Annotated in this window: 53 protein-coding genes (2 of these 53 only partly in view); 11 read left to right on the top strand and 42 right to left on the bottom strand. The window is 72.5% G+C overall.

All coding sequences use genetic code 11. The annotated features are described in order from the left end of the window. The 13 genes from gltB to hisI all read right to left on the bottom strand — a co-directional run. Positions 1-3,960 carry the 5' portion of a glutamate synthase large subunit gene (gltB, locus tag ACL02U_RS06845; protein WP_412789743.1) on the bottom strand. The gene continues 639 nt to the left of window position 1, outside the view, so 3,960 of the gene's 4,599 nt are visible here — the first part of the coding sequence; the start codon lies at positions 3,958-3,960; its stop codon lies off the left edge, out of view. A 385-nt stretch (positions 3,961-4,345) separates the two neighbouring features. Next, the gene (locus ACL02U_RS06840; protein ID WP_412789742.1) at positions 4,346-5,077 is read right to left on the bottom strand and encodes a VIT1/CCC1 transporter family protein; all 732 of its coding nucleotides are present in this window, start codon (positions 5,075-5,077) and stop codon (positions 4,346-4,348) included. A gap of 181 nt (positions 5,078-5,258) precedes the next feature. Further along, entirely contained in the window at positions 5,259-6,419 is a 1,161-nt protein-coding gene (gene lgt, locus ACL02U_RS06835; protein WP_412789741.1) for a prolipoprotein diacylglyceryl transferase, read from the bottom strand. Between the two features lie 81 nt (positions 6,420-6,500). Next, positions 6,501-7,280, bottom strand: coding sequence for a DsbA family protein (locus tag ACL02U_RS06830; RefSeq protein WP_412789740.1), 780 nt, complete (start codon positions 7,278-7,280; stop codon positions 6,501-6,503). Positions 7,281-7,527: 247 nt separating this feature from the next. Beyond that, positions 7,528-8,349, bottom strand: coding sequence for a tryptophan synthase subunit alpha (gene trpA / locus ACL02U_RS06825; protein ID WP_412789739.1), 822 nt, complete (start codon positions 8,347-8,349; stop codon positions 7,528-7,530). Continuing rightward, complete coding sequence (gene trpB, locus ACL02U_RS06820; RefSeq protein WP_412789738.1) at positions 8,346-9,629, bottom strand: tryptophan synthase subunit beta; 1,284 nt, start codon at positions 9,627-9,629, stop codon at positions 8,346-8,348. The genes trpA and trpB overlap by 4 nt, the downstream gene beginning before the upstream one ends. A gap of 73 nt (positions 9,630-9,702) precedes the next feature. Further along, entirely contained in the window at positions 9,703-9,915 is a 213-nt protein-coding gene (gene trpM, locus ACL02U_RS06815) for a tryptophan biosynthesis modulator TrpM (RefSeq protein ID WP_412789737.1), read from the bottom strand. Between the two features lie 41 nt (positions 9,916-9,956). Beyond that, positions 9,957-10,766, bottom strand: coding sequence for an indole-3-glycerol phosphate synthase TrpC (gene trpC / locus ACL02U_RS06810; RefSeq protein ID WP_412789736.1), 810 nt, complete (start codon positions 10,764-10,766; stop codon positions 9,957-9,959). 139 nt (positions 10,767-10,905) lie between these two features. Beyond that, complete coding sequence (locus ACL02U_RS06805; RefSeq protein WP_412789769.1) at positions 10,906-11,310, bottom strand: DUF2752 domain-containing protein; 405 nt, start codon at positions 11,308-11,310, stop codon at positions 10,906-10,908. A gap of 272 nt (positions 11,311-11,582) precedes the next feature. Next, positions 11,583-11,834 carry an HGxxPAAW family protein gene (locus ACL02U_RS06800; RefSeq protein WP_412789735.1) on the bottom strand — a complete coding sequence of 84 codons (252 nt, stop codon included), beginning with the start codon at positions 11,832-11,834 and terminating at the stop codon, positions 11,583-11,585. A 178-nt stretch (positions 11,835-12,012) separates the two neighbouring features. Then, positions 12,013-12,663, bottom strand: coding sequence for a TIGR02234 family membrane protein (locus ACL02U_RS06795; protein ID WP_412789734.1), 651 nt, complete (start codon positions 12,661-12,663; stop codon positions 12,013-12,015). A gap of 51 nt (positions 12,664-12,714) precedes the next feature. Then, entirely contained in the window at positions 12,715-14,193 is a 1,479-nt protein-coding gene (locus tag ACL02U_RS06790; RefSeq protein WP_412789733.1) for an anthranilate synthase component I, read from the bottom strand. An 11-nt stretch (positions 14,194-14,204) separates the two neighbouring features. Further along, positions 14,205-14,618, bottom strand: a complete 414-nt coding sequence (gene hisI / locus ACL02U_RS06785; protein ID WP_412789732.1) for a phosphoribosyl-AMP cyclohydrolase — start codon at positions 14,616-14,618, stop codon at positions 14,205-14,207. Positions 14,619-14,779: 161 nt separating this feature from the next. Between hisI and ACL02U_RS06780 the strand changes: the two genes are divergently transcribed. After that, the gene (locus ACL02U_RS06780) at positions 14,780-15,415 is read left to right on the top strand and encodes a TIGR03085 family metal-binding protein (RefSeq protein ID WP_412789731.1); all 636 of its coding nucleotides are present in this window, start codon (positions 14,780-14,782) and stop codon (positions 15,413-15,415) included. A 12-nt stretch (positions 15,416-15,427) separates the two neighbouring features. On the opposite strand, the gene ACL02U_RS06775 is transcribed toward ACL02U_RS06780, so the two are convergent. From ACL02U_RS06775 to hisD, 10 genes are all read right to left on the bottom strand, one after another. Beyond that, a complete protein-coding gene (locus tag ACL02U_RS06775) occupies positions 15,428-16,690 on the bottom strand; it encodes an MFS transporter (RefSeq protein WP_412789730.1) in 1,263 nt (420 codons plus the stop codon). A gap of 13 nt (positions 16,691-16,703) precedes the next feature. Then, complete coding sequence (locus tag ACL02U_RS06770) at positions 16,704-17,291, bottom strand: ArsR/SmtB family transcription factor (protein ID WP_412789729.1); 588 nt, start codon at positions 17,289-17,291, stop codon at positions 16,704-16,706. Positions 17,292-17,530: 239 nt separating this feature from the next. Further along, on the bottom strand, positions 17,531-18,286 hold the full coding sequence (hisF, locus tag ACL02U_RS06765; protein WP_412789728.1) for an imidazole glycerol phosphate synthase subunit HisF: 756 nt from the start codon (positions 18,284-18,286) through the stop codon (positions 17,531-17,533). 13 nt (positions 18,287-18,299) lie between these two features. Next, positions 18,300-18,695: a RidA family protein gene (locus ACL02U_RS06760; RefSeq protein WP_412789727.1), complete on the bottom strand. Its 396-nt coding sequence runs from the start codon at positions 18,693-18,695 to the stop codon at positions 18,300-18,302. Then, on the bottom strand, positions 18,692-19,417 hold the full coding sequence (gene priA, locus ACL02U_RS06755) for a bifunctional 1-(5-phosphoribosyl)-5-((5-phosphoribosylamino)methylideneamino)imidazole-4-carboxamide isomerase/phosphoribosylanthranilate isomerase PriA (RefSeq protein WP_412789726.1): 726 nt from the start codon (positions 19,415-19,417) through the stop codon (positions 18,692-18,694). Before priA ends, ACL02U_RS06760 begins: the two co-directional genes overlap by 4 nt. A gap of 4 nt (positions 19,418-19,421) precedes the next feature. Further along, positions 19,422-20,060, bottom strand: coding sequence for an imidazole glycerol phosphate synthase subunit HisH (gene hisH / locus ACL02U_RS06750; protein WP_412789725.1), 639 nt, complete (start codon positions 20,058-20,060; stop codon positions 19,422-19,424). After that, positions 20,060-20,224, bottom strand: coding sequence for a hypothetical protein (locus ACL02U_RS06745; RefSeq protein WP_412789724.1), 165 nt, complete (start codon positions 20,222-20,224; stop codon positions 20,060-20,062). Before ACL02U_RS06745 ends, hisH begins: the two co-directional genes overlap by 1 nt. A gap of 4 nt (positions 20,225-20,228) precedes the next feature. Further along, positions 20,229-20,831 carry an imidazoleglycerol-phosphate dehydratase HisB gene (gene hisB / locus ACL02U_RS06740; RefSeq protein ID WP_412789723.1) on the bottom strand — a complete coding sequence of 201 codons (603 nt, stop codon included), beginning with the start codon at positions 20,829-20,831 and terminating at the stop codon, positions 20,229-20,231. Beyond that, positions 20,828-21,937: a histidinol-phosphate transaminase gene (locus ACL02U_RS06735; RefSeq protein WP_412789722.1), complete on the bottom strand. Its 1,110-nt coding sequence runs from the start codon at positions 21,935-21,937 to the stop codon at positions 20,828-20,830. Before ACL02U_RS06735 ends, hisB begins: the two co-directional genes overlap by 4 nt. Then, positions 21,934-23,259, bottom strand: a complete 1,326-nt coding sequence (gene hisD / locus ACL02U_RS06730) for a histidinol dehydrogenase (protein WP_412789721.1) — start codon at positions 23,257-23,259, stop codon at positions 21,934-21,936. Before hisD ends, ACL02U_RS06735 begins: the two co-directional genes overlap by 4 nt. Before the next feature lie 166 nt (positions 23,260-23,425). On the opposite strand from hisD, the gene ACL02U_RS06725 reads away from it, so the two are divergent. The 3 genes from ACL02U_RS06725 (at position 23,426) to ybaK (ending at position 26,387) form a co-directional block, all read left to right on the top strand. Then, the gene (locus tag ACL02U_RS06725; RefSeq protein WP_412789720.1) at positions 23,426-25,003 is read left to right on the top strand and encodes an oxidoreductase; all 1,578 of its coding nucleotides are present in this window, start codon (positions 23,426-23,428) and stop codon (positions 25,001-25,003) included. A 127-nt stretch (positions 25,004-25,130) separates the two neighbouring features. Further along, a complete protein-coding gene (locus ACL02U_RS06720; protein ID WP_412789719.1) occupies positions 25,131-25,871 on the top strand; it encodes an LON peptidase substrate-binding domain-containing protein in 741 nt (246 codons plus the stop codon). A 15-nt stretch (positions 25,872-25,886) separates the two neighbouring features. Beyond that, on the top strand, positions 25,887-26,387 hold the full coding sequence (ybaK, locus tag ACL02U_RS06715) for a Cys-tRNA(Pro) deacylase (protein WP_412789718.1): 501 nt from the start codon (positions 25,887-25,889) through the stop codon (positions 26,385-26,387). A 288-nt stretch (positions 26,388-26,675) separates the two neighbouring features. On the opposite strand, the gene ACL02U_RS06710 is transcribed toward ybaK, so the two are convergent. The 4 genes from ACL02U_RS06710 to ACL02U_RS06695 all read right to left on the bottom strand — a co-directional run bounded on the left by ACL02U_RS06710 (position 26,676) and on the right by ACL02U_RS06695 (position 30,630). Then, positions 26,676-27,389 carry an AAA family ATPase gene (locus tag ACL02U_RS06710; RefSeq protein WP_412789717.1) on the bottom strand — a complete coding sequence of 238 codons (714 nt, stop codon included), beginning with the start codon at positions 27,387-27,389 and terminating at the stop codon, positions 26,676-26,678. Between the two features lie 34 nt (positions 27,390-27,423). Continuing rightward, complete coding sequence (locus ACL02U_RS06705; RefSeq protein ID WP_412789716.1) at positions 27,424-28,245, bottom strand: ABC transporter permease; 822 nt, start codon at positions 28,243-28,245, stop codon at positions 27,424-27,426. A gap of 82 nt (positions 28,246-28,327) precedes the next feature. After that, on the bottom strand, positions 28,328-29,302 hold the full coding sequence (locus ACL02U_RS06700; protein ID WP_412789768.1) for an ABC transporter ATP-binding protein: 975 nt from the start codon (positions 29,300-29,302) through the stop codon (positions 28,328-28,330). A gap of 119 nt (positions 29,303-29,421) precedes the next feature. Continuing rightward, positions 29,422-30,630 carry an NYN domain-containing protein gene (locus ACL02U_RS06695; protein ID WP_412789715.1) on the bottom strand — a complete coding sequence of 403 codons (1,209 nt, stop codon included), beginning with the start codon at positions 30,628-30,630 and terminating at the stop codon, positions 29,422-29,424. Between the two features lie 221 nt (positions 30,631-30,851). Here ACL02U_RS06695 and ACL02U_RS06690 point away from each other — a divergent pair, with 221 nt between their 5' ends. Beyond that, on the top strand, positions 30,852-31,013 hold the full coding sequence (locus tag ACL02U_RS06690; protein ID WP_412789714.1) for a hypothetical protein: 162 nt from the start codon (positions 30,852-30,854) through the stop codon (positions 31,011-31,013). A gap of 88 nt (positions 31,014-31,101) precedes the next feature. Here ACL02U_RS06690 and dnaE read toward each other — a convergent pair whose 3' ends face one another. Next, positions 31,102-34,641 carry a DNA polymerase III subunit alpha gene (gene dnaE / locus ACL02U_RS06685; protein ID WP_412789713.1) on the bottom strand — a complete coding sequence of 1,180 codons (3,540 nt, stop codon included), beginning with the start codon at positions 34,639-34,641 and terminating at the stop codon, positions 31,102-31,104. A 226-nt stretch (positions 34,642-34,867) separates the two neighbouring features. Between dnaE and ACL02U_RS06680 the strand changes: the two genes are divergently transcribed. The 4 genes from ACL02U_RS06680 (at position 34,868) to ACL02U_RS06665 (ending at position 39,680) form a co-directional block, all read left to right on the top strand. After that, complete coding sequence (locus ACL02U_RS06680) at positions 34,868-36,193, top strand: DUF2252 domain-containing protein (RefSeq protein ID WP_412789712.1); 1,326 nt, start codon at positions 34,868-34,870, stop codon at positions 36,191-36,193. Positions 36,194-36,261: 68 nt separating this feature from the next. Then, complete coding sequence (locus ACL02U_RS06675) at positions 36,262-36,954, top strand: hypothetical protein (RefSeq protein WP_412789711.1); 693 nt, start codon at positions 36,262-36,264, stop codon at positions 36,952-36,954. A gap of 95 nt (positions 36,955-37,049) precedes the next feature. Then, the gene (locus tag ACL02U_RS06670) at positions 37,050-37,898 is read left to right on the top strand and encodes a thioredoxin domain-containing protein (protein ID WP_412789710.1); all 849 of its coding nucleotides are present in this window, start codon (positions 37,050-37,052) and stop codon (positions 37,896-37,898) included. 111 nt (positions 37,899-38,009) lie between these two features. Next, entirely contained in the window at positions 38,010-39,680 is a 1,671-nt protein-coding gene (locus ACL02U_RS06665) for an alkaline phosphatase D family protein (protein WP_412789709.1), read from the top strand. Between the two features lie 43 nt (positions 39,681-39,723). Here the strand turns inward: ACL02U_RS06665 and ACL02U_RS06660 are convergent, their stop codons facing one another. Beyond that, positions 39,724-40,293, bottom strand: coding sequence for a dienelactone hydrolase family protein (locus tag ACL02U_RS06660; protein ID WP_412789708.1), 570 nt, complete (start codon positions 40,291-40,293; stop codon positions 39,724-39,726). A gap of 129 nt (positions 40,294-40,422) precedes the next feature. On the opposite strand from ACL02U_RS06660, the gene ACL02U_RS06655 reads away from it, so the two are divergent. Continuing rightward, positions 40,423-41,586, top strand: a complete 1,164-nt coding sequence (locus ACL02U_RS06655; RefSeq protein WP_412789707.1) for a mechanosensitive ion channel family protein — start codon at positions 40,423-40,425, stop codon at positions 41,584-41,586. A gap of 18 nt (positions 41,587-41,604) precedes the next feature. Here the strand turns inward: ACL02U_RS06655 and ACL02U_RS06650 are convergent, their stop codons facing one another. The 6 genes from ACL02U_RS06650 to ACL02U_RS06625 form a co-directional block, all read right to left on the bottom strand. Beyond that, positions 41,605-42,348 (bottom strand): SDR family NAD(P)-dependent oxidoreductase, encoded by a 744-nt coding sequence (locus ACL02U_RS06650; protein WP_412789706.1) that lies wholly within the window; start codon positions 42,346-42,348, stop codon positions 41,605-41,607. A gap of 57 nt (positions 42,349-42,405) precedes the next feature. Continuing rightward, positions 42,406-43,992, bottom strand: a complete 1,587-nt coding sequence (locus ACL02U_RS06645) for a Na+/H+ antiporter (protein ID WP_412789705.1) — start codon at positions 43,990-43,992, stop codon at positions 42,406-42,408. Positions 43,993-44,144: 152 nt separating this feature from the next. Then, the gene (locus ACL02U_RS06640; protein WP_412789704.1) at positions 44,145-44,636 is read right to left on the bottom strand and encodes a GNAT family N-acetyltransferase; all 492 of its coding nucleotides are present in this window, start codon (positions 44,634-44,636) and stop codon (positions 44,145-44,147) included. Continuing rightward, positions 44,633-45,577, bottom strand: a complete 945-nt coding sequence (locus tag ACL02U_RS06635; protein WP_412789703.1) for an RluA family pseudouridine synthase — start codon at positions 45,575-45,577, stop codon at positions 44,633-44,635. The genes ACL02U_RS06640 and ACL02U_RS06635 overlap by 4 nt, the downstream gene beginning before the upstream one ends. Before the next feature lie 181 nt (positions 45,578-45,758). Next, a complete protein-coding gene (gene lspA, locus ACL02U_RS06630; RefSeq protein WP_412789702.1) occupies positions 45,759-46,397 on the bottom strand; it encodes a signal peptidase II in 639 nt (212 codons plus the stop codon). A 70-nt stretch (positions 46,398-46,467) separates the two neighbouring features. Then, positions 46,468-47,508, bottom strand: coding sequence for a TraR/DksA family transcriptional regulator (locus ACL02U_RS06625; RefSeq protein ID WP_412789701.1), 1,041 nt, complete (start codon positions 47,506-47,508; stop codon positions 46,468-46,470). Positions 47,509-48,130: 622 nt separating this feature from the next. Here ACL02U_RS06625 and ileS point away from each other — a divergent pair. Beyond that, positions 48,131-51,277, top strand: a complete 3,147-nt coding sequence (gene ileS, locus ACL02U_RS06620; RefSeq protein ID WP_412789700.1) for an isoleucine--tRNA ligase — start codon at positions 48,131-48,133, stop codon at positions 51,275-51,277. Positions 51,278-51,452: 175 nt separating this feature from the next. Here ileS and ACL02U_RS06615 read toward each other — a convergent pair whose 3' ends face one another. From ACL02U_RS06615 to ACL02U_RS06585, 7 genes are all read right to left on the bottom strand, one after another. Then, entirely contained in the window at positions 51,453-52,619 is a 1,167-nt protein-coding gene (locus ACL02U_RS06615; RefSeq protein ID WP_412789699.1) for a DivIVA domain-containing protein, read from the bottom strand. Between the two features lie 46 nt (positions 52,620-52,665). After that, positions 52,666-52,962, bottom strand: a complete 297-nt coding sequence (locus ACL02U_RS06610) for a YggT family protein (RefSeq protein ID WP_412789698.1) — start codon at positions 52,960-52,962, stop codon at positions 52,666-52,668. Between the two features lie 50 nt (positions 52,963-53,012). Next, positions 53,013-53,654, bottom strand: coding sequence for a cell division protein SepF (locus ACL02U_RS06605; RefSeq protein WP_412789697.1), 642 nt, complete (start codon positions 53,652-53,654; stop codon positions 53,013-53,015). A gap of 128 nt (positions 53,655-53,782) precedes the next feature. Next, entirely contained in the window at positions 53,783-54,547 is a 765-nt protein-coding gene (locus tag ACL02U_RS06600; protein ID WP_412789696.1) for a YggS family pyridoxal phosphate enzyme, read from the bottom strand. 6 nt (positions 54,548-54,553) lie between these two features. Further along, entirely contained in the window at positions 54,554-55,285 is a 732-nt protein-coding gene (gene pgeF / locus ACL02U_RS06595; RefSeq protein WP_412789695.1) for a peptidoglycan editing factor PgeF, read from the bottom strand. A gap of 10 nt (positions 55,286-55,295) precedes the next feature. After that, entirely contained in the window at positions 55,296-56,489 is a 1,194-nt protein-coding gene (gene ftsZ / locus ACL02U_RS06590) for a cell division protein FtsZ (protein WP_412789694.1), read from the bottom strand. A gap of 278 nt (positions 56,490-56,767) precedes the next feature. Further along, a protein-coding gene (locus ACL02U_RS06585; RefSeq protein WP_412789693.1) for a cell division protein FtsQ/DivIB crosses the window boundary here: on the bottom strand, positions 56,768-57,478 show its 3' portion. Its footprint extends 84 nt past the window's final position; 711 of the gene's 795 nt are visible here — the last part of the coding sequence; its start codon lies beyond the right edge, outside the window — the gene reads right to left on this strand; it ends in the stop codon at positions 56,768-56,770.

Genomic DNA, 57,478 nt, shown 5'->3' with positions numbered 1-57,478 from the left:
CGCGCCGAAGGACTGGCCGGCGGAGCCGGTGAAGGTGATGTCGACGGTGTCGTCGGGCAGGCCCGCGCCGCCGAACTTCTTCGTCACCTCGTGGCCGAGCATGGTGCCGACCGTGCGGTTGATGTTGCGGATGGCGACCTGGGCGCGCACCGGCTGGGCGTCCTGCGCGGAGTCCGCGGCGAGCGCGTCGGCGGCGAGCTTGATCAGCTCGTTGTCCAGCGCCTTCGCAAGGCCGTGGTCCTGCTCGACGAGCTGGTGGCGTGCCGCGCCCTCGGGCAGTTCCGGGACGTGGAACAGCGGCGCCAGGTCCAGCCCCTGGGCCTTCCAGTGGTTCACCGCGCGGGTCACGTCGAGGGTCTCGGCACGGCCGACGGCCTCGTCGATCGAGCGGAAGCCCAGTTCGGCGAGGAGCTCGCGGACCTCCTCGGCGATGAACCGGAAGAAGTTCACCACGTACTCGGCCTTGCCGGAGAACCGGTCCCTCAGGGTCGGGTTCTGGGTGGCGATGCCGACCGGGCAGGTGTCCAGGTGGCAGACGCGCATCATGACGCAGCCGGAGACGACGAGGGGGGCGGTCGCGAAACCGAACTCCTCGGCGCCCAGCAGGGCGGCGATGACGACGTCCCGGCCGGTCTTGAGCTGGCCGTCGGTCTGCACGACGATGCGGTCGCGCAGGCCGTTGAGCAGCAGCGTCTGCTGGGTCTCGGCGAGGCCCAGCTCCCAGGGGCCGCCCGCGTGCTTCAGCGAGGTCAGCGGCGAGGCGCCGGTGCCGCCGTCGTGGCCGGAGATCAGCACCACGTCCGCGTGCGCCTTGGAGACGCCCGCGGCGACGGTACCGACGCCGACCTCGGAGACCAGCTTCACGTGGATCCGCGCCTGCGGATTCGCGTTCTTCAGGTCGTGGATCAGCTGCGCCAGGTCCTCGATGGAGTAGATGTCGTGGTGCGGCGGCGGGGAGATCAGGCCCACGCCCGGGGTGCTGTGCCGGGTCCTGGCCACCCACGGGTAGACCTTGTGGCCGGGCAGCTGACCGCCCTCGCCGGGCTTGGCGCCCTGCGCCATCTTGATCTGGATGTCGTCCGCGTTGACCAGGTACTCGCTGGTGACGCCGAACCGGCCGGAGGCGACCTGCTTGATCGACGACCGGCGGGCCGGGTCGTACAGGCGCTCCGGGTCCTCGCCACCCTCACCGGTGTTGGACTTGCCGCCCAGCTGGTTCATGGCGACGGCGAGGGTCTCGTGCGCCTCCTTGGAGATGGAGCCGTACGACATGGCGCCGGTGGAGAACCGCTTGACGATCTCCGAGACCGGCTCGACCTCGTCCAGCGGGATCGGCTCGCGGTCGGAGGCGAAGCCGAACAGTCCGCGCAGCGTCATCAGGCGCTCGGACTGCTCGTTCACACGGTCCGTGTACTTCTTGAAGATGTCGTAGCGGCCGCTGCGGGTGGAGTGCTGGAGGCGGAAGACCGTGTCCGGGTCGAACAGGTGCGGCTCGCCCTCGCGGCGCCACTGGTACTCGCCGCCGATCTCCAGGGCGCGGTGCGCCGGGGCGATGCCGGAGGCCGGGTACGCCTTGGCGTGGCGGGCGGCGACCTCCTCGGCGACGACGTCGATGCCGACGCCGCCGATCTTGGTGGTGGTGCCGTTGAAGTACTTCTCGACGAAGGCGTCGTCCAGGCCGACGGCCTCGAACACCTGCGCGCCGCGGTAGGAGGCGACGGTGGAGATGCCCATCTTGGACATCACCTTCAGCACGCCCTTGCCGAGCGCGTGGATGAGGTTGCGGATGGCCTGCTCGGGCTCGATGCCGTCGAGGAAGGTGCCCGCGCGCAGCAGGTCCTCCACCGACTCCATCGCCAGGTACGGGTTGACCGCGGCGGCGCCGTAGCCGATGAGCAGGGCGACGTGGTGGACCTCGCGGACGTCGCCGGCCTCGACCAGCAGTCCCACCTCGGTGCGCTGCTTGGTGCGGATGAGGTGGTGGTGGACCGCGGCGGTGAGCAGCAGCGACGGGATCGAGGCGTGCTCGGCGTCGGAGTGGCGGTCGGACAGGACGATCAGGCGGGCGCCGTTCTCGATCGCCGCGTCGACCTCGGAGCAGATCTCGTCGATCCGCGCGGCCAGCGCCTCGCCTCCCCCGTGCACCCGGTACAGGCCGGAGAGGGTCGCGGCCTTGAAGCCGGGCATGTCGCCGTCGGCGTTGATGTGGATGAGCTTGGCCAGCTCGTCGTTGTCGATGACCGGGAAGGGCAGGACGACGCTGCGGCAGGACGCGGCGGTCGGCTCCAGCAGGTTGCCCTGCGGGCCGAGGGAGGAGCGCAGCGAGGTGACGAGCTCCTCGCGGATGGCGTCCAGCGGCGGGTTGGTGACCTGCGCGAAGAGCTGCGTGAAGTAGTCGAACAGCATCCGCGGGCGCTCGGAGAGGGCCGCGATCGGCGAGTCGGTGCCCATCGAGCCGATCGGCTCGGCGCCGGTGCGGGCCATCGGCGCGATGAGGACCCGCAGTTCCTCCTCGGTGTAGCCGAAGGTCTGCTGGCGGCGGGTGACCGAGGCGTGGGTGTGGACGATGTGCTCGCGCTCGGGCAGGTCGCTCAGCTCGATCTCGCCGGCTTCCAGCCACTCCTGGTACGGGTTCTCGGCGGCGAGACCCGCCTTGATCTCGTCGTCCTCGATGATGCGGTGCTCGGCGGTGTCGACGAGGAACATGCGGCCGGGCTGCAGGCGGCCCTTGCGGACGACCCTGGCCGGGTCGATGTCCAGCACGCCGACCTCGGAGCCGAGGACGACCAGGCCGTCGTCGGTGACCCAGTAGCGGCCGGGGCGCAGACCGTTGCGGTCGAGCACGGCGCCGACCTGGGTGCCGTCGGTGAAGCAGACGCAGGCCGGGCCGTCCCAGGGCTCCATCATCGTGGAGTGGAACTGGTAGAACGCGCGCCGGGCGGGGTCCATGGAGTCGTGGTTCTCCCACGCCTCCGGGATCATCATCAGCACGGAGTGCGGCAGCGAGCGGCCGCCGAGGTGGAGGAGTTCCAGCACCTCGTCGAAGGACGCGGAGTCGGAGGCGTCCGGGGTGCAGACCGGGAAGATGCGCTCGAGGCTCTCGCGGTCGGCGCCGAAGAGGTCGGAGGCGAGCTGCGACTCGCGGGCGCGCATCCAGTTGCGGTTGCCCTTGACGGTGTTGATCTCGCCGTTGTGCGCCACGAAGCGGTACGGGTGGGCCAGCGGCCAGCTCGGGAAGGTGTTCGTGGAGAAGCGGGAGTGCACCAGCGCGATCGCGGAGGCGAAGCGGCGGTCGGACAGGTCCGGGAAGAACGGCTCCAGCTGGCCGGTGGTCAGCATGCCCTTGTAGACGATGGTGCGGGCGGACAGCGACGGGAAGTAGACGCCCGCCTCGCGTTCGGCGCGCTTGCGCAGCACGAACGCCTTGCGGTCGAGGGCGACGCCGGTCGAGGCGCCGTCGGCGACGAAGATCTGCCGGAAGGCGGGCATCGTCGAGCGGGCGGTGGCGCCCAGCAGTTCGGGGGCGACCGGGACCTCGCGCCAGCCGAGGACGGTGAGGCCCTCCTCGGCCGCGATCGTCTCGAGCGACGCGGCGGCGTCGTCGGAGCCCTCTATCGGCAGGAAGGCGATACCGACGGCGTAGGCGCCGGCCTCGGGCAGGGCGAAGTCGGTGGCCTCGCGGAAGAAGGCGTCCGGGACCTGGGACAGCAGGCCCGCGCCGTCGCCGGAGTCCGGCTCGGAGCCGGTGGCGCCGCGGTGCTCCAGGTTGCGCAGAACGGTGAGCGCCTGCTCGACCAGCGCGTGGCTCGCCTCGCCGGTGAGGGTGGCCACGAAGCCGACGCCGCAGGCGTCGTGCTCGTTGCGGGGGTCGTACATACCCTGCGCAGCAGGGCGAGCATCCATGAACGACCAGTTCTGGCCATTCGTGGAGTGCTGGGACGGCTGGCGCGGCGTACGCATCGGCTCTCCCGTCGTCGTCAAGTGGCATGTGCAGGTGCCGAGGGACGACGTTGGCCCTCTGCGTGAACGCACGTGAGTGCAGAATTTCGTGCAGGTTACATGATGGAACGGTTCTCGGGAATTGGATATTCCGTTCCAGCATGTGGACATCGTGACCGCGGTCGGGGTACCGCGCACGATGGCGGAAAGTGTGCGGCGACGGGCGGTCCGGATCGATCGGACCGGCACCCGCCGGCCTTCGAGGGGGTCAGCACCGTCGCTCACCCCACAGCCGCGCGATGAGCGTCATTGCCCACAGCGCTTACGGCTCATGCCCGGCGATCCGGCAGCCGAAACCAGCAAGTAACGAATATTTATGCAGTAACTTGCATACATCGAGTCCGGGTCATCCTAGGGCCGTTCCGAACAGCATGCCCAGGACGTAGGTCACACCGGCGGCGGCACCGCCCAGGGCCAGCTGCCGCAGGCCGCTGAACCACCAGCTCCGCGCGGTCACCCTGGCGACCACCGCACCGCAGGCGAACAGCCCGAGCAGGGCGAGCAGGACGGCGGGCCACAGGACGCTCACGCCGAGCAGGTAGGGCAGCACCGGCAGCAGGGCGCCGAGCGCGAACGAGCCGAACGAGGACACCGCCGCGACCAGCGGCGAGGGCAGGTCGCCCGGGTCGATGCCGAGCTCCTCGCGGGCATGGATCTCCAGCGCCTGCTCGGGGTCGCGGGAGAGCTGCCGGGCCACCTCGCGGGCGAGCCCGGCCTCGACCCCGCGCGATTCGTAGAGCGCCGCGAGCTCGGCCTCCTCGTCCGCGGGGTGCCTCCGCAGCTCCCGCCGCTCGACGTCCAGCTCCGCCTCGACCAGCTCACGCTGGGAGGCCACGGAGGTGTACTCGCCGGCCGCCATGGAGAACGCGCCCGCCGCCAGGCCCGCGAGCCCGGTGAGCACGATGGTCTGCTGGGCGACGGAACCGCCGGCCACGCCCGTCATCAGGGCGAGATTGGAGACGAGGCCGTCCATCGCGCCGAAGACGGCGGGGCGCAGCCAGCCGCCGTTGACGTCGCGGTGCGTGTGGTTGTCGCGGTGCGCCTCGTGCAGCGTCGCCCCGGTCTCGATGATGGCCACAGGGATCCCCCAGAAAGCTTAGGCAAAGCTAAGTTTGGACATGTTCTAAATTCTGACAGCGCCAAACCTACGCTGTGCCTACCGTGCCCGCCAGCAAGGAAAGGCTGCACTTACCTGCGCTTTTGCACGAGAAGGGCGCCCGGAGACATCTCCGGGCGCCCTCGTGGCCGTGTGGACGCGTTCAGCTCTTGCGCGTCCCGGACCCCGCCTCGTCCTTCTCACCGGCCGTGTCCCCGGCCGCTGCGGAGGGCCCGCTCCCGGGCTCCCGCTCGGCCCGGTCCGCGTCGCCCGGCTCGGCTTCCCGACCGCTCCCGCCGGCTTCCGCCGGGTCCGGATCGGCCTCCTCGCCGCCGGGCCGTTCCCCGGCGCCCTCGTCCCCGGCCGTATCGCCGTCGCCGGCCTCGGCAGCATCCCGGCCGCCGGACGCGTCCGCATCACCGTCACCGGTCGGGGCGTCGTCACCGGCACCGGCGGCGCTCTCGTCACCGGCGGCGCTCTCGTCACCGTCGGCGCCCTCGTCGCCGGCGGCGCCCGGCTCCACGACGGGCTCCCGGCCCGGCCGCACCTTCGCCGACACCACGATGTACAGCACCGCCAGGAGGAACACGCCCATGGCGGTCCAGTCGTTCAGACGCAGGCCCAGGATGTGGTGGGCGTCGTCGACGCGCATGTACTCGATCCAGGCACGGCCCGCGCAGTACGCGGCGACGTACAGCGCGAACGCCCGCCCGTGGCCCAGCCGGAAGCGCCGGTCGGCCCAGATGACGAGCAGGGCGACGCCGACGCACCAGAGCGACTCGTACAGGAAGGTCGGGTGGTAGGTGCCGGGGATGCGGCCGCCGTCCGAGGAAGTGATCTTCAGCGCCCACGGCACGTCGGTGGGCCGGCCGTACAGCTCCTGGTTGAACCAGTTGCCCCAGCGGCCGATCGCCTGCGCGAAGGCGATACCGGGGGCGACCGCGTCGGCGTATGCGGGCATCGGGATGCCCCGCCGACGCGCGCCGATCCACGCGCCGAGCGCACCGAGCGCGATGGCGCCCCAGATGCCGAGGCCGCCCTCCCAGACCTTGAAGGCGCCCACCCAGTCGCGGCCCTCGCTGAAGTACAGCTCGTAGTCCGTGATCACGTGGTAGAGCCGGCCGCCGACGAGGCCGAAGGGGACGGCCCAGACGGCGATGTCGGCGACCGTACCGGGCCGACCGCCCCGGGCGACCCAGCGCTTGTTGCCGAGCCAGACGGCGACGAAGACGCCGATGATGATGCAGAAGGCGTAGCCGCGCAGCGGGATGGGGCCGAGATGCAGCACCCCGTGCGACGGGCTGGGAATGTAGGCAAGTTCCATGGCAGGGTCGACGCTACCGTGCCCGGCCGGAACGGCGTCGGGCAGCCCGGCTACGGGTCCATAACGGGCCGGTACGTCCGCTCATCCCTTCGCGGCCTGCTGCACCATCTGCTTCAGCTTCGCCGGCGTCATCGACTGGTCCTGGTAGATGTTCTTGCCGTTCAGCAGCACCGTCGGGGTGCCCGAGAAGCCGCCCTTGCTGAAGGCCTGCTGGGACTTGGCGACCCAGGCGTCGTGGGTGCCGTTCTCCACGCACCGGCGGAACGCGGGGGTGTCGAGGCCGTCGACCTTGCCTGCCAGCTCGATGAGCTTGTTCTTGTCGCCGAAGGCGTCGTCGGTCTCCTGCGGCTGGTTGGCGTAGAGCACGTCGTGGTACGCGGTGAACTTCCCGGCGTCCTGGGCGCAGGAGGCGGCGTTGGCCGCGTTCAGGGAGCCGGTGCCGCCCAGATTGCCGTCGATGAGCGTGACCAGGTGGTACTCCGCTCTGAGCTGTCCGGCGTCGACCAGCTCGTGGATGGTCGGCCGGTAGGCCGCCTCGAAGGCCCGGCAGGCCGGGCAGCGGAAGTCCTCCCAGACGGTGAGCGTCGACGGCGCTCCCGACTCGCCGACCGGGATGGCGAGGCTGTCCTCGCCGTTCGCCCCCGAGGGCGCCACCACCGGGCCCGCCGCCGTCTGGCCGCCCTTGTCCTTGCCCGAGTTGGCGGCGACCACGCCGATCACCGCGGCGAGACCGAGGACGCAGACCACGCTCGCGCCCACGATCAGTGTCCGCCGCCGCTTCTCGGATGCCTTCTGCTTCTCGCGCTCGACCGCCAGCCGCTCCCGGGCGGTGCGCTTTCCGTCACGGTTCTTCTCACTCACACCCGCAGAACGAACCGGGGAGGCCCCCCGCGCCTCCCCGCCCCCATGTCCACCCGTTCGAGTGACTTGTGCGGGATGTCCGCCTGTCGCGTGCCCCGTACGGAGAGCCGAGTGCGCGGGCGGCGCCGTCGTCCGAGGGGCGGGCACGCGGCGTCCGGGTTCCCGCCCCTCGGGGGCGTGTGCCGGACGCCGCGCCACCGGCGTCACCTCGGGGGCGGGCCCCGCCGGGGCCGGCCCGGTCCGGCCCCTACCGGGCCAGGCCGCGCACGCCCCGGGCCAGCTCGCCCGCGAGAGCGCGCACGGCCTCCAGCCCGGCTCCGGGGTCGGGCGCGTCCAGCATGCGCTTGACGAAGGCCGAACCGACGATCACCCCGTCGGCGAAGCCGGCCACCTCGGCGGCCTGGACGCCGTCGGAGACGCCGAGGCCGACGCAGACGGGCAGCTCGGTGCCGGTGGCCCGGGTGCGCTCCACCAGGTCCTGGGCCTGCGTCCCGACCGACTCCCGGGTGCCGGTGACCCCCATCAGGGAGGCGGCGTAGACGAAGCCGCTGCCCGCCGCGGTGATCTCGGCGAGCCGCTCGTCCCGGCTGCTGGGAGCCACCACGAAGACCGTCGCCAAGCCGTGCTTCTCGGCGTGCTCGCGCCACCGCGCCGACTCCTGCACGGGCAGGTCGGGCAGGATGCAGCCGGCGCCGCCCGCCTCGGCGAGCTCGGCGGTGAAGCGTTCCACGCCGTAGCGGTCGACGGGGTTCCAGTACGTCATGACGAGCACCGGCTTGCCGGTCGCCGCGTGGGCCTCCCGGACCGTGCGCATCACGTCGGCGATCCGCACACCGCCGCGCAGGGCGATGTCGTCGGCGGTCTGGATGACGGGGCCGTCGAGCACCGGGTCGCTGTGCGGCAGCCCCACCTCCACGATGTCGGCACCGCCGTCGAGGACGGCCTTGATCGCCTCGATGCCGCCGTCCACGGTCGGGAAACCGGCCGGAAGGTAGGCGATGAGCGCGGAGCGGCCCTCGGCCCGGGCTGCGGCGAGGGTGTCGTCCAGCAGTCGGATGTTGCCGCTCACTTGGCGTCCCCCTCGATCTCCGCGGTGTCCGCCGCGTCCGCGGCCACCTCGGCGTCCGTGTCGTACAGGCCGAAGTAGCGGGCGGCCGTGTCCATGTCCTTGTCGCCGCGGCCGGAGAGGTTGACCACGATCAGCCCTTCCGGGCCCAGTTCCCGGCCCACCTCGAGGGCGCCGGCCAGCGCGTGGGCGCTCTCGATCGCCGGGATGATGCCCTCGGTCCGCGACAGCAGGCGCAGGGCCTGCATCGCGGCGTCGTCCGTGACCGCCCGGTACTCGCCGCGTCCGGAGTCCTTCAGGTAGGCGTGCTCCGGCCCGATGCCGGGGTAGTCCAGCCCGGCGGAGATCGAGTAGGGCTCGGTGATCTGGCCCTCGTCGTCCTGCAGGACGTACGACCGGGAGCCGTGCAGGATGCCGGGCTCGCCGGCGGTCAGGGTGGCCGCGTGCTCCCCGGTGTCCACACCGTGCCCGGCCGGTTCGCAGCCGATCAGGCGGACCGGGGCGTCCGGGATGAAGGCGTGGAAGAGGCCGATGGCGTTGGAGCCGCCGCCGACGCAGGCGACGGCCGCGTCGGGCAGCCGGCCGGTCCGCTCCAGGAGCTGGCGGCGGGCCTCCACGCCGATGACCCGGTGGAAGTCGCGGACCATCGCCGGGAAGGGGTGCGGGCCGGCGACGGTGCCGAACAGGTAGTGCGTGCGGTCGACGTTGGCGACCCAGTCGCGGAAGGCCTCGTTGATGGCGTCCTTGAGCGTGCGGCTGCCGGACCTGACCGCCACCACCTCGGCGCCGAGCATCCGCATACGGGCGACGTTCAGCGCCTGGCGCCGGGTGTCGACCTCGCCCATGTAGATCGTGCAGTCCAGGCCGAACAGCGCGCAGGCGGTGGCGGTGGCGACGCCGTGCTGGCCGGCGCCGGTCTCCGCGATGACGCGGGTCTTGCCCATCCGCCTGGTCAGCAGGGCCTGACCCAACACGTTGTTGATCTTGTGGGAGCCGGTGTGGTTCAGGTCCTCGCGCTTGAGGAAGACGCGGGCGCCGCCCGCGTGCTCGGCGAAGCGGGGCACCTCGGTGAGCGCGCTGGGCCGGCCGGTGTAGTGGACGAGCAGGTCGTCGAGCTCGCGGGCGAACTCGGGATCGGACTTCGCCTTGTCGTACTCGACGGCGACCTGGTCCACGGCGGCCACCAGGGCCTCCGGGATGAAGGTGCCGCCGAAGGCGCCGAAGTAGCCCTCGGCGTCGGGGACCCGACCCTCCGGATCGGGAAGGAAGAACTCGCTGGGCATGCGGTTGTACCTCACGGTGAGTGTGCGGAAGAGAACACGTTTCGCCGTGGGGGCGGGGTCGCCTCGACCGGCCTCAGTTCGTCGGGTGCCGGTCGCGCGGTCCCCCGCGCCCCTGAGGGATCCGCTGCCATCGCATGCCGTTGACCTGCCCCGGCTCGTCACCGATGACGTAGCGCACCCGGCGACCGTGCACCCGCCGCGCGGGCGCGCGGCAGCCCCGGGGCCGGCAGCCGCGCGCGAGGCGGGCGTACGGGTCCCGGGTCGTCCCGGTCGTCGGAAGCTTCATCGGCGCTCACTCTACCGGCGCTGTGCCGTCCCCCGGGACGCTCAGCCGCGCCCGTGCCGCAGCGCGGGGTGCGCGCCGGCGGCGACCAGGTCCGCCACCGCCGACTTGGGGTCCTTGCCGGTGACCAGGGACTCCCCCACCAGCACCGCGTCGGCGCCCGCGTTGGCGTAGGCGATCAGGTCGTGGGGGCCGCGGACGCCGGACTCGGCGACCTTCACCAGGTGGTCCGGGATCTCCGGGGCGACGCGCTCGAAGGTGCCCCGGTCGACCTCCAGGGTCCTGAGGTTGCGTGCGTTGACGCCGATCACCTTCGCGCCGGCGTCCACGGCTCGCTCCACCTCGTCCTCGTCGTGCACCTCGACCAGGGGGGTCAGGCCGATGGACTCGGCCCGCTCGATGAGCGATTCCAGGGCCGGCTGCTCCAGGGCGGCCACGATCAGCAGCACCAGGTCGGCACCGTAGGCGCGGGCCTCCCAGAGCTGGTACGAGGTGACGACGAAGTCCTTGCGCAGCACCGGGATGTCGACGCGGGACCGCACGGTCTCCAGGTCGGCGAGCGAGCCGCCGAAGCGGCGCTGCTCGGTCAGCACCGAGATCACCGCGGCGCCGCCCGCCTCGTAGTCCGCGGCCAGCCCGGCGGGGTCGGCGATCGCGGCCAGCGCGCCCTTGGACGGGCTGGAGCGCTTGACCTCGCAGATCACGTGGACACCGTCGCCGCGCAGCGCGGCCGCCCCGTCCTTGGCGGCGGGAGCCTTCGCCGCGCGCTCCTTGAGCTCGTCGAGGCTGACGCGCGCCTGCCGCTCCGCGAGGTCGGCACGGACTCCGTCGATGATCTCGTCGAGCACACTCACGCGAGCGGTCCCCTTCCGGACGGTGGGCTGTTGCGGCGGCCAAGGGAGGATCGGTGGCCACATCGATGGTATCCGCCGCGGGGCGAAGGCCTCGCATCCGGTTGACGCCGGTCCCACTACCTGGACGATCCTCCGTCGATCAAGGATGTAGCCAGCCACCGAACGGCAGGTTCCGGACAACGGTGAAGAGCAGCAGCAATGCGCCCGCGGTCCACAGCTGCGCCGGTGACGGGTCGATGCGCAGCGGCCTGCCGCGCACCGCGCGAACCACCCAGACGGTCCACAGAGCGGCGAGGAGGGGGTAGCCGACGAAGGCCGCCGCGTTGTCCCGCAGCGCCGCGGCGAAGTCGCCGTGGACGAGCGCGTGCGCTCCGCGCAGACCGCCGCAGCCGGGGCAGTAGAGGCCGGCCAGGCTGAGGAGCGGGCAGGCCGGGTAGTGGCCGGGCCGGTTGGGGTCGACGGCGCCGACGTAGGCGAAGGCGGCGGCGACGGCGGCGAGCAGCCCGGCGGGCACGGCGAGCCGCCGCAGCGCCCCGGCGGGCACGGCACCGGGGCGGCCGGGCCGGTCGGACCGGTCGGACCGGTCGGCGGGGCCGCCGTCGGTGCGGTGTGCGCGGCCCAGGTGGCGGGCGGGCGCGGCGCGGCCCGCGCGATCGGCGTGCTCGGGGTGGTGGGCCTGCGCGGGATGGTGGGCGTGGTCGGGATGGTGGGCGTGGTCGGCGGTCACGCCTGGCATTGTGCCCCGCCGGCGTCCCGGACGCGCGTGAGGGGCGGCCCGGCAGCGATCTGCCGGGCCGCCCCTCACGCGCGTCCGGATCAGCCGGCGACGGCCTCGCGGTTGTGCGCGGGCGTCTCGGTCACCTTCAGCGGCTCCGACTTCGGAGCGCCGAGGCCCATCCCCCGCATGACGAGGCCGGCGACGCCGCCGAGGACGGCGATCGCCATGCCGGCCCAGAAGCCGGCCGGCTGGTGCACCACCACGAAGGCGCCCGCGACGCAGAAACCGATGAAGCTGATGATGACACCGGTCCAGGCGGCCGGGGTGTTTCCGTGGCTCGTGCCCGCCATTGCTAGCTCCTTGTTGCCGTGTGGGTCGCGTACGGAGCCGGACGTGCTGCAGGTGTCCGGTCCCGGGTACTGGTTCCGGCACCATTGTCCCGCACCCGCCGGTGTGCGGTGACCCGGGGGCCCGTCGGCCGCCGTGCCGCAGTCCCCGCCGGCCTCCGGAGCGGCCGCGGCACGCCTGCTACGCCGGATCGGCGCCCGTGGGGTCCTCACCCCGGTCGAGTGCCTTCCACAGCTCCTCGGGCCGGTCCGGGTCGGAGGGGCGGTCGGCGCGGCTCCGGCGCGGGGCGCCGGAGCGCTCGTACCGGCCGGACATCGCGGGCCACAGCCGCCCGTAGCGCAGGGCGAGCAGGCCGGCGAGCAGCAGCAGCGCCCCGCCCGCGGCGGCCACGTAGGGCCAGGCGGTGTGGCCGAGGTCGGCCACGGTGGCGGAGGTGTCGCCGGAGGCCCGGGCGGCCTGGTCGTCGAGGACGGTGCCGTCACCGGCACCGGTCAGGGCCGCGGCGACGATGCCGGCGCCGGAGAGCGCGAGCAGGCCGGCGACGAGGAGGCGCCCGGTCCGGCGGACGGCGAAGACCGCGACCAGCGCGGCCAGGCCCACTATGGCGAGCGCCGCGGGCACGCCCGTGACGTCGCTGCCCTTGGCGGTCAGGGGGAAGGCGCCGCCGGCCACCGACGCGGTGCCCTCCGCCCATTGCTGCCGGGTCGCGAGCAGCGCCACGGCTGCGCCGAGCGCCCCGCACAACAGGGCCAGGGCGAGGCTGCGGCGGCCGGCCCGGGCGGGGCCGGCGGCTTCGGAACGGGGGTCAGGTGCAGCAGTCACGTGGTCCACTATCGCCCGAACCCCGGGTGAACGGGCACCCGGGGTGACGTGAGAAGCGCCCTATCCGCCCAGCCGGTTGGCGGTGTGCACCGCGCGCAGCACCGCCGCCGCCTTGTTGCGGCACTCGGTGTCCTCGGCGGCCGGGTCGGAGTCGGCGACGACCCCGGCGCCGGCCTGCACATGGGCGGTGCCGTCGCGCAGCAGGGCGGTGCGGATGGCGATGGCGGTGTCGGAGTCGCCGGCGAAGTCGAGGTAGCCGACGCAGCCGCCGTACAGGCCGCGGCGGGAGGGTTCGAGTTCGTCGATGATCTGCATGGCGCGCGGCTTCGGCGCCCCGGACAGCGTGCCGGCCGGGAAGCAGGCGGTGAGCACGTCGAAGGCGGTCCGGTCGGCGGCGACCCTGCCGGTCACCGTGGAGACGATGTGCATGACGTGCGAGTAGCGCTCGATGGACATGAAGTCGACGACCTCCACCGAGCCCGGCTCGCACACCCGGCCCAGGTCGTTGCGGCCGAGGTCGACGAGCATCAGGTGCTCGGCGCGTTCCTTGGGGTCGGCCATCAGGTCCTCGGCGAGGGCCTGGTCCTCCTGCGGGGTGGCGCCCCGCCACCGGGTGCCGGCGATGGGGTGGACCATGGCCCGCCCGTCCTCGACCTTGACCAGCGCCTCGGGCGAGGACCCGACCACGTCGAAGCCGTCGAACCGGAACAGGTACATGTACGGGGACGGGTTGGTGGTCCTCAGCACCCGGTAGACGTCCAGCGCGCTGGCCGTGCACGGTGTCTCGAACCGCTGCGAGGGCACGACCTGGAAGGCCTCGCCGTCCCGGATGCGCTCCTTGACGTCCTCCACGGCAGCCCGGAAGTCGGGGCCGCCCCAGCGGGCGGTGTACTCGGGCAGTTCCGAGGGCGGCAGGGCTGCGGGCGGCTGGGCCACCGCGCGGCCGAGGTCGGCCTCCATGGCGTCCAGCCGGGCCACCGCGTCGGCGTGGGCCTCGTCGACGCCGGTGTCGAGGTCGTTGTGGTTGATCGCGTTGGCGATCAGCAGGACGGAGCCCTCCCAGTGGTCCATGACCGCCAGGTCGCTGGTGAGCAGCATGGTCAGTTCGGGCAGTTGCAGGTCGTCGCGGTCTCCGGGGCCGATCTTCTCCAGACGGCGGACGACGTCGTAGCCGAGGTAGCCGACCATGCCGCCGGTGAACGGCGGCATGCCCTCGGTGTGCGGGGTGTGCAGCGCCTGGAGCGTGGCGCGCAGCGCGGCGAGCGGGTCGCCGTCGACGGGGACGCCGACCGGCGGCGTGCCGAGCCAGTGGGCCCGGCCGTCGCGGACGGTGAGCGCGGCGCCGCTGCGGACGCCGACGAAGGAGTAGCGGGACCAGGAACGGCCGTTCTCCGCGGACTCCAGCAGGAAGGTGCCGGGGCGCTCGGCCGCGAGCTTGCGGTAGAGCGCGACCGGGGTGTCGCCGTCGGCGAGGAGCTTGCGGGTGACCGGGATGACGCGGCGGTCGGCGGCCAGCTTGCGGAACGTCTCGAGGTCCATGGCGGCAGACCCTACTGATCCCGGGGGGCGGTGCCGGAATCGACGCCGGCGGCCTCGAACAGCACATCGGCGTCGAAGCAGGTGCGGGCACCGGTGTGGCAGGCGGCGCCGACCTGGTCGACCTTGACGAGCACGGTGTCGGCGTCGCAGTCCAGGGCGACCGACCTGACCCGCTGGACGTGGCCCGAGGTGTCGCCCTTGACCCAGTACTCCTGCCGGCTGCGGGACCAGTAGGTGCAGCGGCCGGTGGTGAGGGTCCGGTGCAGCGCCTCGTCGTCCATCCAGCCCAGCATCAGCACCTCCCCGGTGTCGTACTGCTGGGCGATGGCGGGCAGGAGGCCCTCGGGGCTGCGCTTGATGCGGGCGGCGATCTCCGGGGCGAGGCTGCCGCTGCTGCGGTCGGACGTGCTGGTCATGGAGGCCATTGTGCCGCGCCTCGGCGCACGGGGTGGTCGCCGTCCACTCCTTGGCCCCCTGCTGAAGGAGGGGGATTCCCACGCGGGCGCGACGGGTGCGGGGACGCGCGCGGAGTACGGGCACCGGGTGACGGGTGGGCGGAAGCGGCGCGCGGCCGTAGGCTGACGGCATGTCGACTTTCGCCAAGCGTGAACGACTCCTTCTCGCCGATCTGCTGGAGACCGCGGGTCCGGAAGCCCCCACCCTGTGCGAGGGCTGGCTCACCCGTGACCTCGCCGCGCACGTGGTGGTGCGCGAGCGGCGCCCCGACGCGGCCGGGGGCCTGGTGATCAAGCAGCTGGGCACGCGGCTGGAGAAGGCGATGGAGGAGTTCGCCGCCAAGCCGTACGAGGAGCTGATCCAGCTCATCCGTACCGGTCCGCCGCGGTTCTCGCCGTTCCAGCTCAAGCAGATCGACGAGGCGTCGAACACGATCGAGTTCTACGTCCACGCGGAGGACGTCCGCCGGGCCCAGGAGGACTGGACCCCGCGCGAGCTGGACCCGGTCTTCCAGGACGCCCTGTTCTCACGTCTGGAGCGGACGGCGCGCATGATGGGCCGCTCCGCTCCGACCGGGCTGGTGCTGCGCCGGCCGAACGGCCAGACGGCGGTCGCGCACCGCGGCACGCCGGTCGTCACGGTGACCGGTGAGCCCTCGGAGCTGCTGCTGTTCCTGTACGGCCGGCAGGACCGCGCGAAGGTGCAGTTGGACGGCGAGGAGGAGGCGATCGCCGAGCTGCACGAGAGCAGGCAGCTGGGGATCTGACCCGGTCGGCGCTCAGCGGGGCAGTTCGGCCCGGCGCAGTCCGGGCACGGCCAGGGCGACCGCCCCGCCGAGCCCGCACACCGCCGCGCTGGCGACGAAGACCGGGCCGGTGCCCCAGGCGCCGACGGCCGCCGCCGACAGCGGCATGCTCAGCGGGGCGAGGCCGAGGCTGACCAGGCCGGCGACGGAGGTGACGCGGCCGAGGTGGGCCGGGTCGGAGTGGGTCTGCAGCAGCGCCCCGCTCAGGACGCCGCTGAGCCCGGCGAGCAGCCCGATGAGCAGGGCGACGCCGACCGCACCGGCGAGCTGCGGCACGAAGGCGAGGGCGCCGATGGCGACGCAGCCCGCGAGGAGCGCGGAGCCGGCGGCGCGCCCGGCGTGCGGCAGATGCCCGCGGACGGTCAGCAGCAGCGAGGCCAGGCCGGCGCCGGCCCCGAAACCGGCGAGCACCAGGCCCATTCCGGAGGCGCCCCAGCCGCGTTCGTCGGCGAGCAGCGCCAGGCCGACGTTGAGCGGGCCGACGAAGCCGAGGTCGCCGAGGGCGATGGCGAGCACGAGCGGGGCGAGTACGCGGTGGCCGCGGATGTGGCGGAGTCCGTCCTTCAGGTCCCGCCAGGGTGTCGGCCTCCCGGGCCGGGCGGTGGCGTCGGACGGGAGTTCGCGGATCCGGATGCTGATCAGCAGTGGTACCGAGACCGCGATCAGCAGCCCGGCCAGCGCGAACGCGGCGGCCGCTCCGCCGACGGCGACGCCGAGGCCGCCCAGCGGGGCGCCGGTGACGTTCGCGAACCGGATCGCCAGACCGCGCATGCCCTGGACCCGGGCGAGCTGCCCGGGGCCGGTGAGGCGGGGCGGGAGGGCGCCGACCGCGGGCATGAAGACGGCGTCGACGGCGCCGAAGACGAGGGCGAGCAGGGCCAGCGGCCACAGGCCGGGGCTGCTCAGGAAGAGCAGCGCGGCGACCGCGAGCACGGCCGCGCAGCGCACGGTGTCGCTGCCGATGACGACGCGGCGCGGACCGATCCGGTCGGCGACCACTCCCCCACCCAGCATCAGCACGGCCCTGGGCAGGGCGCTGGCCGACATCACCAGCCCTGCCTGCGCGGGTGTGCCGGCCCGGACGGCGGCCCAGGAGAGGGCGATGTAGTAGACGCTGTCGCCGACCATGGAGGAGGTGTAGGCGCCGAGCCAGCGCAGGACGCGGGGGTCGCGGTGGGCGGGACGGTCCGGGGTGCCGGTGGCGGCCCGGGGCTGCGCGGTGGCGGTGGTGGTCACTGGCGGGCTCCTGTCAGGCGCGGAACGGGAATCCGTACACGTGCAGCGCGACGTTCTCGCGCCCTTCGGTGTCGCCGGCGGCTTCGGCGGCCCGGCCCTTCTCGTCGTACTTGCGGGCGAGTGCCTCCAGTTCCCCGCGGAGTGCGTCGAGTTCGGCGGGGGTGAGCCGGAGCAGGGACTCGCTGTCCGGGGCGGCCGCGTTCCACTCCGGGCCCCAGGTGGGACGTTCGTCGAGGTAGCGGCGGTACATGTCGGCGCGCTGCTCGTGGAAGAGGCGGGTGGCGGCGAGGTGGGCGGCGGCCCGCTCGGGTGCGTGGCGGAAGTCCTTGTCGCGGATGCTCACCCCCTCCGAGGAGGGTTGCCACCAGCGCTCCCGTCCGTCCCCGCTCTGCGGCTCGGCCTCCTCGATCAGCCCGTGCTCGGCGAGCTTGCGCAGGTGGTAGCTGACCAGCGAGACGGCCTCGTCGACCTGTTCGGCGAGTTGCGAGGCGGTGGCGGTGCGGGCGACGCACAGGCCCCGGTAGAGCTGCATGCGCAGCGGGTGCGCGAGGGCCTTGAGCGTGCCGATGTCGGTGATGGGGCGGCTGCCCTTGGTTGCCATGGCCACAGTCTAGAAACGAAGGAAAACTTGCGCAATTAAAATTGCACAAGTTCTCCTTCTTATCTGCGCGACGGATGCCGGGACGGCGTCTCGTGAAGGCTCGGTCGGGCCGGCGGGTCCCGGGACGCCGAAGAGCCCCGGCCGGGGCCGGGGCTCTTCGGGAGCCGGTCGGGGCTCTTCGGGGGCCGGCCGCCGGGGCCCCGCGGGGGCCGGCCGCCGGGGCACTGCGGGAGCCGGTGCTACCTGACGGGGTGCCCCGCCTCCCGCAGTGCCTCCTTCACCTGCCCGATGCGCAGATCGCCGAAGTGGAACACGGACGCCGCGAGCACCGCGTCCGCGCCCGCGGCGACGGCCGGCGGGAAGTCGGCGAGCCGGCCGGCGCCGCCGGAGGCGATCACCGGGACGGTGACGTGCTTGCGGACGGCGGCGATCATCTCCAGGTCGTAGCCGTCCTTGGTGCCGTCGGCGTCCATCGAGTTCAGCAGGATCTCGCCGGCGCCCAGCTCGGCGGCCCGGTGCGCCCACTCCACCGCGTCGATGCCGGTGCCGCGGCGACCGCCGTGGGTGGTGACCTCGAAGGAGCCGGTCGGGGTGCGGCGGGCGTCCACCGAAAGCACCAGCACCTGGCGGCCGAACCGCTCCGCGATCTCCCGGATCAGGTCCGGACGGGCGATCGCCGCGGTGTTGACGCCCACCTTGTCGGCACCGGCCCGCAGCAGCTTGTCCACGTCCTCGGGGGTGCGGACGCCACCGCCGACCGTCAGCGGGATGAACACCTGCTCCGCGGTGCGCCGCACCACGTCGTAGGTCGTCTCGCGATCGCCCGAGGACGCGGTGATGTCCAGGAACGTCAGCTCGTCGGCGCCCTCGGCGTCGTACACCTTGGCCATCTCGACGGGGTCGCCCGCGTCGCGCAGGTTCTGGAAGTTGACGCCCTTGACGACCCGGCCGTTGTCCACGTCCAGGCAGGGGATGACTCGGACCGCCAGGGTCATGAAGCCGACTCCTCTAGTGTGCTCTGAATGCCTCTAGTTCCACTTCGACCAGGATGCGCGGGTCGACGAAGCCCTCCACGACCAGCAGGGTGGAGACCGGGCGAACGGAGCCGAACAGCTCCTGGTGGGCACGGCCCACCTCGTCGATGTCCCGGGTGTGGGACAGGTACATCCGGGTCCGGACCACCGCCTCGGGCCCCAGCCCGAACTCGGCGATCGCCTCCAGCGCGCCGGTGAAGGACACCTTCGCCTGCTCGTAGGGGTCGCCCTCCCCGTACAGCACCCCGCTGCGGAACGCGGAGGTGCCGGCCACCAGCACGCGGTCGCCCGCCGCGACGGCACGTGCGAAACCGAAGGACTCCTCCCAGTGACTCCCGCTCTGCACACGCCGTACGGCTTCGGACGTCATGACGACACAGCCTCCAAGGCTTCTTCCAGGGTGAACGCCTTCGCGTAGAGGGCCTTCCCGACGATGGCGCCCTCGACACCGAGCGGAACCAACCCGGCGATCGCCCTCAGGTCGTCGAGCGAGGACACCCCGCCGGAGGCGACCACCGGCCGGTCCGTCGCCGCGCACACGTTCCGCAGCAGCTCCAGGTTGGGGCCCTGCAGGGTGCCGTCCTTGGCGATGTCCGTCACCACGTACCGGGCGCAGCCCTCCGCGTCGAGTCGCTCCAGCGTCTCGTACAGGTCGCCGCCGTCGCGGGTCCAGCCGCGGCCGCGCAGGGTCGTGCCGCGCACGTCGAGTCCGACCGCGATCCGGTCGCCGTGCTCGGCGATCACCTTGGCGACCCACTCGGGGCTCTCCAGCGCGGCCGTGCCGAGGTTGACCCGCCGGCAGCCGGTGGCCAGGGCGGCGGCCAGGGAGGCGTCGTCGCGGATGCCGCCGGACAGTTCCACCTTGATGTCCATGGCCCGGGCGACCTCGGCGATCAGCTCCCGGTTGTCACCGGTGCCGAAGGCGGCGTCCAGGTCGACCAGGTGCAGCCACTCGGCGCCCGACCGCTGCCAGGCCAGCGCGGCCTGGAGCGGGGAGCCGTAGGAGGTCTCGGTGCCGGACTCGCCGTGCACCAGGCGGACGGCCTGCCCGTCGCGGACGTCGACGGCGGGGAGGAGTTCGAGCTTGGCCATGTCTCTACAGGGTTCCGATCCAGTTGGTGAGCAGCTGCGCTCCGGCGTCGCCGGACTTCTCGGGGTGGAACTGGGTGGCCCACAGGGCGCCGTTCTCCACGGCCGCCACGAACGGCTCGCCGTGCGTGGCCCAGGTGACCTTCGGGGCGCGGAGGGTCGGGTGGTGCTCCCGGAGCTCCCAGCGGTGCACGGCGTAGGAGTGCACGAAGTAGAAGCGGGCGTCGGTGTCGAGGCCGGCGAACAGTTCGGTGTCCTCGGCCGCGCGGACCGTGTTCCAGCCCATGTGGGGCACGACGTCCGCCTGGAGCGGCTCGACCGCGCCGGGCCACTCGGCGAGTCCCTCCGCCTCCACTCCGTGCTCGATACCGCGGTCGAAGAGGATCTGCATGCCGACGCAGATGCCCATGACCGGGCGCCCGCCGGACAGCCGGCGGTCCACGATCCAGTCCCCGCGGGCGGCGCGCAGGCCCCGCATGCAGGCGGCGAAGGCGCCGACGCCCGGCACCAGCAGTCCGTCGGCGTTCATGGCCGCGTCGAAGTCGCGGGTGATCTCCACCTCGGCGCCCGCGCGGGCGAGCGCGCGCTCGGCGGAGCGGACGTTGCCGAAGCCGTAGTCGAAGACCACGACCCTTCTGGGGGCCATCAGTTCCACACCCCCAGCCGCAGCACGCCCGCGGTGAGGCACATGGCCGCACCGATCGACAACAGCACGATCAGGCTCTTCGGCATCTGCTGCTTGACGAAGGAGATGATCCCGCCGACGAGGAACAGCCCGACGACGATCAGGACGGTCGACAGTCCGGTCATGGCTCTACAGCGCACCCTTCGTGGACGGGAGGATGCCGGCCGCGCGGGGGTCGCGCTCGCTGGCGTACCGCAGGGCCCGGGCGAGCGCCTTGAACTGGCACTCCACGATGTGGTGGGCGTTGCGGCCGTAGGGCACGTGCACGTGCAGCGCGACCTGCGCCTGGGCGACGAAGGACTCCAGGATGTGCCGGGTCATCGTGGTGTCGTACGCGCCGATCATCGGCGCCATGTTCTCGGGCTCGCTGTGCACCAGGTACGGACGGCCGGACAGGTCGACGGTGACCTGGGCGAGGGACTCGTCCAGCGGGACGGTGCAGTTGCCGAACCGGTAGATGCCCACCTTGTCGCCGAGCGCCTGCCGGAAGGCGGCGCCGAGGGCGAGCGCGGTGTCCTCGATGGTGTGGTGGGAGTCGATGTGCAGGTCGCCCTCGGTCTTCACGGTCAGGTCGAACAGGCCGTGCCGGCCGAGCTGGTCGAGCATGTGGTCGTAGAAGCCGACGCCGGTGGAGATCTCCGTCCTGCCGGTGCCGTCCAGGTCGATCTCGACCAGGACGGCGGTCTCCTTGGTCGTCCGCTCGATCCTTCCGAGGCGTCCCTCGCGGGTCATGCGCTGTGCTCCTTCTTCAGTCCTCGTACCGCGTCGAGGAACGCGTCGTTCTCCTCGGGCGTCCCGGCGGTGACCCTGAGCCACCCGGGCACGCCGTTGTCCCGGACCAGGACGCCCCGGTCGAGGATCCGCTGCCAGGTACGGTGGGCGTCCTCGAACCGCCCGAACTGCACGAAGTTGGCGTCCGAGGCGGTGACCTCGTAGCCGAGCGCCAGCAGTTCGGCCACCAGCCGGTCCCGCTCGGCCTTCAGCCGCTCGACGTACTTCAGCAGCAGGTCGGTGTGCTCCAGCGCGGCCAGCGCGGTCGCCTGGGTGACCGCCGACAGGTGGTAGGGCAGCCGGACGAGCTGCACGGCGTCCACGACGGCCGGGTGCGCGGCGAGGTAGCCCAGCCGCAGTCCGGCGGCGCCGAACGCCTTCGACATGGTCCGCGAGACGACCAGGTGGGGGCGGCCGTCGAGCAGCGGCAGCAGGGAGTCGCCGTGGCTGAACTCGATGTACGCCTCGTCCACGATCACCATGGACGGCTTCGCGGCCTGCGCGGCGTCGTACAGCGCCCGCACCGTTTCGGGCGGCACCGCGGTGCCGGTGGGGTTGTTGGGGGTGGTGATGAAGACGACGTCCGGGCGGTGCTCGGCGACGGCCCGCTCGGCGGCCGCCACGTCGATGGTGAAGTCCTCGTGGCGCGGGCCGGAGATCCAGCCCGTGCCGGTGCCGCGCGCGATGAGCGCGTGCATCGAGTACGAGGGTTCGAAGCCGATCGCGGTCCGGCCCGGGCCGCCGAAGGTCTGCAGCAGTTGCTGGATGACCTCGTTGGAGCCGTTGGCCGCCCACACGTTCTCCGGGCCGACGGGGTGGCCGGAGGTGTCCGTCAGGTAGGCGGCCAGCCGGGTGCGCAGCTCGACCGCGTCCCGGTCCGGGTAGCGGTTGAGGTCGCGGGCCGCCTCGCGGACCCGCTCGGCGATCCGCTCCACGAGCGGCTCGGGCAGCGGGTACGGGTTCTCGTTGGTGTTCAGGCGTACCGGGACGTCCAGTTGCGGCGCGCCGTAGGGGGACTTGCCGCGCAGTTCGTCCCGCACGGGAAGGTCGTCGATTCCGAAGCTCACTTGTCCGCCGGTACCTTCCAGCCGAACCTCGCCTTGATCGCCGCGCCGTGCGCCGGCAGGTCCTCCGCCTCCGCCAGCGTCACCACGTGGTGCGCGACCTCGGCCAGCGCCTCCCGTGTGTAGTCGACGATGTGGATGCCGCGCAGGAAGGACTGGACGGACAGGCCGGAGGAGTGGCAGGCGCAGCCGCCGGTGGGCAGCACGTGGTTGGAGCCGGCCGCGTAGTCGCCGAGCGAGACCGGCGCCCAGGGGCCGACGAAGATCGCGCCCGCGTTCCGGACCCGGTCGGCGACGGCCGCGGCGTCGGCCGTCTGGATCTCCAGGTGCTCGGCGCCGTAGGCGTCGACCACGCGCAGGCCCTCGTCGACGCCGTCGACGAGGACGATCGCGGACTGCCGGCCGGTCAGGGCCGGGCGGATCCGGTCCTCGACGTGCTTGGTGGCCTCCACCTGGGGCGCGAGCTCCTTCTGCACCGCGTCCGCGAGTTCCGCCGAGTCGGTGACCAGGACGGCCGCGGCCAGCGGGTCGTGCTCGGCCTGGCTGATCAGGTCCGAGGCGACGTGCACCGGGTCGGCGGTGGAGTCGGCCAGGATCGCGATCTCGGTGGGGCCGGCCTCCGCGTCGATGCCGATCCGGCCGGTGAAGTACCGCTTCGCGGCGGCGACCCAGATGTTGCCCGGGCCGGTGACCATGGTCGCGGGCGGGCAGGACTCGGTGCCGTACGCGAACATCGCGACGGCGGTGGCACCGCCCGCCGCGTACACCTCGTCGACGCCGAGCAGCGCGCAGGCGGCCAGGATCGTCGGGTGCGGCAGTCCGCCGAACTCGGCCTGGGCCGGGGAGGCCAGTGCGATCGACGCGACTCCGGCCTCCTGGGCCGGGACGGCGTTCATGACGACGGACGAGGGGTAGACCGAGCGGCCGCCCGGCGCGTACAGCCCGACGCGGTCGACCGGGACCCACTTCTCGGTGACCGAGCCGCCCGGGACGACTTGGGTGGTGTGCGCGCTGCGGCGCTGCTCGCGGTGGACGAGCCGGGCGCGGCGGATGGACTCCTCCAGCGCCGCGCGCACGGCCGGGTCGAGTTCCGCCAGGGCGCGGGTGAGCGCCGCCGCCGGGACCCGCACCCGGTCCAGCCGGACCCCGTCGAACTTCTCCGCGAAGTCGATCAGCGCCGCGTCGCCCCGATGGTGCACGGCCTCGCAGATCGGGCGCACCTTCTCCAGGGCGGCCGCAACGTCGAAGTCGGCTCGGGGCAGCAGGTCGCGCAGGGCGGGGCCCTCGGGAAGGGCGTCGCCGCGCAGATCGATTCGGGAGATCACGGGCTCAATTCTCGCAGACCGGCGAGCGGTGCCGTCCGGCCGTATCAGTGACTGATACGGCACCCGGAAGATCCCCTTCACTTTGGGTGTTCAGTCCGTCACGGAACGGGCATGAACGTGTGTACGAAGTCAGGTACCCGAGCGGACGGGGAGGAAGGGAACCGCGGTGAACGAGGGGGCCGGTATCGACCTGGAGGACCTGCCGGACGACCTCACCGCCACCGAGGCGGGCATGTGGCAGGCCTTCCGCAACGGCACCATGTACGACCTGACCAGCGGGGACGCGATCACCGACGATCCGCACGGCGGACGCGTGTGGGGCCCGGAGCGGACCGTGCGGGCCCGCGTCGTGGCCTGGCTGCTGCTGGACGGGCCGCCCGCCCTGACCGGACGGGTGTCCGCGCTCAAGCTGGCGGGGGTGCAGATCGGCGGCACGCTGGACGTCGCGGGCGGCGCGGTGACGCCGTACGTGGAACTGCGCGGCTGCCGCTTCGAGCGGGAGGTCCTGCTGCCGGAGGCCCACTTCACCACCGTCCGGCTGATCGACTGCTCCGTGCCGCGGCTGGAGGCGGCACGGCTGCGCACCCGGGGCGACCTGCACCTGCCGCGCTGCCGGTTCCACCGCGGCGTGCGGCTCACCGACGCGCACATCGGCACGGACCTGCTGCTCAACCAGGCCGTCGTGCACCGCGACCGCAACGGGCGCTCGATCGCCGGTGACGGGCTGACCGTGGGCCAGGACCTGCAGGCCGAGCTGCTGGAGACGCACGGCGAGCTGAGCCTGCGCAGCGCGACCGTCGGGGTGTCGCTGAGCCTGCGCGGCGCACGGCTGGCCAACCCCGGCGCCCGGCACGCGCTCAACGCGCCCCAGCTGACCGTCGAACGGACCCTGTACCTGACCCCGGCGGGCCTCGGCGCCCAGGCGCTGAGCGGCGCCACCCCGGCCCGGGGGACGCGGATCCAGCGGTTCGAGTGCCAGGGCGGGGTGCGCCTGGACGACGGGCGCTTCGGGGACGCGGTGGACCTCACCCGGGCCCGGTTCTCGCTCACCGACGGGCAGGAACTGTCGCTGCGCCGGCTTCAGACGCCCGAGCTGCGCTTCCTCGGGGAGCGGCCGCGGCGCGGGACCGTGGTGCTGTCGGGCGCGCGGATAGTGACCCTGGTGGACCGCGCGGACGCCTGGCCGGACCCGGGCAGGCTGCACATGCCCGGCTTCGCCTACGAGAACCTGGTGCCGCAGGGCCCGTTCCCGCTGTCCCGGCGGCTGGGCTGGGTGGCGGCGGCGACCGCCGAGTACAACCCGGAGCCGTACGAGCGCCTGGCGGGCGTGCTGCGTGCCGCCGGCGAGGACGAGGACGCCCGCGAGGTGCTGCTCGCGAAGCAGCGCCGCCGCCGCCAGACCCTGCCGCCGGCAGGCAAGTTGTGGGGCTTCGCGCAGGACTGGGCGGTCGCGTACGGGTACCGTCCGGGCCGGGCGCTGGTGTGGATGGCGCTGCTGTGGGCGGCCGGCGCGTGGGCCTTCGCCCACGCCGCGCACGCCCCCGTTCCCGGCGGCAAGCAGCCCGCCTGGAGCCCGGCCCTGTTCGCGCTCGACCTGCTGCTGCCGGTGATAGACCTGGGCCAGACCGCGCAGTGGCAGTTGCGCGGCCCCTGGCAGTGGCTGTCGGCGGCGCTCGTCCTGGTCGGCTGGATCCTGGCCACGGCGGTGGCGGCGGGCGCCACCCGGTTGCTGCGCAGGAGCTGACCGGGGCGGCGGAGCCCCTGCCGCGACGGCGCGAGAGGGGGCGCGGTGCCCGCCGGCCCGGTCGCGGCGCCCGGGGCGGCGGACGCCGCGCCCCCGCACGCCCCGTCGGCCATTAGGCTTCTCGGTCGTGACCACCGTCCGGCTGCCGCTCTTTCCCCTGAACTCGGTTCTGTTCCCGGGACTCGTACTTCCGCTCAACGTATTCGAGGAGCGATATCGCGCCATGATGCGCGAGTTGCTGAAGACACCCGAGGACGCGCCGCGCCGTTTCGCCGTCGTGGCGATCCGCGACGGGCACGAAGTCGCCCCGAGCGCTCCGGGCCTGCCCGACCCGACGTCGCAGCCGGAACGCGGCCCCGCGGCCGGTTTCGGCCCGGACCCGGCCAAGGCCTTCCACTCGGTCGGCTGCGTGGCCGACGCGGCGACGATCCGGGAGCGCCCCGACGGCACCTTCGAGGTCCTGGCCACCGGCACCACCCGGATGCGGCTGCTGTCGGTGGACGCCTCCGGACCGTTCCTCACCGCCGAGCTGCAGGAACTTCCGGAGGAGCCCGGCGACGAGGCGGGCGGCCTGGCGGAGGGGGTGCTGCGGTCGTTCCGGCAGTACCAGAAGCGCCTGGCGGGTGCCCGTGAGCGGTCCCTGTCCACCGGCGCGGACCTGCCGGACGAGCCGTCCGTGGTGTCGTACCTGGTCGCCGCCGCGATGATGCTGGACACACCGACCCGGCAGCGGCTGCTCCAGGCCCCCGACACCGCCTCCCGGTTGCGTGACGAACTGAAACTGCTGCGCGCGGAGACCGCCATCCTCCGTAAGCTGCCCTCGCTGCCCGCGTCGGAGCTGACCCGCGGGCCGACGAGCCTCAACTGAAGTGGTGCGGGAACCTTGGCGAAGAAGGCGAAGAAGCAGCAGCCGGGCGGAACGCCCGCGACGGTGGCGCTGAGCGCGGCGGGCGTGGAGTACGCGGTCCACTCCTACGAGCACGACCCGGCCCACCCCTCCTACGGCGAGGAGGCCGCCCAGGCGATGGGGGTCTCCCCGGACCGGGTCTTCAAGACGCTGGTGGCGGACGTCGACGGCACGCTGACGGTCGCGGTGGTACCGGTGGCCGGTTCCCTGGACCTCAAGGCGCTGGCGTCGGCCGTCGGCGGCAAGCGCGCCGCGATGGCCGACCCGGCGCTCGCCGAACGCACCACCGGCTACGTGCGCGGCGGGATCTCCCCGCTCGGCCAGCGCAAGCGGCTCCGGACGGTGCTGGACGACTCGGCCGGCGGCCATGCCACGGTCTGCGTCTCCGCGGGCCGCCGGGGCCTGGAGGTCGAACTGGCGCCGGGCGATCTCGCCGCGCTGACGTCCGCGGTCCTCGCCCCGATCGGACGCGTCTGACCCGTCCGGGCGGCCGTCGCCCGGGTCTGACCGGCCCGAGCGGCGCGAGCGGTCCGCGGCCGACCGCGCGCACCCGGCCCGGTCGGCGGGAACACCACGTCGGCCGCGGGCGGGCGGCAAGCCCGTCGCGCCGGACGCAGCCGGGCAGCGGGATGGGGCGGGGCGCCGTCCGCGCCCCGGGCACCGCGCCCCCGGCGGGAGCCGCGCCGCCGCCTCCACTGCGGCCCGCTCGGCGGGGGCGCCGTCCCTACGCCCCGGACGGCCGGGGGTGCTTCCCCGTCCGGGCCGCTACGGACGCTGCGGAAGGTACGGCGGCTCCGGATCGCGGGGGCCGAACATCGCCGTGAGACCGAGGTGGACCAGCAGCGCCGCGAGCGGCCAGGCGAGCAGCGCCCCCTTCGCCCCGAGTTCCAGCGGCGCCGGGAAGGTGACCCCCTTGCCCACCGCCTTGGCGTGCGCGAGCACGTCCTGGGCGGGCCCGAGCCACATCCCGAGCCGCCAGGCCAGCACCGCACCGAGCAGGCCGCCCACGCCGAGCGCCACCACCAACGGCACGCCCCCGCGCCGCCGCCAGGCGAACGCCCCGGCCGCGGTGACCGCGCCGAAGGCCAGTGCGAGCAGCGTGAACGTCCCGTCCGCGCCGACCGCCTGCTCGCCCTCGGTGTCCTTGACGTAGACGACCCAGCCGCCGCCGTTCTCCTGACCGACGAGCGGCACGTGCGGCGCCAGCCACCACCACAGCAGTCCGAGGAGTGCCCCGGCGACCGCCACGACCACGGTGACCACGGCGGCCTCGCGCAGTTCGGTCTTCATCCCGGGTCCGTCCTGTCCGTACTGCGGCCCCTGCCCGGCTCCGTACCCGCCGTCAGCGTAGGCGGTGCCGGGTCCGGCGCCGTACGGCCCGGCGCCCGCGGACGGCGAGTCGCCGGGGGACGGCGGCCGGTCCCCGCCGGCGTTCTGCGAGGAGCGGTCGGGCGGTGGCGGAGTCAACGGTGCGGTCACCCCCACATCGTGCCAGGTACGCGTGTGCGCCGCGTCACCGGACGGCCGCCCGGCGGTAGGCCCAGGTGGCTGCCGCCAGCGAGGCCGCCCCCACCGCGGCGCACACGGCGAGGTCACCGGCCACGAACGCCCAGTCGGGCCGCGCGGCGAACGAGCGCGCCAGGGCCTCGACGCCGTAGGTCGACGGCAGCAGGTCGCGGGCCAGCCGGACCGGCTCCGGCATCCGGTCCGCGGGCAGCACCCCCAGCAGCAGCGCCGCCGACATGCCGAGCTGGCCGAGCAGCGTGGCCAGCTCCGGGCGCGGGGCGAGCAGCCCGCAGGCGGCTCCCAGCCCGGACAGCGCCGCTCCGGCGAGCGGGATCACCGCCAGGACCACCCACAGGTGAGCCATCGGCAGACCGAACAGCAGGCAGCCGAAGACGCCGGTGACCACGGTGCCCGGCACCGTGAAGGAGGCGTACGCGGAGGCGGCGCCCAGCACCACCGCGGCGGGCGGCACGGGCAGCGTGGCGTAGTGGTCGAGGCCGCCGCTGGCGCGGAGCTGGCCGAAGTACTGGGCGAGCAGGTTGAGCGCGACGAAGGCGACGACGAGCACCGTCGCCCCGGCGACCACGGACTCCGCCTCGCCGGTGTGGTCCACCACCCCGCGCATCATGACCAGGATGCCGACGGACTGGAAGGTGGCGACGAACAGCAGCGGGACCCGCGCCACCCGCGCCCGGGAGAGCTGCGCCCGGTACACGGCCGCGAGCGAGGGGCGCAGCCGGGCACGCGGGCCGAGTCCGGCCTCGCCGGGATCCTGCTCCTGCCCGGCCGGGTTCCGGCCCGGCACGACGTCGGCGGGTACGGCAATCACCTCAGGCTGCTCCTCTTCCCTTTCCCTTCGGCCCGTCCGCGGCTCGCCCTGCCGTGCGGTACGGACCGGGCGCCCGGCGCGTTCACGTCCTCACCAGTCCCTGCCGCGCGGCGCCGCCGAGGGCCAGGTAGACGTCCTCCAGGCTGGGCGTGGCGAGCGTGAAGTCGTCGAGCGCGGCGAAGGCGCGGCCGCCGGTGACGGTGGCGACGACGGAGCGTGCCTCCTCCGGGGCCAGCCGCAGGGTCCAGCGGCGCCCGGCACCGTCGGCCCGGTCGCGCAGCGCGGCGACCTCGGGGACGTCGAGCGGGGCCTGCTCCCGCCAGACCAGTTCGACCCGTACCTCGTCGGCGACCTGCGCCTTGAGGCCGGCGGGGGTGTCGCAGGCGATGATCCGCCCCCGGTCCAGCACGGCGACGCGGTCCAGGACCGTCTCGGCCTCGATCACGTTGTGGGTGACGAGCAGGACGGTGGTGCCGCGCTCGGCCCGCCGCCGGTCCACCGCGGACCACACGGCCCGCCGGGCGACGGGGTCCATTCCGGTGGTCGGCTCGTCCAGGACCAGCAGGGGGCGCTCGCCGACCAGTACGGCCGCGAAGCAGGCCAGCCGCCGCTGGCCGCCCGACAGCCGCTTCAGCGGGCGCCCGGCGATCGGGGTGAGGCCGAGTTCGTCCAGGACCGCGTCCCGCTCGGCCCGGGCCGGCCGCAGGTCGAGGCCGCGCAGCCGGGCGGTGGTCTCGACGGCCAGGGAGACGGTCAGTTCGTCGAGGGCGGTGGACTCCTGGCCGAGGTAGGCGAGGAGGCGCGCGGCCCGCTCCGGACGGCGCACGATGTCGTGGCCGAGGATGTCCACGCTGCCGCGGTCGGGGCGCATCAGGCCGGTCAGCTGGCGGACGAGGGTGGACTTGCCGGCGCCGTTCGGGCCGAGCAGCCCGAAGATCTCGCCGCGCCGGACGTCCAGCCGTACGTCGTCGGTGGCGCGGACCTCGGGGGTGCCGGGGGTGCCGCGGCGGCCCCGTACCGCCGGGTAGGTCTTGGTCAGTCCGCGCACGGCGCACACGGCGTCGTCACTGTGCCGCATTGGCGGTGCCGCGCTCGTTTCCACAAAGGACGAGGGTACGGGGTCGGGAAGCTTTGCCTGCCTTTGGGGCGGCTCGGCTCCGGGGGGCCGGGCGGTGCTCACTCCCCCGCGGAGGCCGGCTCGGTGGCCGTCCGCACCCCGACCTCGCGCCAGAAGCCGGCCCGGATGGCGTACCGGTCGTGCTCGTCGATCTGGTCGTCCTTGTGGGCGAGCAGACCGAAGCGGGCGGCGTAGCGGAGCAGTTCGCCGTCGATGCGGTGCGGGATCCGCGGGTACATGCCGGACAGCTTCTGCACCTGGCCCTGCTCGCCGAGGCGGGACATCCAGCGGCGGGCGAAGACCTGCCCGACCTCGTAGGGGTCGCCGCCGACGGTGGTGATGTCCTCCTCGCGGTCGGCCCACCGCTGTTCGGCCGTGGTGAGCTGGGCCAGCGTGGGCATGGCCGCCACCTCGGGGGGCTCGGTGGCGGCGCCGGGTCGGTCGACCCAGCCCTTGTCGGAGGACCAGCGCAGGGTCGCCGAGGAGGGCGGCTGGGGGTGCGGGGTCCCGGCGCGCAGCTGGGCCAGGTCCTTGGGGGTGGGGACGCCCTTGGTGGCGGGCAGCCGGTCCGGGGCGCCGTTCGTGGCGGGTGCGGTGCGCTCGGGCTCCTCGGCGGGCCGCTCGGCGGCTCCGGAGAGGGCGGAGTCGGGCAGCGGTGCGGAGAGGATCGCGGCGATCTCGGGCCGGGGAGCGTGCGGCGGCGCGCACACGCCGCCGAGGTCCTTGGCCCGGACGGCCCGGGTGATCCAGGCGCGGTCCAGCACACGGCGCTCGTCGGCCTCGGCCACCAGGTCCTCGGACTGGTTGTAGTCGCCGTCGGCGGCCTGCACGGCCCACAGGTGGACGGCGACGCCGTGCTCCTTGGCCGCCATCATGCCCGGCAGCAGGTCGCCGTCGCCGGTGATCAGGACGATGTCCGAACAGGCGCGGTTGCGGGCCAGTTCGGTCAGCTCGGCGTGCATGGCGGCGTCCACGCCCTTCTGCGCCCAGCGGCCGTCGCTGCGGGTCAGGGCGCCGAGCCGGACGGTCACCCGGGGCATCACCCGCAGCCGGCGGTGCTCGGGCTGGGGGACTCGGTCCGGGGCGCCGTCGAACCAGTAGATGCGCAGCAGGGGCTGCCGGGTCTCGGACTCGGCGCGGTCACGCAGGCCCTGGACGAGGGCGGAGTGATCGACGGTGATCCGGGACCGCGAGGGCTCTCCGGCGAGGAGACTGGCGGCGGCCCCCAGCAGATACCCGGCGTCCACCAGGACGATGCAGCGGTCCACGCGATCCACCCTCTTTCCGGGAGGTTTGCTTCGGGCTTCCTTCGAGTCTGCCCGACCTCGCGGAGGTTAACGGCCCGAACTCGATCTTCGGCGTGGCGTTTCCGGGCGTGCGCCCCCGGGGCGGCCGGTCACCTACGGTAATTGTCTGAAGTGCGCTCCTTATCAGCTTATGTGAATCTGGTCGCGGCTTTGGCCCCCACTTCCCCCACAGGAGGCACCCCATGGCCAGGAACAAGAACCGTGACCGCAAGCAGTCGCAGGCCGAGCGCGGCGTCCGGACGGCGCAGAAGGCCTCGATGGAGCCGCAGATCGAGCAGCATCCGCAGGTGACGCCGGGCGACGTGGCCCGCAAGGGCCGGGAGAAGCGCTTCGGCCACAACTGACCCGGACCGCTGCCGGGCTCCACACGGCGAGGGGTGCACCCGGTCGTCCCGGGCGCGCCCCTCGCCGCGTCGCGCGCGGGGCGGCCGCTCAGCCCGCCAGGCAGGACGGGCCGAGCAGCACCTTCAGGTCGCCGAACAGTGCCGGGTCCGGCTTGACGCGGTGGCGGTCCAGGCGCAGCACCGTCGTCCTGGTCGGCCCCTGGAGCTTGATCCGCACCTCGCTGTCGCCCCGGTGGTGGCTGAGGATCTCACCGAGGCGGCTCACCATGGGCGGGGTGATCCGGGTGGCCGGGATGGTCAGCACCACGGGCGCGTTGGCCCCCGCGGCGGACAGGTCGGGGACCATCAGCTCCATGGCGACCAGGCGGGGCACGTCCTCGCGCTTGTCGAGGCGGCCCTTGACGAACACGACGGCGTCCTCGACGAGCTGGGTGGAGACGAGCTGGTAGGTCGCCGGGAAGAACATGCACTCGATCGAGCCGGCGAGGTCCTCGACCGTGGCGATGGCCCAGGCGTTGCCCTGCTTGGTCATCTTGCGCTGCAGGCCCGAGATGATGCCGCCGATGGTGACGACCGCGCCGTCGGCGTGCTCGCCCCCGGTGAGCTGTGAGATGCCCGCGTCGGCCTTGTCGGACAGCACGTGCTCCAGTCCGAACAGCGGGTGGTCCGAGACGTAGAGGCCGAGCATCTCGCGCTCCTGGGCGAGCAGGTAGGTCTTGTCCCACTCCTCGTCGGTGAACTGGACGTCGAGCCCGAAGCCCGGCTCGTCGCCGCTGTCCTCGCCCATGCCGCCGAAGAGGTCGAACTGCCCCTCGGCCTCCTTGCGCTTGACCGCGACCACGTTGTCGATCATCGGCTCGTACTGCGCCGTGAGGCCCTTGCGGGTGTGCCCCATGGTGTCGAAGGCGCCGGCCTTGATCAGCGACTCCGTGGTGCGCTTGTTGCACACCACCGCCTCGACCTTGTCCAGGTAGTCGGGGAAGGAGGCGTACTTGCCCTTGGCCTTGCGGCCCCTGATGATCGCCTCGACGACGTTGGTGCCGACGTTGCGCACGGCGGACAACCCGAAGAGGATCACGTCGTCGCCCTGGGCGGCGAAGTTCGCCTCGGACTCGTTGACGTTGGGCGGGAGCACCCGGATGCCCATGCGGCGGCACTCGTTGAGGTAGACCGCGGACTTGTCCTTGTCGTCCTTGACGGACGTGAGCAGTGCGGCCATGTACTCGGCCGGATGGTTGGCCTTCAGGTAGGCGGTCCAGTAGGAGACCAGTCCGTAGGCGGCCGAGTGCGCCTTGTTGAAGGCGTAGCCGGCGAACGGGACCAGCACGTCCCACAGGGCCTGGATGGCCTCGTCGCTGAAGTCCTTCTTCCGTGCGCCCTCCTGGAAGAGGACGAAGTTCTTCGCCAGCTCGTCCGGCTTCTTCTTGCCCATCACGCGGCGGAGGATGTCGGCCTCGCCCAGCGAGTAGCCGGCGATGATCTGGGCGGCCTTCTGCACCTGCTCCTGGTAGACGATCAGGCCGTGGGTGACGTCCAGGACCTCCTTGAGCGGCTCCTCCAGCTCGGGGTGGATGGGCGTGATCTCCTGCTGGCCGTTCTTCCGCAGGGCGTAGTTGGTGTGCGAGTTCATGCCCATCGGGCCCGGGCGGTACAGGGCCGAGACGGCGGAGATGTCCTCGAAGTTGTCCGGCTTCATCAGCCGGAGCAGCGAGCGCATGGGTCCGCCGTCGAACTGGAAGACGCCCAGGGTGTCGCCGCGCTGGAGCAGGTCGAAGGTGGTGGGGTCGTCCAGCGGCAGCGACAGCAGGTCGATGTCGACGCCCTTGTTGGCCTTCACCATCTTGACGGCGTCGTCCATGATCGTGAGGTTGCGCAGGCCCAGGAAGTCCATCTTCAGCAGGCCGAGCGACTCGCAACTCGGGTAGTCCCACTGGGTGATGGTGACGCCGTCGGTGTGCCGGACCCAGACCGGGACGTGGTCGGTGATGGTCTCGCTGGACATGATCACGCCGGCCGCGTGCACACCCATCTGGCGCACCAGGCCCTCGACGCCGCGCGCGGTGTCGATGACCTTCTTCACGTCCGGTTCGTTGTCGTACATCCCGCGGACCTCGCCGGCCTCCGAGTAGCGCGGGTGCTCGGGGTCGATGATCCCGGAGAGCGGGATGCCCTTGCCGAGGACGTCGGCGGGCATCGCCTTGGTGATGCGGTCGCCCATCGCGTACGGGTAGCCCAGCACCCGCGCGGAGTCCTTGATGGCGTTCTTGGCCTTGATGGTGCCGTAGGTGCCGATCATGGCGACCTTGTCGGCTCCGTACTTCTCCGTCACGTAGCGGATCACCTCGACGCGCCGGCGCTCGTCGAAGTCGATGTCGACGTCGGGCATCGAGATGCGCTCGGGGTTGAGGAACCGCTCGAAGATCAGACCGTGCGGGATCGGGTCGAGGTCGGTGATGCCCATGGCGTAGGCGACGATCGAGCCCGCCGCGGACCCGCGGCCGGGGCCCACCGCGATGCCCTGGCCCTTGGCCCACATGATGAAGTCGGCGACCACCAGGAAGTAGCCGGGGAAGCCCATCGAGATGATGACGTCCATCTCGTACTCGGCCTGCTTCTGGCGGTCCTCGGGCACGCCGCCGGGGAAGCGGCGCGCCATGCCGCGGCGGACCTCCTCCTGGAACCAGGTGACCTCGGTGTACCCCTCGGGGATGTCGAACTTCGGCATCAGGTCGCGCTTCTCGAACATGCCGGTGGTGTCGACCATCTCGGCGATCAGGAGCGTGTTGGCGCAGCCCTCCTGCCAGGCGTCCGAGGAGTCGATGGCGTACATCTCGTCCGTGGACTTCAGGTAGTAGCCGGTGCCGTCGAACCTGAAGCGGTCGGGGTCGGAGAGGTTCTTGCCGGTCTGGATGCACAGCAGGGCGTCGTGGGCGCCCGCCTCGTGGGCGTAGGTGTAGTGCGAGTCGTTGGTGACCAGCGGGGGGATGCCGAGCTTCCTGCCGATCTCCAGCAGCCCGTCGCGGACCCGGTGCTCGATCTCGATGCCGTGGTCCATCAGTTCCAGGAAGTACCGGTCCTTGCCGAAGATGTCCTGGTAGTCGGCGGCCGCCTTGAGGGCCTCGTCGAACTGGCCGAGGCGGAGCCGGGTCTGCAGTTCGCCGGAGGGGCAGCCGGTGGAGGCCACGATGCCCTCCGACCACTGCGCGATGGTCTCCTTGTCCATCCGGGGCCACTTCTGCAGCCAGCCCTCGGCGTAGGCGTCGGAGGAGAGCCGGAAGAGGTTGTGCAGGCCCGTGCTGTTGACGGCCCACATCGTCTTGTGGGTGTAGCCGCCGGAGCCGGAGACGTCGTCGCGCTTCTGGTGCGGCTGACCCCACTGGATCTTGCGCTTGGTGCGCCGGGACTCGGGGGCGACATAAGCCTCGATCCCGATGATGGGGGTGATTCCGGCCTTCTGCGCGGAGTGGAAGAAGTCGTAGGCTCCGTGGAGGTTGCCGTGGTCGGACATGGCGATGTGCGTCATGCCCATCCCGTTGCACGCGTCGAACATGTCCTTCAGCCGCGCGGCACCGTCCAGCAGGGAGTACTGGGTGTGCACGTGCAGGTGCGTGAACGGCGGCTTTGACACGGTGCGGCCTCCAGGGCAACGCTCGGCGAAGGGTCGGCGGACGGGTCCGGGGTGGGCCTCGAAGTCTATGCCTCCGGACCTTACGTGTGAGATGAATACTGCGCCCGGAGCACCCCGGCCGGGGCGGCATCCGGGCGGCGCGCGGCGGGCACTCCCGCGGACCCCCGCGCGTTGGAAGCGGCAGGAGACCCTGTCGTACACGCACTGCACCAGGAGGCACCCAGCGATGTCGGTACCCGAGCTCAGCGCCGAGCAGCGCGGCGAGGAGATCCTCGCCGTCTTCGACACCGCCTTCGGCGAGCTGCTGGCCGCCGACCCGGCCGCGTTCCGGGTGAAGTTCCGCAAGATGGCGGCCTCGGCGTTCGCGTTCTACCGCGGGACGGCATGCCTCTTCTACCACGACGTGGAGTCCGAGAAGCGGGGCGGCCCGTACCTGGACGACCGCACCTCGCGGGTGTGGATCCACGGGGACCTGCACGCCGAGAACTTCGGCACCTACATGGACGCCAACGGCCGTCTGGTCTTCAACGTCAACGACTTCGACGAAGCCTACGTCGGTCCCTTCACCTGGGACCTCAAGCGCTTCGCGGCCTCCATGGCGCTGGTCGGGTACGCCAAGGCGCTCGGCGACGACCAGATCGGCGAGCTGGTGCGGATCTACGCGCAGGCGTACCGGGAGCGCATCCGCGCCCTGGCCACCGGGGCCAAGAGCGACGAGGTGCCGCCCTTCACCCTGGACACCGCGGACGGTCCGCTGCTGGACGCCCTGCGCGACGCCCGGTCGCTGACCCGTTTCGGCCTGCTCGACTCGATGACCGAGATCCGCGACTTCGAGCGCCGCTTCGCCCCCGGCGGCGGCGCCGTCGAGCTGGACGCGGCCACCCGCTACAAGGTGCTCGCCGCCTTCGACGGCTACCTCGAGACGCTGCCGGAGTCGTCGCTGGCCCGCCCCGACTCCTACCGGGTGAAGGACGTGGTCGGCCGCCGCGGCATCGGCATCGGCTCCGCCGGGCTGCCCTCGTACAACATCCTGCTGGAGGGCAACAGCGACGCCCTGGAGAACGATGTCGTGATCTACATCAAGCAGGCCCAGACCCCGGCCGTGTCCCGGCACATCACCGAACCGGCGATCCGCGACTACTTCCGGCACGAGGGCCACCGCACGGTGATCTCGCAGCGCGCGCTGCAGGCGCACGCCGACCCGTGGCTGGGCTGGACCGAGCTGGACGGCGCGGGCCAGCTCGTCGCCGAGGTGTCGCCGTACGCGGTCGACCTGGACTGGGGCGACATCGACGACCCCGAGGAGATCGCCGGCGTCGTCGCCGACCTCGGGCGGGCCACCGCGGCCATGCACGCGGCCGCGGACGACACCTCCGGCGAGTCGCTGGTGCCGTTCTCCACCGAGCGGGCCATCGACGCGGCGATCGCCGCGGACGAGGAGGGCTTCGCCTCGCTGCTGATCGACTTCGCGCACGCCTACGGTGCCCGGGCCCGCGCCGACCACCAGATCTTCGTCGACCTGTTCCGCAACGGGCGGATCCCGGGTCTGTGACGGAACGGACGCTCACAGGGTCCCTTTAGGGGTCTCTTACCCGAGCACGTGGCACACTGCTCTCCGCTATGGACATATCCGGGACCCGCCTTCGAGCCGTACGCGCGGCGCTGTTCACGGCACTGGTCGTGACGCTCAGCGCCGCGTCGCACGTGCTGCTGTCGCGGGTCCCGCTGCCGGCGAACACGGTGGCCGCGGTCGCCGCCGCCGTGTTCGTCCCGGCGTACGCGCTGGCCGGCCGGGAACGCGGCTTCGGCCGGATCGCCGCTCTGCTGGTCCCCCTGGAACTGGCCGCCGACACGGTCTTCACCACCGGCCAGCACGTCTGCTACGGCCCCGCCGGGGGCCCGGTCACCGGCCCGTTGCGCTCGGTGGGCTGGGACGTGCTGTGCGGCAACCGCGCCGACATCGGCACCCCGCTGGCCCGGATGACCGGCACGGACACCGACCGGCTTGCCGTCCTGCTGTCCCACGCCGACCCGGCGGCGACCTGGCTGCTGCTCGCCGCGCACATCGGCGTCGGCCTGCTCGCTGCCGCCTGGCTGCGCCGGGGCGAGCGGGCGCTCGCCCAGTTGCTGCGGGCGGCGACCGCGACCACGTTCCGCCCGCTGCTGCTCGCCGTCGCCGCGGTCACGGTACGGCCCGCCCGGGTGCTGGGCCCGCTGCCGCGACCGGTCCGCCGGACCGCGGCCGCCCGCGGCCCCCTCCTGGCGCTCTCCCTGGGACGGCGCGGACCGCCGTGCTCGCCCGCCGCCGCCTGAACGGCACACCGGCGTCCGGGCAGCGGCACTCCCCTCCCTTCCTTCTCACGACTTGACGCGCACGGCGGTGCGCGTCCCACACGGAGACCATCAGCATGAGCAAGCGGAACAGCCAGGAAGCCAAGCGCGCCGCCCGGGAGCGGCTGCGGATCGAACGCGAGCGCCAGGCCAGGCGGGCCAAGATCAAGCGGCAGATCGTCGTGGCCTGCTCGATCGTGGCCGTGCTGGCGGCGGCGGGCGGCATAGGCTACGCGGTCGTCCAGGCGAACAAGCCGGGCAAGTGGGAGGCCGCCCTGAACGACAAGGTCGTCGCGCCGGCCAACACCTCCGGCAAGGACGGCACGACCGTGATCATCGGAAAGGACAGCGCGAAGAAGACCCTCAAGGTCTACGAGGACCCGCGCTGCCCGATCTGCGCCCAGTTCGAGCAGACCGTCGGCTCGACCCTGAAGAAGGACTACGACGCCGGCAAGTTCAAGATCCAGTTCATCGGCGGCACCTTCCTCGACGGGGACGGCGACAAGAACGGGAAGCTGGACATCGGCTCCCGCGGCGAGGGCTCCAAGAACGCCATGAGCGCCCTGGGCGCCGCACTGAACGTCAGCCCGGAGGCCTTCCTCGAGTACAAGTCGGCCCTCTACTCGGAGAAGAACCACCCCGACGAGTCGACCGACAAGTTCAAGAGCGACGACTACCTGATCAAGGTCGCCGACTCGGTCGACGCCCTGAAGGGCAACAAGAAGTTCCAGGACGCGGTCCGCGGCGGCACCTACGACGCCTGGGCGCTGGCCATGTCGGAGACGTTCAACACCAACAAGGACGACGTCACCGGCACCCCGAGCCTGGTCATGGACGGCAAGAAGCTCACCGGCTCGGACGGCAAGAACACCCCGATGACCGTCGCCGAGTTCACCTCCGCGCTCGACGCCGCACTCAAGGGCTGACCCGGCGTCACCCGGGGCCCCGCGCCTCGGGGGTGACTCGTGGAAAAAGAGCGGGCGAACTTTTGCCGGTTCGCCCGCTCATTCGCGTACCGATCAGTAACCTGATCGGTCGTGACCAGTCGATACAGATCAGCCGAGGGCCCCGACGCCCCCGATTCCCGCTCCCCGCGCCGCCGTACGGTCGTCAAGGCCGCGGCGGCCACCGCTGTGCTGGCCGCGCCGCTCGCCGCGGCCCTGCCCGCCAGCGCCGCCGACCGGGCGCCCGCCTTCCTGCACGGCGTCGCCTCCGGCGACCCCCTGCCCGACGGCGTCCTGCTGTGGACCCGCGTGACCCCCGTACCGGAGGCGACGCCCGGATCGGGGCTCGGCCCCGACACCGAGGTCGAGTGGGTCGTCGCCCGGGACAAGGCGCTGACCCGGGTCGTCGCCAGGGGCTCGGTGACCGCGACCGCAGCCGCCGACCACACCGTGAAGGCCGATGTCCGCGGCCTGGAACCGGCCACCGACTACTGGTTCCGCTTCTCGGCCGGCGGCACCGACTCGCCGCCGGCGCGCACCCGCACCGCGCCGGCGGCGCACGACGCCGTGACCGGCCTCCGGTTCGGCGTGGTGTCCTGCGCCAACTGGGAGGCCGGGTACTTCGCCTCCTACCGTCATCTCGCCGCCCGCTCCGACCTGGACGCCTGGCTGCACCTGGGCGACTACATCTACGAGTACGGCACCGGGGAGTACGGCACCCGCGGCAAGGTCGTCCGGCAGCACGCACCCACCCACGAGATACTCAGCCTCGCCGACTACCGCATCCGGCACGGCAAGTACAAGACCGACCCGGACCTGCGGGCCCTGCACGCCAAGGCACCCGTCATAGCGATCTGGGACGACCACGAGTTCGCCAACGACGCCTGGTCCGGCGGCGCCGAGAACCACACCGAGGGCGCCGAGGGCACCTGGTCGGCCCGTCAGGCGGCGGCCCGCCAGGCGTACTTCGAGTGGATGCCGGTCCGACCGGCGATCGAGGGCACCACCTACCGGCGGCTGCGCTTCGGCAAGCTCGCCGACCTCTCCCTGCTGGACCTGCGCTCGTTCCGCTCCCAGCAGGTGTCCGTCGGCAACGGCAGCGTCGACGACCCGGACCGCACGATCACCGGGCGCGCCCAGCTCGACTGGCTCAAGTCCGGTCTGAAGGCGTCCGACACGACGTGGCGGCTGGTCGGCAACTCGGTGATGATCTCGCCGTTCGCGATCGGCTCCCTCTCCGCGGACCTGCTGCGTCCGCTCGCCGAACTGCTCGGGCTGCCCAAGGAGGGCATCGCCCTCAACACCGACCAGTGGGACGGCTACACCGACGACCGCCGCGAGCTCCTCGCCCACCTGCGGTCGAACGCCATCCGCAACACCGTCTTCCTGACCGGCGACATCCACATGGCCTGGGCCAACGACGTGCCGGTGGACGCCGGCACGTACCCGCTGTCCGCCTCGGCCGCCACGGAGTTCGTGGTCACCTCGGTGACCTCCGACAACCTCGACGACCTCACGGGCCTTCCGGAGGGCGTCGTCTCGGCGCTGGCCTCACCGGTCATCCGCGCCGCCAACCGGCACGTCCACTGGGTCGACACCGACCGCCACGGCTACGGGGTGCTGGACATCACCACCGACCGGGCGCAGATGGACTACTACGTGGTGTCCGACCGCACGGACCCGCACGCGACCTCCGCCTGGAGCCACTCGTACCGCACCCGCAGCGGTACGCAGAAGGTCGAGCGCAGCTGGCGCCCCGTCTGACGGAGCACCGCGGCGCGGCGGGCCCGCGCGGTCGAGGGCAGGCCTAAAGCGAGTCGAGGAAGCCGAGGGCCACCCGCCAGGTGGCCTCGGCGGCCTCCGCGTCGTAGTCGGGAAGGTCGGGGTCGGTGTAGAGGTGGCCGGCCCCGGCGTACCGGTACACCTCGATGTCGGCGCCGGCCCGGCCCATCCGCAGGTACCAGGCGCTCAGCCAGTCGTCCGTCTCGAACGGATCCGGCTCGGCCACGTGCAGCTGCACCGGCAGCCCGTCGGCGGCGGCGTCCGGCGGCAGGTCCGAGGTGCCGTGCAGGAGCAGCAGCCCGCGCGCCTTCTCGTCGCCGAGGGCCAGGTTCTGCGCGAGGGAGGCGCCGAGCGAGAAGCCCGCGTACACCAGCCCGCGGTCGGAGTGCGGCGCGGCGGCCAGCACGGCCCGCCTGAGCAGCTCGTCCGAGCCGATCTGCTGCTTGTGCGCCATGCCCTCCTCGACCGTGTCGAAGGTGCGTCCCTCGAACAGATCCGGTGTCCAGACCTGGTGCCCGGCGCCGCGCAGCCGGTCGGCGGCCGCGCGCACGGCGGGGCGCGGTCCGTGGGTCGAGTGAAAGAGCACGATGTCCATGAGCCCATGGTGCCAGCCGGCACCGACGCCGCCGGCCGCCCCCGGGAGCGCGGGCCCCGCCCTCCACGTGTCCCACACCTCACCGCGAGCCGTGTTCGCAACCCGCCGATGCCGGTTACGTTCGGAGGCATGGAGAACGTACTCCGCCCGCTGATCTTCGTCGCCGCTTCGGTGATCCTCACCGCCGCCCTGGGGTGGGCCACCGACCGGCTGCTGCGCAAGGCCGACGCCCGGCACCACGAGACGCCGCTGTGGGGACTGCTGCGCCGCAGCCGCGTCCCCTACCAGCTGGTGATCTGCGCCGCCCTGCTCAGAGGCAGCCACCGGGAGGCCCGGCTGCTGCCGAAGTACGACGGCACCGTCGACCGGACACTGGTCCTGGTGCTGATCGGGGCCACCGCGTGGCTGGTCGTCCGGATCGCGTCGGCAGTCGTCGAGACCTCCTACCGCCGGTACGCGAGCGCGCACCGGGACCGCGACCCGGCCCGGGTCCGGCGGGTGCGCACCCAGGTCACCCTGATCATGCGGGTGGTGACGGCGGTGGTCGGCGTGCTCGCGACCGCCGCGATGCTGCTGACCTTCCCCGCGCTGCGGGCGGCCGGTGCCTCCCTGCTGGCCTCGGCGGGCATCCTCGGCATCGTCGCCGGTGTGGCCGCCCAGTCCACCCTGGGCAACCTCTTCGCCGGGCTGCAGATCGCCTTCGGCGACATGGTGCGGATCGGCGACACCGTGGTGGTGGACGGCGAGTGGGGCACCGTCGACGAGATCACGCTGACCTTCCTGACCGTGCTGACCTGGGACGAGCGCCGGATCACCATGCCGGTGTCCTACTTCACCTCCAAGTCGTTCGAGAACTGGACCCGCGGCACCCCGCAGATGACCGGCACCGTCTACTGGCACCTGGACCACTCGGCGCCCCTCGACGAGATGCGGGCGCGGCTGCGGGACATCCTGCGCGCCTGCCCGGCCTGGGACGGACGCGACTACGGCCTGGTGGTCACCGACTCCACGCCCACCACCATCGAGGTGCGCGCGCTGGTGACGGCCAAGGACCCGGGCGACGTGTGGACCGCGCGGGTCACGGTGCGCGAGGAGATGGTGCGCTGGCTGTACGCCGAGCACCCGTACGCGCTGCCGCGGATCACCACCGCGGACATGACGCCGTCGCGCCCGCTGCCGGCGGCCCGCCCGGCCGCCGGGGAGGCGAACGGCTCCCGGCCCTCCCTCGACAAGGAGCAGGCCCCCGCCCGGCCCTCCGTCGACGGGAGGCCGGCCCGCGGCGTACGGAGCTGACCGCGGCCGCGGCACCGCTCAGTGGCCGCGCTCGGCGCCGCCGTTGACCTGGATGATCTGCGAGGTGATGTGCCCGGCACCGGGCGAGGCCAGCCAGTGCAGGGTGGCTGCCACGTCCCCGGGCGTCGCGGGACGCCCGGTGGAGGTCTCCGCGATCAGTTGCCGGCGCCGCGTCTCGTCCATCGAGTCGCCGAAGAAGCCGGTGTCCTCGACGTATCCGGGCGCGACCACGTTCACGGTGGTGCCGTGCGGTCCGAGCCGCCGGGCAAGGTCGTGGGCGTACGGGTGCAGGGCGGCCTTGGCGGCCGCGTAGGACCCGCTGCCCGAGCCCCGGTAGGCGGCGATGGAACTGACGAACAGCACCCGCCCGCCCGGGTCGGCGAGCCGGTGCTCCAGCGCCTCGGTGAGCAGCACCGCGGTCAGGGTGTTGAGGCGGAAGTCGGCGGTCCAGCGGTGCGCGGCCAGGTCGAGCGGGTCGTCGACACCCGGCGGTGCGGGCACCAGGCGTCCGGCTCCGCCGGCGCAGTTGAGCAGCACGTCCACGGTGCCGAGCTCCTCGGCGACGTACCGTGCGACACGGCGGACCTCGGCCGGATCGGCGAGGTCCGCGGGGAAGGCGAGCGCCCCGGGCACCTCGGCCCGCTCCAGCACGCCGGCCCGCCGCCCGAGCAGCAGTACCTGGTCCCCGTCGGCTGCGAAGGCCTGCGCCGCCGCGAGGCCGATTCCGGTACCGCCACCGCTGATCACGACGTTGCGAGTCATGATCCGAGCCTACTGAGGGGCGGTGGGCACCGCGCGGGATTTCGCCCCGCCTGCGGGTCATCGCAGGCTGCGCACGTCCAGATGGCGCAGCACCCGGTCCACGACCTCCGGATCCGCGCCCGGCTCGCTGCGTGCCGCCAGTACTTCGTGCCGCGCCGCGCTGAGCAGTTCCCCGTGCAGCCGGCGCACCCGCTTCAGCCGGGCCACCCGCTGCTCGTGGGCCTCCCGGCGCTCCTCCTCCCCGACCTCCGGACTGATCCGCACCCCGATCTCGACGGCCCGCCGCAGCATCTGCTCGGACAGCTCGTCGGGCAGTTCCTCGACGGCCTCGATCTCGCGCAGCCTGCGCTTGGCGGCCCGGGCCGCGCGGACCGCCAGCTCCTTCTCGAAGGCCTCCTCCCGCTCGGTGTCGGCCCGCACCCCCAGCAGCCGGACCAGCCAGGGCAGGGTCAGCCCCTGGGCCACCAGCGTCACCATGATCACTCCGAAGGCGATGAACACGATCTCGTCCCGGTCGGGGAAGGCGGCACCGGTGTCCGTGGTCAGCGGGACGGCCAGGGCCAGCGCCACCGAGGCGACGCCGCGCATCCCGGACCACCACATGATCACGGTCTCCCGCCAGCTCGTCGGGATGTCCTCGTCGTGGTCGCGGCGGGCGTGCAGCCGCTTGGTCAGCCAGGTGGCCGGCAGCAGATAGAGCAGCCGTACGGCGACCACCACGCCGACGACCGCTCCGGCCCAGCCGAGCATGTCGGCCCACCGCCCGGCCGCCGTGCGGACCGCGTTGTGCAGTTCCAGTCCGATCAGCCCGAACGCGACGCCGGTGACGAGCGTGTCGACGATGTTCCAGAAGGTGTGCCCGGCAAGGCGGGTCATGACGTCGTCGGCGTCGGCGGCGTACTCGGAGAGGAACAGCGCGGTGATCAGGACGGCGAGCACGCCGGATCCCTGGAGCTGCTCGGCGAGCACGTAGGCGGCGTACGGCACCAGCAGTGTCAGCCCGATCTGCAGGGTGGGGTCCTCCAGCAGGCCGAGCATCCGGTTCGCGGCCCAGCCCAGTGCGGTACCGACCGCCAGGGCGACGACCGCGGACAGCACCAGGTCGAGACCTGCCCGCCAGGGCGAGAAGCTGCCGGTGACGGCGGCGGCGATCGCGACGTGGTAGAGCACGATCGCCGTCACGTCGTTGAACAGGCCCTCGCCCTCCAGGATCGACACCAGCCGGCGCGGCAGGCCGAGCTGCCCGGCGACCGCGGTCGCCGCGACCGGGTCGGGCGGTGCGACCAGCGCCCCGAGGGCGAAGGCCGCGGCGACCGGCAGTCCCGGCACGATCGCGTGGGCGACGGCGGCCACGCACAGCATGGTCACGAAGACCAGCGCCACCGCCAGCAGGAGGATCGGCCGCACATTGGCGGTGAACTGCCGCCAGGAGGTCCGGCGCACCGCCGCGTACAGCAGCGGGGGCAGCAGCAGCGGAAGGATCAGTTCGGGCGGGATCTCGACGTTGGGCACGAAGTCGAGCAGGGCGAGCAGGATGCCGAGCAGCGTCACCAGCACGGGTGCCGGAAGCCGCAGCCGCTCCCCGACCGGCACGCTCACCACGGCCCCGACCAGCAGCACGAACAGCAGGGCCAACTGATCCACGGTCAGCGCTCCGGGCGGTCGACGGTGCGGCGGGAGAGAACGTCCCCCAGCCTGCCACGGTCTCGCGCCCACCAGCGCCTTTGCGGCTGCCGGCGCCGCATTGCGCCTCCGTCCGCGGGGCGGCGGGGCAGCGGGGCAGCGGGGCGGCAGGGCTACAGGGCGCGCCGCATCGACCGGTGCCAAATGCCCGCGTCCGGGAACTGCGGCCCGTAGGCCGTGTAGCCGAGCCGCTCGTAGAAGGCCAGCGCGTGCGTCTGCGCGTGCAGGTCGACCGCGGTGAGCCCGCGCACGCGTGCCGCCTCCTCGACGGCCCGCACCAGCGCCGCGCCGACACCCTGCCCGCGCGCCGCTCGGGTCACCGCGAGCCGGCCGAGCGAGCCCACCGAGGCCTCGCCGCCGTTCTTCGCGGCGGCCGCCTCGCCGTGCAGCAGCCGCCCGGCGCCGATCGGCACGCCGTCCGCGCGGACGGCCAGCACGTGCACCGCTCCGGCGTCGTGGGCGTCGTACTCGATCTCCTCCGGCACGCCCTGCTCGGCGACGAAGACCTCCTTGCGCACGGCGAAGCAGGCCGCGCGGTCGGCGGGGTCCTCGGCGACCCGGACGACGTAGTCCGGGACGGCGTCCGCGGGGTTCGGCCCGCTCATGCCCAGGTCTCCTCGCGGACCTGGTCGAGGGCCTCCTGGAGGTCGTCCGGGTAGCGGCTGGCGAACTCGACCCACCGCCCGTCCCCGGGGTGCTCGAAGCCGAGCCGTACCGCGTGCAGCCACTGCCGGTGCAGCTTCAGGCGCCGGGCGAGCGTGGGGTCGGCCCCGTAGGTCAGGTCGCCGACGCAGGGGTGCCGGTGGGCCGCCATGTGGACGCGGATCTGGTGGGTGCGGCCGGTCTCCAGCTTCACGTCGAGCAGGGAGGCCGCCCGGAAGGCTTCGATGAGGTCGTAGTGCGTCACGGACGGCTTGCCGTCCGCGGTGACCGCCCACTTGTAGTCGTGGTTCGGATGGCGGCCGATGGGCGCGTCGATGGTGCCGCTGGTCGGGTCGGGGTGGCCCTGCACGAGGGTGTGGTAGCGCTTGTCGACCGTGCGCTCCTTGAACTGGCGCTTGAGCGAGGTGTACGCGTGCTCCGACTTGGCGACCACCATCAGGCCGGAGGTGCCGACGTCCAGGCGGTGCACGATGCCCTGCCGCTCGGCGGCACCGGAGGTCGAGATGCGGTAGCCGGCCGCCGCCAGCCCGCCGATCACGGTAGGTCCGGTCCAGCCGGGCGACGGATGCGCGGCCACCCCGACCGGTTTGCCGATCACCACGACGTCGTCGTCGTCGTGCACGATCTCCATGCCCTCGACCGGCTCGGCGACGACCTGAACGGGGGCGGGTGCCTGCGGCATCTCGACCTCCAGCCAGGCACCGCCGTGGACCCGCTCGGACTTCCCGACCACCGTCCCGTCGACCGCGACCTTGCCCGCCGCGGCGAGCTCGGCCGCCTTGGTGCGGGAGAAGCCGAACATCCGGGAGATGGCGGCGTCGACGCGCTCGCCCTCCAGGCCGTCGGGCACGGGCAGGGTACGGATCTCGGGAATCGTGCTCACCCGTCGAGTATGCCGGACGGCGAGGGCGCCTCCGCAGGCGCGGTACCGGGACGGGGACGGGCACGGTGCCGGCTCGGTGCCGGTGGACGGCTCGATCCCGGTGGACGGCTCGATCCCGGTGGACGGCTCGATCCCGGTGGACGGCTCGATCCCGGTGGACGGCTCAGTCCCGGTGGACGGCTCAGTCCCGGTGGACGGTGCCGTCCGGGTCGACGCCGCGGAAGGAGAGCAGCACGATCAGGATGCCGCCGCACACGATCGCCGAGTCCGCCAAGTTGAACACGGCGAAGTGCTTCGGGGCGATGAAGTCGACGACCCTGCCCTCGAGGACGCCCGGCGAGCGGAAGATCCGGTCGGTGAGGTTGCCGAGCGCGCCGCCGAGCAGCAGTCCGAGCGCGATCGCCCAGGGCAGGCTGTACAGCTTGCGCGCGAGCCGGGCGATCACCACGATCACGGCGGCCGCGATCACCGAGAAGATCACCGTGAAGGCCTCACCGAAGCCGAAGGCCGCACCCGCGTTGCGGATCGCCTCCAGCTTCAGCCAGTCCCCGAGGATCTCGATCGGCGCGTGGTGCTCCAGCTTCGCCACCACGATCAGCTTGCTGACCAGGTCGAGCGCGTACGCGAACGCGGCGACCGCGAACAGCACCGCGACCCGGCGGGCACGCGGCGACGCGGCCTCGGCGCTCTGCTGCCCCTCGAGGGGGCCCTGGCCGGCCGGGAGGTCCTGCCCCTGGGAGCCGCCGGACGACCGCTCCGGCCCGGCCTGCGCCTCGTCCGGGGTGTCCGGCGTACCGATGATGCGCTCCGCTTCTGCCACGTGAGTCCCTCGACCTAGGTACCTGACTGGGGACGAGCGTACGGCACGCCCGTCCCCGGCGAGGGAGCGGTCAGTACCTGCGCTCCTGCTTCTGCTTGCACTCCACGCACAGCGTGGCCCGCGGGAAGGCCTGCATACGGGCCTTCCCGATGGGGTTGCCGCAGTTCTCGCACAGACCGTACGTCCCGGTGTCCAGCCGCTGCAGGGCACGCTCCACCTGGAGGAGCATCTCGCGCGCGTTCGCGGCCAGCGCCAGCTCGTGCTCGCGGGTGATGTTCTTCGTGCCGGTGTCCGCCTCGTCGTCACCGGCGCCGTCCGCGGAGTCCCGCATGAGGCCGGCCAGGGACTGCTCGGACGAGGCGATCTCGGCGCGCAGCCGCGCCACCTCCGAGTGCAGCTCGGCGCGGGCCTCCTCGACCTCCTCCGGCGCCCACGGGTCCTCGCCGGGACGCACCGCCAGTTCGCCGGGCTCCGCCGCGCCGCCGCGCGCCTTGGGAACGCCGCTCTTCCCCGCCGTGGCCGTGCCTGGAGTCTTCTTCGCAACCACTGTCGTGGCTCCCGTCTGCTCCGCGGCCTCAGCCGCGCCCGCCTTCTTGGACGTGCTCTTCGCGGCGGCCCGTTTCCCGGCCGCCTTCTTCCCCGCCGTCTTCCTCGCCGCCTTCTCGGCCGGCTTCTTCCCGGCGGCCTGCCCGCCGGAGGCGGCCGGGCTGCTCGCCGCTTCCCCCGCGGCCGCTCCTTCCGCCCCCTCCGTCGCAGCCCCTGCCTCGTGCGTACGCCGCGCCCGCTCGGCCCCCGCCTCCTCGCCGGCCCGCTTTCCCGGAGCCGCCTTCCTGCCGGCCGCCCTCTTCGCGGTCGCCTTCCTCGCGGTCGCCTTCCTCGCGGCCGTCCTCTTCGCGGCCGGTTTCCCGGAGGATTCCGCCGCCCCGTGTTCGACCGGTGCATTCTCCCCCGCCGGCCCGTTCCGCGCTGCCTTCTCGGCCGCGCCGGCCGCGGCTGCGGTACCCGTGGCACCGGACTTCGCCGCGCCCGCCTCCCCGGCCGCGCCACCGCCGGGGGCACGCTCCGCCCTCCCGGCTGCCGACTGCTGTACGGCGGTCTTCTTCGCCACCATGGCCGCGGCCCCTTCACATATTGTGATCTTGCTCGCGAATCGTGCTGGGACGATAAATCGACCCGGGGCACGCGGCAACGGGGCACACCGTCGGATTCGCCCGCCCCGGGCGCGGCGCGCGCCGAGCATGCATCCGTTGTGCCCAGCTCCCCGGCCGGTAATCCGCAAAGCGGGGCGTCCACGGACCCGAGTACCCGTACCTGCCCATTCGGGTCATCCCACGCACCGTCCGCGCTCGCCCCCGCACCCGACCGCGCGCCGGCGCACCGCCGCGGAAAAGGGGTCGGACGCCGCCCCCGCGGCGCCGTACACTGGGCGGAGCGAGAAGCGTGGATGGGGACGAGTAGCGGCGTAGGCAGCCCAGAGCGACCCGGGGACGGTGGGAGCCCGGGGGCCGGCGCGGCGTGAAGATCACCCCGGAGCCGCCGGAAGAAAGCCGGGCAGGACCGCCGGCGAGTAGAACCGGCTTCGCGACCCCAATGAGGGGGCTCACCGGTGCACACGGAGCACCGGGGGCCAAGGAGGGTGGTACCGCGGGAGCGCGCCGACAGCGGCGCACAGCAAGCACGAGGCTCTCGTCCCTCCGACGGAAGGCAGAAAGTCCGCCGGAGGAAGAACGCCGATGACGACAGCGCCGACGTACCGCCAGGTACCCGCTCAGGTCGACCTGCCCGCGCTCGAGCACGCCGTGCTCGACTTCTGGCGCGAGCAGAAGATCTTCGCCAAGACCCTGGAGCAGTCCGAGGGCCGCCCCGAGTGGGTGTTCTACGAGGGCCCGCCCACCGCCAACGGGATGCCCGGCGCGCACCACATCGAGGCCCGGGTCTTCAAGGACGTCTTCCCCCGCTTCCGCACCATGCGCGGCCACCACGTGGCGCGCAAGGCGGGCTGGGACTGCCACGGACTGCCGGTGGAACTGGCGGTGGAGAAGGAGCTGGGCTTCTCCGGCAAGCAGGACATCGAGGCGTACGGCATCGCCGAGTTCAACGCCCGGTGCCGCGAGTCGGTGACCCGCCACACCGACGCGTTCGCCGAGCTGACCACCCGCATGGGCTACTGGGTCGACCTGGACGACGCCTACCGGACCATGGACCCCGAGTACGTGGAGTCCGTCTGGTGGTCGCTGAAGGAGATCTTCTCCAAGGGGCTCCTGGTCCAGGACCACCGGGTCGCCCCCTGGTGCCCGCGCTGCGGCACCGGCCTCTCCGACCACGAGCTGGCCCAGGGCTACGAGACGGTCGTCGACCCCTCCGTCTACGTCCGCTTCCCGCTCACCTCCGGCCCGCTGGCCGGCCGGGCCTCGCTGCTGGTGTGGACGACCACGCCCTGGACACTGGTCTCCAACACGGCCGTGGCCGCGCACCCCGAGGTCCGCTACGTCGTGGCGACCGACGGCGAGGAGGAGATCGTCGTCGCCGAGCCGCTGCTCGGCAAGGCACTCGGCGAGGGCTGGGAGCCGACCGGCGCGGCCTTCACCGGCGCCGAGATGGAGCGCTGGACCTACCGGCGCCCCTTCGAACTGGTCGAGTTCCCGGAGCCGGCGCACTTCGTGGTGAACGCCGACTACGTCACCACGGAGGACGGCACCGGCCTGGTGCACCAGTCCCCCGCCTTCGGTGAGGACGACCTCAGGGTCTGCCGCGCCTACGGACTGCCCGTGGTCAACCCGGTCCGCGCGGACGGCACCTTCGCCGAGGAGGTGCCGCTGGTCGGCGGTGTCTTCTTCAAGAAGGCCGACGAGCGGCTCACCGAGGACCTGGACAGCCGAGGGCTGCTCTTCCGGCACCTGCCGTACGAGCACAGCTACCCGCACTGCTGGCGCTGCCACACCGCGCTCCTCTACTACGCACAGCCGTCCTGGTACATCCGCACGACGGCGATCAAGGACCGCCTGATCGAGGAGAACGAGCGGACCAACTGGTTCCCCGAGACGGTCAAGCACGGCCGCTACGGCGACTGGCTGGACAACAACATCGACTGGGCGCTGTCCCGCAACCGCTACTGGGGCACCCCGCTGCCCGTCTGGCGCTGCGAGGAGGGCCACCTCACCTGCGTCGGCTCCCGCACGGAGCTGACCGAGCTGTCCGGCACCGACCAGTCCGCCCTGGACCCGCACCGCCCGTACATCGACGAGGTCGTCTTCGCCTGCCCGCAGCAGGACTGCGGCCGGACGGCCACCCGCGTACCGGAGGTCATCGACGCCTGGTACGACTCGGGGTCGATGCCCTTCGCGCAGTGGGGCTACCCGTACAAGAACAAGGAGCTGTTCGAGTCCCGGTACCCGGCGCAGTTCATCTCCGAGGCGATCGACCAGACCCGCGGCTGGTTCTACACGCTGATGGCGGTCGGCACCCTGGTCTTCGACAGGTCCTCCTACGAGAACGTCGTCTGCCTCGGCCACATCCTCGCCGAGGACGGCCGGAAGATGTCCAAGCACCTGGGCAACATCCTCCAGCCGATCCCGCTGATGGACCAGCACGGCGCGGACGCCGTCCGCTGGTTCATGGCGGCCGGCGGCTCCCCCTGGGCGGCCCGCCGGGTCGGCCACGGCACCATCCAGGAGGTGGTGCGCAAGACGCTGCTCACCTACTGGAACACCGTCGCCTTCCAGGCGCTGTACGCCCGCACCTCGAACTGGGCGCCGTCCGCGTCCGACCCCGCACCGGCCGAGCGGCCGCTGCTGGACCGGTGGCTGCTGTCCGAACTGCACGCGCTCACCGACCAGGTCACCGCGTCCCTGGACGCGTACGACACCCAGCGCGCCGGCAAGCTGCTGTCCGCGTTCGTCGACGACCTGTCCAACTGGTACGTCCGGCGTTCCCGTCGCCGCTTCTGGCAGGGCGACGCGGCCGCGCTGCGCACGCTCCACGAGGTGCTGGAGACGGTCACCCGGCTGATGGCCCCGATCACCCCGTTCATCACGGAGCGGGTGTGGCAGGACCTGGTCGTGCCGGTCACCCCGGGCGCCCCGGAGTCGGTGCACCTGTCGTCCTGGCCGGAGGCCGACCTGTCCGCCGTCGACCCGGAGCTGTCCCGGCAGATGCTGCTGGTGCGCCGGCTGGTGGAGCTGGGCCGTGCCACCCGCGCGGAGTCGGGCGTCAAGACGCGCCAGCCGCTGCGGCGCGCGCTGATCGCGGCGGCCGGCTTCGACTCGCTCGACCCTCAACTGCACGCGCAGATCACCGAGGAGCTGAACGTGGAGTCGCTGGCCTCGCTGAGCGAGGTCGGCGGGTCCCTGGTGGACACCACCGCGAAGGCCAACTTCCGTGCCCTGGGCAAGCGGTTCGGGAAGCGGGTCCAGGACGTGGCGAAGGCGGTCGCGCAGGCGGACGCCGCCGCACTGTCCCTGGCCCTGCGCGCCGGCACGGCGTCGGTGGAGGTCGACGGCGAGACGATCGGCCTCGCCCCCGACGAGGTGATCATCACGGAGACCCCGCGCGAGGGCTGGTCGGTGGCGTCCGACGCGGGCGCGACGGTGGCCCTGGACCTGGAGATCACCGAGGAGCTGCGGCGCGCGGGGCTGGCCCGGGACGCGATCCGCCTGATCCAGGAGGCGCGCAAGAACAGCGGCCTCGACGTCGCCGACCGGATCGCGCTCCGCTGGACCGCGGCGGACCCGGCGACCGTGACGGCGCTGTCCGAGCACGCCGGCCTGATCGCCGACGAGGTCCTCGCCACGGACTTCGCCCGGGGCGAGGCCGAGGACGGCTACGGCAGCCCGTTCACCGACGAGGGTCTGGGGCTGACGTTCCACCTGCGCAAGGTGTAGCCGGCCGGCGGTCGACGCACGAAGGTCCGGCTCCGTACGGGGCCGGACCTTCGACGTGCGGGAGGGGCAGGCGGGAGCGGGAAAAGGGCGGGGCCCCGGACGTGTGTCCGGGGCCCCGCCCTGTGCTGCAGGCTGCCGATGCCTACGCGATGCTGCTACCGGCCTCGCCGGCCCGTCAGTTGTCGTCCTCGTCGATGAGGAACCCGCGCATCGGAGAGGGCGCCTGGCCCATCGGCGACGGGCCCTGCGGGCGCACCGGCGCCATGGGCTGGGTCATCGCCGGCGTCATCTGCTGCTGGCCGCCGTAGGACGGGCCCGAGGCGCCGCCCGGCTGGTTGCCGCCGCCCATCTGGTTGCCACCGTAGGACGGGGAGCTCGCGCCGGCCGGAGCCATGGAAGGCGCCGGGGACGGCGGCAGGGAGGCCGTGGCGGGGGTGCGCGGCGGGGCGAGGGAGTCGTCGGCCTGGGTCTCGAGCTGGCGCAGCTGCGACTCCAGGTAGGACTTCAGCCGCGTGCGGTACTCGCGCTCGAAGCCCCGCAGGTCCTCGACCTTGCGCTCGAGCGTGGCGCGGGCGGACTCCAGGGAGCCCATCGCGACGCGGTGCTTCTCCTGCGCGTCCCGCTCCAGGGCGTCGGCCTTGGCACGGGCGTCCCGCTCCAGACCCTCGGCGCGCGAACGGGCCTCGCCCACGATCTTGTTGGCCTCGGAACGGGCCTCCGCGATCGCCTGGTCGGCGGTCTGCTGAGCCAGCGACAGGACGCGCGCGGCGCTGTCGCCCCCGGGGCCGCCCTGACCGGGACCGCCCTGACCGGGGCCGCCCATCGGGCCGCCCATCGGTCCACCCATGTGCTGCTGCATGGGGCCGCCCTGGCCCATCGGGCCGGGACCCTGGGGGCCCTGGGGACCCTGTGGGCCCTGACCCATCGGACCGTGGCCCTGCGGGCCCTGGCCGCCGGGGCCGGCAGGCAACTGCGGGGCACCGCTCGGCAGCTGGGGCGGACCGCCCATGGGGCCGCCCATCTGCTGCTGCGGCGGGCCCGATATACCGGCGGGCACCGGACCACCGGGACCTCGCATGCCCTGCTGCTGCTGTTGCTGCTGCTGCGGTGGCGGCGGTCCGTCCTGGGACTCGGGCGGCTTGCGCATGTTCTGCTGGTTCTGCGCGGCGGCACGGGTGGCCGCGGCCAGCTTGGCGCGCAGGTCCTCGTTCTCGCGCAGCAGCCGGGTCAGTTCGGCTTCGACCTCATCGAGGAAGGCATCGACCTCGTCCTCGTCATAGCCTTCTCGGAGGCGGACGGTCGTGAACTGCTTGTTCCGCACGTCCTCGGGGGTCAACGGCATCTCTTCACCTCAACGTAGTCATCGGCAGTCGGCAAGACCGTATCTCTCACACCGCCCCCATCCCGCTGGCAACGATCACACGCAGGACAAAGACGATGATCATCAGTACGAAGAAGGACAGGTCGAGCGCCACGCCCCCGAGACGCAGCGGCGGGATGAACCGCCGCAGAAGCTTCAGCGGTGGATCGGTGACAGTGTAGGTGGCCTCCAGGAGGACCACCATCGCCTTGCCGGGTTGCCACGAGCGGGCGAACTGGAAGACGTAGTCCATGACCAACCGGAAGATGAGCACGACGAGGAACACCGTCAGCGCGATGTAGAGAATCTCCAGGAACACGCCCATGATCGGTGTTTCCCTCTCCCCTGTTCGTACTTCTTGTCCGGTTGTGCTTCTCAGCTCTGGTTGAAGAACCCGCCCTCTGCGATGCGGGCCTTGTCCTCCGCCGTGACATCGACGTTAGCAGGCGACAACAGGAACACCTTCTGCGTCACCCGTTCGATGCTGCCGTGAAGACCAAACACCAAACCGGCCGCAAAGTCGACAAGTCGCTTCGCGTCTGTGTCATCCATCTCAGTCAGATTCATGATCACCGGGGTGCCCTCACGGAAGTGTTCCCCGATGGTACGGGCCTCGTTGTAGGTCCGGGGGTGAAGCGTGGTGATCCGGTAAGGCTCTCGTTCCGACACGACCTTGGGCATGATCACCGGTGCGTTCTTCTCCAGGGACTGACGTTCTTGTGTGATGGACGCCACGGGCGCGATCCGCGCCGGACGACCGGATTCCGCAGCGGGTGGAGCGGGGCGGGCAACCGGCTCGCGCGGCGCGGGCGGTTGCACGTTTCGCACCTCTTCGCCCCTTTGGGGCTGATGCGCACCGTGCGCCGCGTGAGACACCTCATGCCGCCGGAGGTCCCGTTCGGGCTCAGGGTCGAGTTCGGGCTCGAAGTCGTCATCGGGGTCGAATCCCCGGCCGTCGTAACCATCGTCCTCCACGAGGCCGAGGTAGACCGCCATCTTGCGCATCGCGCCGGCCATGCTCTGAGTCCTCCGCTCTGTGGTGGATCGGCTGACGACTGCCAAGTGCCCGCGATCCACGTGGTCGTTACTTCCGCTTTCGGCGGTAATGACCATATTTTCTGCTGTGGTCCGACTTCTTGGCGACGTTACCCGAGCCCGGCGCGGACTCCGAGTACCGCGGTGCCGACGCGCACATGTGTCGCTCCGGCCGCCACCGCGTCCTCCAGGTCCGCACTCATCCCTGCCGAGACCATGGTGGCAGCCGGATGAGCCCTGCGCAGGTCAGTCGACAAATCCATCAACCGATCGAACGCCGCACGTGGACGGCCCGCGTACGCCCCGGCGAGCGGGGCTACCGTCATCAGCCCCGCCGGCCTCAGACCCGGCGAGCGGGCGATCAGATCGGCCAACTCGCCGATCTCCGCGGGCGCCACGCCGCCCCGGCCCCCCGTCGACACCCGCCCCTCCCGGGAACCGCCTCCGACCCCCGGCGCCGGAGCGCTCTCCTCCGCGTCCAGGGCGACCTGGACGAGGCAGCCGATCTCCCGCCCGGCGCGCACGGCCTCCCTCGACAGGGCGGTCACCAGCCGGGCGCGGTCCACGGACTGCACGAGGTCGGCGTAACCGACCACGGAGCGCACCTTGTTGGTCTGCAACTGGCCGACGAAATGCCAGACGAGCGGAAGGTCCGCGCACTGGGCGGCCTTGGGCGCCGCGTCCTGGTCCCGGTTCTCGGCGACGTGGCGCACCCCGAGTTCCGCCAGGATCCGCACATCGCTCGCCGGGTAGGTCTTGGTGACCACGATCAGCGTGACCTCGTCCCGGGCACGCCCCGCGGCCGCGCACGCCTCGGCGATACGCCGCTCCACCTTCGCCAGGTTCCCGGCGATTTCGTCCTTACGGTCCGTCATGCCCCATCAGTCCAGCCAGACATAGCCGGCGAGCCGCCCGGTGGTGCGGTCGCGGCGGTACGAGAAGTGGTCGTGCGACTCGCGCGTGCAGACCGGCGACTGCCCCCGGTCGCGCACGCCGAGCCTGGTGAGCTGGGCGTGCACGCCGGCGGTCACGTCGACCGCGGGTGTGCCCCAGCTCGTCTCGGCGTGTGCCGCCGGTTCGGCGGCGGACACCTCGGCGCGCATCGCCGCCGGGACTTCGTAGCACCGGCCGCACACGGCGGGCCCGGTCCGGGCGACGATCCGGGACGTCTCGGCCCCCAGCGCGGACATCGCACGCAGCGCTGCGGGAACGACTCCCGCCACCATGCCCGGCCGGCCCGCGTGGACCGCGGCCACGACCCCGGCGACCGGATCGGCGAGCAGGACCGGTGTGCAGTCCGCGGTGAGCACCGCCAGGGCGAGTCCGCGCCGGGCGGTGACGACGGCGTCCACGGAGGGGATCGGGGAAGCGGGGTCCCAGGGACCGTCCACCGCCGCCGCGTCCGCCCCGTGCACCTGGTTCATCCACACCACCCGGGCGGGGTCGAGCCCCAGGGCCCCGGCCGCCAGTGCCCGGTTGGCCTCCACTGCTGCGGGGTCGTCGCCGACCGCCCCGCCGAGATTGAGCTCCTCGTACGGAACGGCGCTCACCCCGCCCCACCGGTCGGTGAAGGCGAAGTGGGCGCCGTCCGCGGTTTCGCGCTGTCCTATCACGTCGGAAGGATCACTTGAGGAAGTCCGGTACGTCCAGCTCCTCGGCCGCGCTGTCCGCGTAGGTCCGCGGTGCCGGGGTGACCGGCGGGGCGACCGGGATCTCGGGCGCCGGCTCGACGACGGGCTCCGGCTCCTCCTTGGGCTTCACACTGCCGAGCGCGCCGAAGTTCGGACGGCTCTCGGCGGGCCGGACCGGCACCGGCTCCTCCCGCTTGGCCGAGGAGGAGCCGAGCACGTTGTCCCGCTTGGACGGGGGCTGACCGCCGTCGAACCCGGCGGCGATGACGGTGACCCGGACCTCGTCGCCGAGGGCGTCGTCGATGACCGCGCCGAAGATGATGTTCGCCTCGGGGTGGGCGGCCTCGCTGACGAGCTGGGCCGCCTCGTTGATCTCGAACAGGCCGAGGTCGGAGCCGCCGGAGATGGAGAGCAGCACACCGCGGGCACCGTCGATGGACGCCTCCAGCAGCGGCGAGGAGATCGCCATCTCGGCCGCGGCCACCGCCCGGTCGTCGCCCCGGGCCGATCCGATGCCCATCAGGGCGGAACCGGCCTCGGACATGACCGACTTGACGTCGGCGAAGTCGAGGTTGATCAGGCCGGGGGTGGTGATCAGGTCGGTGATGCCCTGCACACCGGAGAGCAGGACCTGGTCGGCCGACTTGAAGGCGTCCAGTACCGACACCTGGCGGTCGGAGATGGAGAGCAGCCGGTCGTTGGGGATGACGATGAGGGTGTCGACCTCTTCGCGCAGCTCCGCGATGCCGTCCTCGGCCTGGTTGGCGCGGCGCCGGCCCTCGAAGGTGAACGGGCGGGTGACCACGCCGATGGTCAGGGCACCCAGCGACCGGGCGATGTTGGCGACGACCGGGGCGCCGCCGGTGCCGGTGCCGCCGCCCTCGCCGGCCGTCACGAAGACCATGTCGGCCCCCTTGAGGACCTCCTCGATCTCCTCGCGGTGGTCCTCGGCGGCCTTGCGGCCGACGGCCGGGTTGGCTCCGGCGCCGAGTCCGCGGGTGAGTTCGCGGCCGACGTCGAGCTTGACGTCGGCGTCGCTCATCAACAGCGCCTGCGCGTCGGTGTTGATGGCGATGAACTCGACGCCCTTGAGACCGACCTCGATCATCCGGTTGATGGCATTGACACCACCGCCGCCGACACCGATGACTTTGATGACTGCGAGGTAGTTCTGCGGTGCTGCCACGTCGAAGGCCTCTCGCCTCGAGTTACGTGTCGCCGCCTCGCGGGTTCCCGCGATCCGACGACTGATGCCGAATGGGACGGTCCGAATCGCCGACCCGAACCCTAACGCTGAAGTTTAGGGTTACCAGTGTGTCTGTTCCCTGGAGTCTTCTGAACAGGACACTAAGTCGACAAGCGGCGCGCGTTCAACGAACACGCCGAACCTCCCGTTTTTCTTTTCACCCTATGTGATCAGCCGTAGCGCTGCCCAACCAGGGTGCTGGCCTGCACGAATGTGCGTCAACTCCCCGATGACGCCGGGGCGGTGGGAACACTCACATCGAAGTGCCGGGCGTCGGGTGCCGCTTTCATCAGCGCGGTCAGCACCCGGGCCTTGGCACGCCCGTCCTCGGCGCTCCCCCACAGCACGCTGCGGCCGCCCCCCAACTCCAGCGAGATGGCGTCGTAAGTGCGGACCTTGACGGCCCGGGTGCGCTGTGCGACACCGGCCGGAACCGCTCCCGCCACCCGGACCGCCTCACGGACCAGGCGGTCCTCGTCGAACCGGCGCAGGCTCGCGGCGGCCGAACCGGCCCGGGAAAGGGTCAATTCGAGAAGAGGCACACCTTTCGGCGCATCAGAAACCGTGGCGAAGCGGACGCCTTCGCTGTCCACTTCGACGAAGTTACCGCCCTTTCGGACGAGAAGAACCGGATTCCTCTCCGTCACTTTCAGCCCGATTCCGTGCGGCCAGGACCGGACCGCGTCCACCCGGCGGATCCGGGGCAGCTCCCGGCGCAGCCGCGCCTCGATCGCGTCGGTGTCGACCGAGACCAGCGACGCCCCGAGAGGTACGTCGGCCGCCTCGCGCACCTGCTGCGGCGTCAGCACGCGGGTGCCGGAGACCGAGACGTGCCGGACGCGCAGCCAGGGGGAGCCGTAGAGCACCCACACCCCGCCGGACGCGCACAGCACCAGGGCCAGCACGAGGGCGAGGAGGACTCGGGCGCG

This window comes from Streptomyces sp. MS06 (assembly GCF_047200655.1).
Classification (GTDB): domain Bacteria; phylum Actinomycetota; class Actinomycetes; order Streptomycetales; family Streptomycetaceae; genus Streptomyces.
Note: the sequence above shows the minus strand (reverse complement) of the source record. Positions and strands in the feature narration are given on the sequence as shown.

Bases quoted from the DNA above. Each gene is read 5' to 3' on its own strand.
- ACL02U_RS06610 (WP_412789698.1), bottom strand. From the start codon at position 52,962: ATGGGCGTGTTCCTGGAGATTCTCTACATCGCGCTGACGGTGTTCCTC.
- ACL02U_RS06680 (WP_412789712.1), top strand. From the start codon at position 34,868: ATGTCGGTACCCGAGCTCAGCGCCGAGCAGCGCGGCGAGGAGATCCTC.
- ACL02U_RS06600 (WP_412789696.1), bottom strand. From the start codon at position 54,547: ATGACGGACCGTAAGGACGAAATCGCCGGGAACCTGGCGAAGGTGGAG.
- ACL02U_RS06615 (WP_412789699.1), bottom strand. From the start codon at position 52,619: ATGCCGTTGACCCCCGAGGACGTGCGGAACAAGCAGTTCACGACCGTC.
- ACL02U_RS06660 (WP_412789708.1), bottom strand. From the start codon at position 40,293: ATGGACATCGTGCTCTTTCACTCGACCCACGGACCGCGCCCCGCCGTG.
- ACL02U_RS06745 (WP_412789724.1), bottom strand. From the start codon at position 20,224: ATGACCGGACTGTCGACCGTCCTGATCGTCGTCGGGCTGTTCCTCGTC.
- ACL02U_RS06800 (WP_412789735.1), bottom strand. From the start codon at position 11,834: ATGGCGGGCACGAGCCACGGAAACACCCCGGCCGCCTGGACCGGTGTC.
- ACL02U_RS06790 (WP_412789733.1), bottom strand. From the start codon at position 14,193: ATGGACCTCGAGACGTTCCGCAAGCTGGCCGCCGACCGCCGCGTCATC.
- lgt (WP_412789741.1), bottom strand. From the start codon at position 6,419: ATGGAACTTGCCTACATTCCCAGCCCGTCGCACGGGGTGCTGCATCTC.
- ACL02U_RS06655 (WP_412789707.1), top strand. From the start codon at position 40,423: ATGGAGAACGTACTCCGCCCGCTGATCTTCGTCGCCGCTTCGGTGATC.
- ACL02U_RS06780 (WP_412789731.1), top strand. From the start codon at position 14,780: ATGTCGACTTTCGCCAAGCGTGAACGACTCCTTCTCGCCGATCTGCTG.
- ACL02U_RS06605 (WP_412789697.1), bottom strand. From the start codon at position 53,654: ATGGCCGGCGCGATGCGCAAGATGGCGGTCTACCTCGGCCTCGTGGAG.
- hisB (WP_412789723.1), bottom strand. From the start codon at position 20,831: ATGACCCGCGAGGGACGCCTCGGAAGGATCGAGCGGACGACCAAGGAG.
- ACL02U_RS06625 (WP_412789701.1), bottom strand. From the start codon at position 47,508: ATGGTGGCGAAGAAGACCGCCGTACAGCAGTCGGCAGCCGGGAGGGCG.
- hisH (WP_412789725.1), bottom strand. From the start codon at position 20,060: ATGGCCCCCAGAAGGGTCGTGGTCTTCGACTACGGCTTCGGCAACGTC.
- ACL02U_RS06640 (WP_412789704.1), bottom strand. From the start codon at position 44,636: ATGAGCGGGCCGAACCCCGCGGACGCCGTCCCGGACTACGTCGTCCGG.
- hisF (WP_412789728.1), bottom strand. From the start codon at position 18,286: ATGACCCTGGCGGTCCGAGTCATCCCCTGCCTGGACGTGGACAACGGC.
- ACL02U_RS06675 (WP_412789711.1), top strand. From the start codon at position 36,262: ATGGACATATCCGGGACCCGCCTTCGAGCCGTACGCGCGGCGCTGTTC.
- ACL02U_RS06650 (WP_412789706.1), bottom strand. From the start codon at position 42,348: ATGACTCGCAACGTCGTGATCAGCGGTGGCGGTACCGGAATCGGCCTC.
- trpB (WP_412789738.1), bottom strand. From the start codon at position 9,629: ATGCCCAGCGAGTTCTTCCTTCCCGATCCGGAGGGTCGGGTCCCCGAC.
- ACL02U_RS06670 (WP_412789710.1), top strand. From the start codon at position 37,050: ATGAGCAAGCGGAACAGCCAGGAAGCCAAGCGCGCCGCCCGGGAGCGG.
- ACL02U_RS06760 (WP_412789727.1), bottom strand. From the start codon at position 18,695: ATGACGTCCGAAGCCGTACGGCGTGTGCAGAGCGGGAGTCACTGGGAG.
- priA (WP_412789726.1), bottom strand. From the start codon at position 19,417: ATGGCCAAGCTCGAACTCCTCCCCGCCGTCGACGTCCGCGACGGGCAG.
- trpM (WP_412789737.1), bottom strand. From the start codon at position 9,915: ATGAAGCTTCCGACGACCGGGACGACCCGGGACCCGTACGCCCGCCTC.
- ACL02U_RS06690 (WP_412789714.1), top strand. From the start codon at position 30,852: ATGGCCAGGAACAAGAACCGTGACCGCAAGCAGTCGCAGGCCGAGCGC.
- hisI (WP_412789732.1), bottom strand. From the start codon at position 14,618: ATGGCCTCCATGACCAGCACGTCCGACCGCAGCAGCGGCAGCCTCGCC.
- ileS (WP_412789700.1), top strand. From the start codon at position 48,131: ATGACGACAGCGCCGACGTACCGCCAGGTACCCGCTCAGGTCGACCTG.
- ACL02U_RS06770 (WP_412789729.1), bottom strand. From the start codon at position 17,291: ATGGCAACCAAGGGCAGCCGCCCCATCACCGACATCGGCACGCTCAAG.